The following is a 46,256-nucleotide window of genomic DNA, read 5'->3' on the forward strand; positions in this document are numbered from 1 at the left end:
CCTCGATGTAGTCGTTGAGTTCGTCGTACTCGTGCGGGTCGTCGGCGGTGAGCGCGGCCTGGCGGTCGGCCTCGGCCAGGGCGATCAGCGGCATGCGGTCGGCGACGCCGAAGGCCGTCGGCTCCAGCCAACTGTCGGGATAGCAGAAAGTCGACCTGTGGACCGCCTCGGCCGTGAGGCGGAAATGCGCCGAGCCGAATCGCGGGGCGGCACCGACGGACCTCCGCCGGAAGTTCAGCGCGCCGTACACGGGACGCTCCCGCGGCGGCGAGTCGTCGTACACGCCGCCGAAAATCCGGCTCTCCCACCGCCATCGATCGCCGCCCGGATGCGCGGTCAGACCGCCGTTGCTGGTGGCGGTGGCGAACTGGGACAGGTAGACGCCGTCGGCAACCAGCTTCGCCAGCATGAGCCTGCCATCGTGGAGTCGATCGGGATGGAAGTTCAGCGTGATCCGAAGCTCTGGGTGCACCGGCGATCCGGATTTCACCTGGCCCGCCACATGCTCGATGGCCCGCTCGCTCGCTGTCACATTCGACATTCTGACCCGTTGTGGCAGCATGTGCCGGTGTATTTCGTCGGGGTCGATCTCGCCTGGGGGTTGAAGGGCATCACCGGGCTCGCCGTGGCGGACGAGTCGGGACGGTTGCTCGCGGCGACGGAACGACGTACCGACGACGAGATCCTCGAGTGGTTGCGCCCGTGGACCGACGGGCCCTGCCTGGTCGCGATGGACGCGCCCCTCGTCGTACGGAACGCTACCGGCAACCGGCCGTGCGAGAGCCTGGTGACGAAGTACTTCGGCAAGTACAACGCCGGCTGCCACTCGTCCAGCCTGGCCTTACCGCATTTCGCCGACGGCGGCCGGGCCTACCGCCTCGCCCTGGAGCTCGGCCTGCGCGTGGATTCCCTCGAACGCGTCGAACGCCAGGCCGTCGAGGTCTACCCGCATCCGGCGATCGTGGCGTTGTTCGGGCTGCCGAAAATCCTGCAGTACAAGGACAAACCCGGCCGGGACGCGTCGTACTGCCGTAGCGAGCTTCTCCGCCTGCTCGACTTTCTAGAGGGTCTACCGCTGTTAGACGTATCGCGCTGCGCGGACTGGGACCGCATCCGCACGGCGGTATCACTGGCAACGCGCAAGGTCGAACTCGCACGCGTCGAAGACTCGATCGACGCCATCGTCTGCGCGTACATCGCCCACTACGCCCACCACCAGCCCGACGCCGTACGCCCCATGGGCGACGCGGAAACCGGCTACATCCTCACCCCGGTCACCCCCGACATCGCCACCCGCTACGACGCCGCCCTCCCCCACCCCAGCCCCGCCTAGCCGCCGCCCCGCCTAGCCCTTGAGTCGTCGAGTCGTCGGACGGTCCTGGCTTCGAGCCGAAGTCGTCCGGCTGGCTCCGCGATCGGCCTACTTCGCGGGGACGGCCTACTTCGCAGGGATGTAGGTGTAGCTGCAGCTCGCCATCTCGGCCGGCCCCTTGGCCGTCTTCGTCGACACAACCTTCTTGTTGACGATGATCGAACACGTGATCGTGCCCTTCTCACTACCACCGTTGAGCGCATTCATATTCACGTGCCCATTCGGCGGCACCTTGATCGACGTCTCGTACGGCGGCGGCACCGACACCCCACTCGAAAACCCAGGCGGCCCGTTATTGATCGTCAACGTGACCTTCTTACTCGTCCCCGTGATCTTGAACGTCACCAACACAGACGGCTTCATCGGCTCGTCCTTGTTGTTGCCGGCCTTGGTGCTCAAGTAGACGACACCCGCCGTACACCCACCGATCATCAGCAAAAACACACCAAGCAGGATCAGCACCACCTTGCCGAACCCACCACTCTTGCGCCCTTGCCCAGCCACCGGCGGCTGATACGCGTTATAAGGCTGCTGCCCGCTCAATCCCATCTCCCAACCGAGACAAACCCCAACCCCTAACCATACGCACGCCCCGACGCCCATCGATCTGCAACTTCCTGCAACCTGCCCACGCCGCCCACCACCGCGCGCTCAACAGGCTGCATCTGGGCCAATGACTCACCCCGCCGTCGCCCTACCGCCCCCTTGGCAGAAGCCAGGCCACGTCGCTTCCGTCGAGGCGAACGTGCTGGGTGCAGCCGTCAATGGTGAGACTGAATTTCTCACGCGACGGGCGACCGAGCTCGTCCCATTGCCTGTGCGCCTTCTCCACCGAATCCCACAGCCGTCGAGATCCGCCTTGGGCGACTGTGTTGTCATCGAGTCGGACCCACGAACCGTCGGGATGGGTGAAGATGGCTATCCCGCTGTCCAGTTTCGTTAAGAACCGCAGATCCGGCACGACCGCAGACAGCACGAAGCGAAAGTCACTGTCGAACCAGACCATCTCATCGAGATCAGTGGCCCGAGTCGACGCGATGGCCGATTTGATGTCAGCGATCTGGACCGCGAGATCGCTCTGTCCTGGCGTAGGGCGTAGCGACATAAAGAACGCGCCTCCCGGCAAGAACCGGCCTTCACCTTTCCGGCCCGGGGCGACGTCGATCACCGCAACACCGGTAGCAATCGGTGCCACGATGCGCCCGCCGGGCCGGACTTGATCAAGCCAAGTCTCCGGGACTGAGTCGGGGGCGCAAGTGGCGATGATCCCGTCGTACGGCGCATCGCTGGGCCAGCCGCCAGCGCCGTCACCGACCACAAGTGTCGGGTGATACCCAATCGACGCCAACCGAGCCTTCGCGTCATTAACCAGGTCCGCGGCGATGTCGATGCTGACCACATTGCTGTCGCCAAGGCGGTGACTCAGCAGACCGGCGTTATAGCCGGTGCCGGTGCCGATCTCCAGGACCCGATCACCGTCGGCCGGATCGAGCGCCTCCAGCATCCGAGCCATCAACGACGGCACCGTGCTGGACGACTTCACATCCGGCGAAACCACCAGCAACTGATCGGCGTACACCCCGTGCAGCCATTCGTCCGGAGTGCTTAAATCGACAGCCGGTTGCTCGGTCCGTGACTGGCGATAGAACACCGGCACGAACACATGCCGTGGCACGTCAGCAAAAGCCGCCCGCCACGCAGACGAGGTCACAGCCCCCTCCGTGATCAGCCGCTCGGCCAACTCCGCACGCAGCCTCGCGGCCTCGCGCTCAATTGTTGCGCCGCTCACCCAATGGCACCTTTCTCCAGCAAGTCCGCCAATGCCGCACTGATCGGATGACCGACTTCTTCCTCGATCCAGGCCCACTGCCCATTCGGGTTCAGCTCGATGAAGACCCACTGGCCGTCAGGTCGCACGATGAAGTCAAACGCCCCGAACACCAGCCCCAGCCGGTCCATCATCGCCCCGACCGCAGCCGTGATCTTGGAGGGCGCCTCGATCGCGGCGTACCTGACGCGACGACTATGCGCTCGGATGTCGAGCTCACCGTACGGGTCATCGGGCTCGATCGCCGCCGAGAAACACTGCCCTCCGACATACGTCAATCGGACCTCGTAATCGCGCTCCACAACTTCCTGGAAGAGATGTGCTGTCGCCGTAATGCCGCCATCTCCCCAATCTGCCTCGGGAACCTCCGTCGTATAGAGCAGACCCGGGCCCTTTACGTCGTCGACGTAGCGAACTATCGACAACGACTTGGTGATGATCCGCCCCATCTCGGTACCAAACGCGACGACGTCTTCCGGACGGTTGGTCACCAGCGTTCTCGGCGTCACCAAGCCGACGGCGGACGCGATCGCCAATTGGTAAGGCTTCATCCTTGCATCGGCCATCCGGCCTGGCTGATTGACCCAAGTCACGCCTGGCAGCGCCGCGAGGAGGCCGAACACCGCGTGCCGGGCCTGAGACCGTACAAACGCGTTCTCCGACTCCGACAGCCCGTCTGGAGTCTTGAAGTCAGACGGGCGGCGGTAATACACCGCCTTAACCTCGGCTAGGTCAGCAGCCCGCAGCGGTCCGAGCACTTCACCACGCCAGGAACCGTCGAACCTGGCCGACAGATCAAGCGTGTTGGGAAAGTCGCCGGGATCGAGTCGCCAAAGAGCGACACCTCGCTCGTTCAGGTGCGCTAGAACGAAGTCCGCGGTCGCATCGCACACCTCGGTCAGCACCAGAACACGAGGGCTCGGACCACTGCGGGGCCTCATCAGTCGTCTTCTCCGTAGTCAAGGCTGATAGGGGTTTGACCATCGCTTTCAAACTGGCTACGCGTGCCCGCCGATATCAGTTCGCGTAGCGGCCGGTCACCCACGTATCCGATCTGCGAATCCGGATCCAGATTCACCAACTCCCGCTCGTGCTTCGAGCCCGGCTCCCAGCGAGCCACCGATAACCCGAAAGGACGAACAGCAGCTTGGCCAACGAATTCACTCGGTCTGCCGAGAGGGGCGCGCTCGGTATCCAAATCTACGATCATGCTCATGGCTCATCACTCCAAACCCAGCTGTAGCGAACTGTTCACAGTCTGTAGTGGAGTGATCTGTCTCACTAGTGGCACCCTTAGTGGCAGGCCTGCTGCGTACCGCCACCGCCGAGGCATCATGGTGGAGTGACAACCATCGGCGAGCTCATCAAGGACTTGCGCACAGCCCGGGGCTGGTCGCAATCTCGCCTTGCCGATGAGCTCAGCAAGTCCGCTGGAACCACCATCGCCCGCGAGTACATCTCCCGCCGCTGGGAAAGCGGCCGCCATGAACCAAGCCCATTCTGGCTCCGGCACCTATCTGCCGTCCTGGATGTCCCCTTGACCGTCCTGGAGCACGATTCCGTGAAGCGCCGAACGTTCCTTACCGATGTTGCCGCCACAGCAATTGCCCCCGTTGTCGCATCCGACCTGATTGCAGAGGGCTTCTCGGCTCGACTGAAGAACGCCGGACCCAGCGTCGACGACTGGGAAGCCAAGCTCGCCACCTACGGCACCGACTACATGAGCTTTGGAGCCGCTGACATTCAACGCCGGCTCGCCAACGAACTCGTCGTTCTACAGCAACAACTCGATCAGCCGCGGCTATGGTCAGTGGCAGCTAGGCTGATGACGCTCTTCGCCAAAACCTTCCCGGGTTCGGACGGAGCAAAAGCTGTTACCTGGTACCGGCTCGCAGCAGAAGCAGCCGATCGCTCCCAAGACGAAGAGGCCATGGTCTGGGTTCGCGGCCGAGCATCACTCGCCCTCGGGTACGAGGGTGCCTCCCTTGGCGTGGCGCGCGTCCTGGAGACCCAGGCGTCCGCGATCAGCGATAAGCCGTCGAACGGCCTCCTCAACGCGGTCTGGGCGGATGCTCATATCAAAGCGCTATCTGATGACCAGGACGGTGCGCGGCAAGCCCTCTTGCAAGCACAGCGCCTATTCGAGAAGGCCGGCTCGGAAGAGCCGACGGACTACGCGATCCCGTGGTGGCGTCACAACGTTCACATCAGCCTGCTCGCAGCCCGACTAGGCGACGAGAAGGTTGCTTTGAAAGCGCAGGAGGACGGCGCGGCGGCGATCCCCGAATCGATGCCCAGATTCCATACTCACCTGCAGATGCACCGCGGCCTCATGATGGTCCGCGCCGGCGACCGGCCCGGCGGAATTGCCACCGCCCAACACGCCCTCGACCTGCTCCCTCCGGAGAAGCACAGCCTCACTCTGCGCATGCTAATGAACGAAATCAGCGCTCCCGTACCAGCCGCCTAAGGTTGCAGCCCGCGCTACTCGCTGTCTCCACCTTTGCGCAACTCGACATTAACCGAGTTGCGTTTCATCGGCGTTGCGACCTACTCCAGACGTCGCACCTGTGGCCGCTGCCACCCAATGCGACCGCGCCAATGCGCCGGACTCACTAGTCCGTCGGTGGAATGAATACATTCTGATAATGCCATTCAAAGAACTCGGCTGACTGCGCAGTGTGGGCGCTGCAGTTGGCGCCTGCGAGTTGAGTTAGTCGCTCGGAAAGTTCACCCTGGACGAACTTGGCCTCTGTTCGAGCGATGACTCGATCCGCCCTGACAGCTAAGTAGCCGAGCTCGAACAGAGCATCGCAGCCGAGTATGCACGCGAGCATCGCAACCCGACCTAAACTGCGGCGTTCTTCTGCAGTACACGCAGACCTGCGTTTAATGTGCGCTGCGACCAGGAAGCGCGCTGGGAGAGTCTTGCCGCATATGGCACAGTCAGCGACCTCGGCCGTCCCGAGCAGATGCCGCCGCAACGCGCCCTGCTCACCACGTGATTCACCAGCGCGAATTCTGGCAAGGTCCCCCTCAAAGCGAAGGTCCTCTAGCTTACCTCCGGCCAGCGGTGCAGCCGAGATCTCAACTACCGGCGGTTCACCCGCTGAGAAAGCGCCTGGCAGCGCGAGCAATACGGCGGCGACGAGCACTCGCCCTTCGCCAAATTCGGTCTCGCCTACCGTGACCTGACCGAATCTCTCCAGGCTATTCAAGGCGCGCTGGACCTCTGCGATTTCTACATCAATGTCAAAAACAGCTTCACCCACAGTAGCTATAACTGCTGACTCGTTGATGCTCTTGATGAGACAAGAAACTCCGCCGGGAGCGCTAAGTTCCACACCGACTAGTCGACGGAGAAGTAGGTCTGCAGATTCATGTCCCGCCGGTTGTGCGAGCACTTCCGCGGCAGTAACCCCTGAGCTTCCACCCTCGAGCCCGCTCTGAGCCACTAAGGACGCGAGGCTCTGCCCGTACTCAGAATCTAGCGGGAATAGGTAACCTTGATTTACGCCGCCCTTCACATTGAAAGGCCCGCCTATCGTTGCCCGCTTGTCCGGATCCGGCAAGTCGCTGAATGGAATCGGATCCACCAGAGCGCGGTATGCAGTGTGGATTCGCCATCCGTCTTGCGCCCAATCTGGCGGTAGGCTCACAGGGCGCCCACTCTCGATAGCCTCGGTCGCAACCTTGCTTATCGCTTTGATTTTTTGTTCATGGTAATGGAAAACAACGTCGTTGGGACGAACATCCAGCATCGACTGCCAGTGGCTCTGGCGCCCACCAGTTTGCGTCCGAAGCGGCGCCCAGAGAATGCCCGCCTCTCGCTCTTCGGTATAGGTCCTTCTTTGATTGACCCACCAGTACCGCATCTTCCCCCTCAGAATTCAGCGTGTCTGCCGCTACATCTTCGCAGCTAAGGGGACCTGCGGCAGGCGTGTCAGCAAGTTGGGGTGTTGCTTAGTTGAGCGTCAAGCATGCCCAGTAGGGCGTCGGCGGCGAGGGTGGCGGTGGGTTCGGCTGAGGTGGCTACGGAGACTTGCCAGCGGTCGGTGGCGTGGGGTTCGAGGGGGATGGTGGCGTGGGTGAAGCCTTTTTTGGCGGCTATGCGCTCGGGGACGAGGGCTACGCCTAGGCCGTGACTGACCAGGGCCAGGAGGGTGTGGACGTCGTTCACTTCGAGGGAGACGGGGTGTTCGATGGCGGCGGCTTCGAAGGCACGGTCGGTGATGGCGCGGGCTCCCCAGGTGCGGTCGAAGTCGATGAAGGACTCCCCCGCCAACTTCTCCAACGCGATCGGGCCGCCGCCGACCAAACGGTGATCCGGCGGGCAGACCAGGACCATCGACTCGGACGCGAGTGGCCGGAGGGTCACGTCCGGAACCGGCTCGCCACCCGTAGCGACAAAGGCCACGTCCAGCCGTCCCGAGGCGAGTTCCTCCAGCATCGGGGTGGAGCCGCCCTGACGGACGGAGATCTCTACGCCGGGATGAGCCGCTCGGAACTGGGCGAGGATCGCCGGGACGTTCACGACGCCCAAGCACTGTTCTAGGCCTACGGAGAGGGAGCCGCGGAGTAGGCCTTGGACGGCGGCTACGGCTTCTCGGGCGGCTGCGGCGCTGGCGAGCGTACGGCGGCCTTCTACCAGGAGGGCGCGGCCGGCTTCGGTTAGTTCGACGCTGCGGGTGTTGCGGACGAAGAGCGAGGCGTGGAGTTCGCGTTCGAGTGCGCGGATCGAGGCGGAGAGGCCGGACTGCGAGATCGACATCGCCTCGGCGGCGCGGGTGAAGTGCCGTTGCTCGGCGACGGCGACGAAGTGTTCGAGATGCCTCAGCTCCATAACGGCACAGTACCGGTCATTAAGAAGCTCTTGCGATCGAACCTAGTTGATTCTCCTGTTGGACATCTCATCCGCCGTGACGGAGGTTGGACCTATGGACTACACGCATCTCGGCCGGACCGGCCTTTCCGTCAGCCGTCTTTGCCTTGGCACGATGAACTTCGGGCCGGTTACGCCCGAGCAGGACTCGTTCAAGATCATGGACGTCGCGCACGAGAACGGGATCAACTTCTTCGACACCGCGAACGTATACGGCCGCGACAAGGGCAAGGGCGCGACCGAGGAGATCATCGGCCGCTGGTTCGCCCAGGGCGGTGATCGGCGTGAGAAGACTGTGCTCGCCACCAAGGTGTATGGCGACATGTCGGACCGTCCGAACGACGCCAAGCTCTCGGCGCTCAACATCCGCCGTGCGCTGGATGCGAGCCTCAAACGACTTCAGACCGACTACATCGACCTCTACCAGTTCCACCACGTTGACCGGGCTACTCCCTGGGACGAGATCTGGCAGGCGATGGAGGTCGCCGTACAGCAGGGCAAGATCCTGTACGCCGGAAGCAGCAATTTCGCCGGCTGGCACATCGCCCAGGCTCAGGAGGCTGCGGCCCGTCGCAACTACACCGGCCTCGTGAGCGAGCAGTCGATCTACAACCTGCTCAAGCGCGAGATCGAGCTTGAAGTGATTCCGGCGGCTCAGTCGTACGGTCTCGGCATCATCCCGTGGTCGCCGCTCAACGGCGGTCTACTCGGCGGGGTCATCCGCAAGGACCACCAGGGCGTACGGCGTCTTGAAGGCCGTTCGAAGGAAGCGGTCGAGGCCCTTCGTCCGCAGATCGAGGCCTACGAGGACTTCGCGGCGGAACTCGGCCAAGAGCCCGGCGATATCGCCCTCGCCTGGCTGCTGGCTCAGCCCGCCGTCACGGCCCCGATCGTCGGCCCGCGCACGCTGGAACAACTCGAAGCCGGCATCCGCGCCCTCGACCTCCACCTCGACGACAAGGCCCTCGCCCGCCTCGACGAGATCTTCCCGGGCCACAAGCCCGCCCCGGAGGACTACGCCTGGTAACCCGGCCCCCGCAACCGCCCGTACGACGCGAATCTTCACGTCGTACGGGCGTTGTGCGTTAGACGGAGCGGGATTGGAGGGTGGCTTTGCGGGCGGCTTTTACTACCGCCGGGTCGGGGTGGTGGGTGGCTAGGGCTTGCAGGACTTCGGCGGCGGCTGGGTGGGTGGTGTCGGCCAGGCCGGCGATGTGGTCGAGGCTGCGGGGGTCCTCGAAGCCGAGTTCGGCGGCGGCTTCGCGCTGGGTTTCGTCGTCGGGGCCGAGTACGGCGACGAGCATGTCGGCGAAGAGCCAGCTGGACTCGGCCGGCGTCAGCTCGGGCGCGGAGAGACCTGCCTCCGTGAGCCAGTTGATGGCGTGGGGGCGGACCGAGGGGTCGTCGAGCTTGGACCGTACGGCGTCCTCGGCGGCGGCGCCTACGCGTTGCAGCAGGGCGAAGGCGCCGGAGCGGTCGTCGGGCGTACCCGTGGAGGCGAGCGTGACGAGCTCGTCGGCCGCGGCAGACGGGCCTACGGCATCGATCCACTCGTGCACGAACGCCTCGCGCTCGCCGTCGTCCTCGAAGACCTGCGCCATCTCCATCACCTGGACCGGGCTCGCCTCGGCCAGGTCGGTAATGACGGGCGCGTCCACGCCCACGCTGCCGAACCAGCAGCTGAGGCCGAACTGCCCCAGCGGCGTCGACTGGAACAACTCGCCGTCGGTGAGAACCACGCCGAGGTCGAGCAGCCGGCTCATCAGGTACGAGACGGCGTCGGCCGCGTCTTCGCCCGTGCCGTCCATCTCCACCGCCGTACCGACGAGGTCCTCGAAGGAGACGACCGGTTCGAGGTGCAGCATCATCAACAGCACCGGCAGGGCCTCGGAAGGCTCGTCCGCCGGGTAAGCCGTCTCGATGTCCCAGTCGACGATGTCGGCCCAGACGTCGAGTTTGTCCTGGTCAGTGCCCTGCTCGAGCACGGCCAGGGCCGGACCGGCAACGGCCTGATCGCTTTTCAGCGTGAGGAGTTCGGCGTCGACGGCGGCAGCCCAGCCGACAAGCAGTTCGTCCAGGCCGAGGCCCAGTTCCTTGGTGCCGGCCTCCACGTCGTGTGGGTCCAGCTCGCCGTCGTTATTGACGGAGCGGCCCTGCCCCCACTCGGCGAGCCGCTTGAGCTCGGTGAGGCGAAGGCTGGCCAGCGCGAGCGGAGCCAGGTCGGATTCAGCGGGTAGCCGGACAGCGGGGAGCCGGAGAACTTCGGGCTCGGTCATCAGAAGTCGCCTCGATCGGTTGCGAATAGCCTTACCGAAGCGAGCATAGCCAGCTTGCCTCACAAGCACGGCTCGGGCGATTGATAACGAAGTGCAAGCAATGGCGGCGGTGTTGCGTCCGGGTGGCCTATGACTCTGCGAGGCTGTACGCCTACGGAGAGGGGTCTCGGTGTTCCGACGACGCGGTCACGATGCGGTTGTGCTCTTGTTCGCCAGCGGCCTGGTACTGGCCGGATGCGCCGACGTCGACGCGTCCCCGCCCGCGGGCTCCACCCCGAGCACAAGCAGTACGACGCCCCAGCCGCCCACTGGCAGCGTGACGCCGACGGTCGAGCCCACCACGGCGCCGACCGCCACCCCCACCAGGGCGACCTCAACCGCCACGCCCAGCACAAAGCCGAGCGCGCAACCGAGCCCGAAGCCGAGCCCGAAGCCGACCGCCAAGCCCACCAAGTCGGCCGAGGCGGCAGCGAAGGCCAAGGCCCTGCAGGTCGAGCGAAAGCTGGAGGCCTTCGGTTACCCCGTCGGTACGGTTGACGGCAAGATCACCCGTCGCGCCCGGCAGGCCCTGTGCGCGTGGCGCGAGACGGTCGGCCTGCCGATCAACCGCGGCCCGCTCACGCAGCGCGACATCAACTCGGTCCTGGGCGCAAGCGCGAAGCCGGTAGCCACCCGCGCCTCCGGGCTCTACGTGAACAAGACGTGCCAGGTGCTGTTCCAGATCAGCGGTAAGTCGTACAAGCGGATCGTGTGGGTCTCGTCCGGTTCAGCCGGCTACGACACCCCGAACGGTACCGGCAAGGTCTGGCGCAAGTGGGCCGGCAAGCACGAGAGCAGCCTCTACGAGGAGGCGTTCATGTACGACTCGATCTACATCTTCAAGAACCGCCCGGGCATCGCCCTGCACGGATCCCGCACCAACAGCCTCGTGCACTCCTACCCCGCCAGCCACGGCTGTGTCCGGGTATGGCGCCCGGACATCCACCGCATCTTCGACGAGACCCCGATCGGCACCCGCGTCACCGTCTACGGCAAGGCCTAACCGCTACAGCCACCCGGCCAGGTTCGACGCTCTACGAGAGCTTCGATGGTTGCGGCTAGGGATAGGAGGCGCATATCGGTGAAGCGGGGCGAGGCTAGTTGAAGGCCGATGGGGAGGCCTTCGCGGGAGTAGCCGCAGTTGACCGATACGGCCGGGTGGCCAGACATGTTGTACGGCACGGTGAAGGCGATGTGCTCGAACGGCTTGAGCGGGTCGTCGGTCGGGTAGGCCAGTTCGGCCGCGAAGGCGGTGATAGGCGCCACCGGCGAGATCAGGAAGTCGTACGACGCGAAGGCCTGGTCGACCGCAACGGCCATCTCCCCCATCTGGCTGAACCCGTGGAACACCTCAAGCCCAGTAAGACCTGCAGCCGAGTCAGCCCAGTCGCGGATCTCGGGCAGGACCTTCGCGCGGCGTTCGGGTGGAAGAGCCTGGAGGTCGTACGCGCTGCGGATGCGCCAGAACCGGTCGAGGCCGTCGAGCATCTCCCGGGTGATAATCGGCCCGATCTCGGTGACAGTGGCTCCAGCCTTCTCCACCAGGTTTGCCGCCGTACGGACGGCCGAGGCCACTTCCGGTGCCACCGGCAGACCTAACCCGGCATCGAGCAGTAGGCCGATCCGAACGCCTGCGAGGTCGAGCGGGCCTGAGAACGAATCACCCGGCGAGGGGTACGACGTGTGGTCGCGGCGGTCGTAACCGGAGATGGCGGCTAGCAACAACCCGGCGTCGGCCGCCGTACGGGTGATGGGGCCGATGGCGCGGCCGGGATACGGCACGCCAACCGGGACACGGCCGTGCGTGGGTTTGAGGCCGATCACGCCGCACCACCCGGCGGGGAGCCGGATCGAGCCGCCGATGTCCGTACCGAGGTGCAAAGGCCCGTACCCCGCGGCGGCGGCAGCGCCCGCACCGGCGCTGGAACCACCGGGCGTACGGCTGAGGTCCCACGGGTTGCGGGTGAGCGGGTGGAACGTCGAGACGCCGGACGAGAGCATCCCGTACTCCGGCATGGTGGTTTTGCTGAAAATCACGGCACCACTCGAGCGCAGCAACGCGGCGGCCGGAGCGTCGGTAGTTGCCGGGAGCAACTCAGTGGCGGCAGTACCTTGCGGGACAGGTACGCCCGCGGTGGCGATGTTCTCCTTGACTGTGACGGGTACGCCGTCGAGCGGTCCGGCTGGTTCGCCCGAGCGCCAGCGTTGTTCCGACTGGTTCGCGGCCGCACGGGCGCCGTCGGGATCCAGCGCGTACGTCGCGTGCAGGGCCGGTTCGAGCGCCTCGACGCGGGCGAGGACGGCGTCGAGCACTTCCACCGGGGACATCGACCTGTCGCGGTACCCGGCCACCAGTTCGACGGCGGTCAGATCGGCGAGTTCGGTCATACGGTCCTCCCTAGTCCGGTCCTCCGACGTTAACCCAGGGCCTAACCCGGCGGGTTGAAGCGGCCGTCGACCGCGGTCCAGCCGCCGTCGACCGTGAGCACGCTGCCGGTGACGAAGCTGGACGCGTCCGAGGCGAGGTATACGACGGCGCCGGCGAGTTCGTCGGGCCGGGCCCACCGGCCGAGGGCGCTCTTGCGCGCGTAGGCGTCGTACCAGTCGGGGTTGGCCTTGATCTGAGCGGTCAGCGGGGTTTCGACGACGCCGGGGGCGATCGCGTTCGCGCGGACGCCGGCCGGGCCGAACTCGGCGGCGGCGGTGCGCAGCAGTTGGACCAGGCCCGCCTTGGTTGCCGCGTACACCGATTGGCCCGGCTCGACCGTCGTCGCCCGGATCGAGCTGAAACCGATGATGCTGCCGCTGCCGCGCTTGGCCATCGAGCCGCCGAAGGTCCGGATCAGCTCGAACGACGCCCGCAGGTTCAGCGAGACGATCCGGTCGAACTCGTCCGCGGTGTAGTCGATCATCCGCTTGCGCACATTCGTCGCGGCGGTGAACACCAGCACGTCCACCTGCGGGAACTCCCGCACCGCCGCCTCGATCGCCGCGTCATCCAGCACGTCCAGCCCGTACGCCGTGAGGCCTTCGCCGGCGGAGGCCGTCTCGGTAGCGGCGGCGAGGTCGCGGTCGGCGCAGATGACGGTGGCGCCGTGAGCCGCGAGGGCCAGCGCGGACTCGCGGCCGATCCCGCTACCGGCGCCCACCACGAGCGCGGTCTTGCCGTCGAGGCGGAACAAGTTCGAGTAGTTCATCGGGGCCTCCCTGGAGCCGGGCGGATGATGGCCATCCGGGTGACGGTCAGTTCCTCGATCGCGAAGCGCGGGCCTTCGCGCCCGATGCCGGAGTCCTTCACACCGCCGTACGGCATGACGTCGGAGCGGAACCCGGGCACCTCGTTCACCACAACTCCCCCGACCTCCAGCTCGTCGATCGCGGCGAAGGCGGTCTCCAAGGAGGAGGTGAAAACGCTCGCCTGGAGGCCGTACCGGGAGTCGTTCACCAGGTCGAACGCCGTCGCGAGGTCGGGCACCGACCGGACCTGCACCACCGGCGCGAAGATCTCCTCGTCCCACGCGGGTTGGCCCACCGGAGTGTCGAGCAGCACGATGGGCCGGACGATTCCCTCGGTCACAGAAGCGTTGAACGAGCCTGCCGCAACGGTCGCGCCAGCCGCGACTGCCTCGGCCAAGACAGCAGAGACCCGGGAAGTCGCGCGAGCGTCGATCAGCGCGGACACCCGCGTCCGCTCGTCGCGCGGATCGCCGATGACCACCTCGTCCATTCGCGGCAGGAGCTTCGCGAGGAAGGCCTCGCGCACGGACTCCACCACGATCAGGCGCTGAATGCTGATGCAGGCCTGCCCGGAGGCGTAATACCCGCCGCGGATCACGGCGTCCGCCGCCGCGTCGAGATCGGCGTCGGCCGCGACCACCAGCGCCGAGTTGGAGCCGAGCTCGAGCAGCACCTTCGTCGGCGCGGCGTCGCGAGCGATCTGGTGACCGACCGCGGCCGAACCTGTGAACGAGACGGCGCCGATCCGCTTGTCCTGGGTCAAAGTCGCGCCGACCTCCACCCCGCCGGTCACGAGCTGGACCACCGCCCTGGGCGCGCCCGCCTCCGCCAGCGCCTCGCGGAACAGGTGAACCAGCCACAACGTCGCGAGCGGAGTCTGCGGCGCGGGTTTCACGATCACCGGGCAACCCGCGGCCAGCGCCGGAGCCACCTTGTGCGTTGCCAGCAGCAACGGATAGTTGAACCCGGCGATGCCGATCACCACGCCGATCGGCTTCCGCACCCAGAACCCCATCAACCCGTCGCCGCTCGGCAGCAGATCCAGCGGCACGGTCTCACCGTGCAGGCGCGCGACCTCCTCCGCCGAGGTCTGCAGCGTGAGCAGGGTCCGATCGACCTCCACCCGGCAGTCGACCAGCGGCTTCCCGGTTTCCAGCACGAGCAAGTCCTCGAACGCCGACCGGGCCTCCCGAACCGCCTCGAAGACGCTCAACAGCGCGGCCCGGCGCACGTGCGACGGCAGCCGTCCCACCTCCTTGCGCACGGCAACGGCTTCCGCGAGAGCCTGATCAGCCAGCGCCTCCGTACCAACCGGTGCCTCGGCGACCACCTGGCCGTCGTACGGGAAAGTGACGGGTTGTGAGGACGGCGTACGGACCCAGGCCTCGCCGATCGGCAGGCCGTCAGGAAACGTCATCGCTTCTCCCGCTGGATCAGGTCGGCCGTGGTGGCACCGGCGAGGGCGCGTTGCAAGGTGGGGATCGCTGACACCAGACGACGGGTGTACGGATGGCGCGGAGCGGTGTAGACCTCGCCGGTGGTGCCGGTCTCGACCACCTCGCCCGCGTGCATCACCGCCACCCGGTCGCACACGTGCCGGACCACGGACAGGTCGTGCGAGACGAAGATCAGCGTCAGGTTGAGCGAATCGACCAGCTCGGTGATGAGGTTCAGCACCTGAGCGCGGACCGAGACGTCCAGGGCACTGACCGGCTCATCCGCGACGAGGATGCGCGGCCGCGGCGCGAGGGCCCGGGCGATCGAGATGCGCTGGCGTTGTCCGCCGGAGAACTGATGTGGATAACGCGCACCGGCATCGGGTGGCAGGCCGACGGCTTCGAGCAGTTCGCGGACGCGTTCGCCGGAGGCGGGATGGCCTTGTACGACGAGGGGTTCGGCGATGATGTCGCGCACGCGCATGCGCGGATCGAGCGAGCTCATCGGGTCCTGGAAGACCATCTGCAGGTCCTCGCGCAGGAAGCCGAGGCGCCGTTCCGGTAGGCGCGAGATCTCCGTACCGCTGACGAAGATCTCGCCCGAGTCCGGCCGGTCCAGCCCGGCAAGCAGGCGCAGCAGAGTGGACTTGCCGCAGCCGGATTCGCCGACGATGCCGAACCGCTCGCCGGGCTTGATCTCCAGGCTGACCCCGCGCACGGCGTGCACCACCTTCGCGGGCCGCCACAACGACGTCCGCGGCCGCTTGTAGTCGCGCACGACTTTCGAAATCCGGATCAACGGCTCGTCCGGCGGCACGCTGCTCAATGGCTCAGACATCGGCGACCTCCCCGGCCGGGTGGAAACAGGCGAACCCGCGCTCGGCCGTCCCGGTCCACTCCGGCGTCGCCTCGCACGCCGAGGTCGCGAAGGCGCAGCGGTTACGGAAGACGCAGCCGCTAGGGAACTTTCCTGCCGCCGGGACATTGCCCGGGATCGTGGTCAGCAGGTGGTCCGCCGAGTCGAGGTCCGAGGCCGCGAGCAGACCCTGGGTATAGCGGTGCCGGGGCTTGGTGAAAACCTCCTCGACCGGGCCCGACTCGACCACCCGGCCGCCGTACATCACCAGCACACGCTGGCAGACCGTCGCCACCACGGCCAGGTCGTGCGTGATGAACAGCAGGGCGGAATCGCGAGCCGTAACGCCTCGCACGATGAGGTCGAGCACCATCGCCTGCACGGTCACGTCCAGCGCGGTGGTCGGCTCGTCGCAAACCAGCAGCGCCGGATCGTTGGCGAGAGCAAGGGCCACGACCACACGTTGACGCTGACCGCCGGACAACTGATGCGGGTACGACTTCATCGTGCCGTCGAGCTCGACCCGCGCCAGCAGTTCCGCTGCGGCCGCCCGAGCCGCGCGGCGCCCGCGTTTGGTCCGGTGGATCAGCATGGCCTCGGCCACCTGATCGCCCACGCGCATGGTCGGGTTCAGCGCGGTCATCGGCTCCTGGAAGACCATCGCGATGTGCCGGCCGCGCACCTTCGAAAGCTTTCGCTCGCCGGCGCCGATCAGGTCGTGCTCGATGCCGGCGAGGCGCACCGAACCGGTCGCGACGACGTCCTCTGGCAACAGGCCGATCAGGCTCAGCGCGGTCAGCGACTTGCCGGAGCCGGATTCCCCGATCAGGCCGACGCGCTCGCCCCGGCCGACCGACAGGCCGACATCTTGCACGAGGGACTTGTCGCGGACCGAGACCGTCAACCCGCTCACGGTCAGTACGTCGTTCATCGCCGGTCCTCCAACTTCGGGTCGAACCGGTCGCGCAGCCCGTCGCCGAGCAGGTTGAACCCGAGCACCGCAAGGGCGATCGCGACCCCTGGGAACGCCGCGAGCCTCGGTGCTCCGAACAGCAACTCCTGGCTTTCCTGCAACATGCGGCCCCACGAAGGCGTCGGGGGCGGCGTACCGAACCCGAGGAACGACAGTGCGGCCTCGGCCAGAACGGCGATGGCGAACGCGACGGAGGCCTGCACGGTGATCAGGCTGGTCACGTTCGGCAGGACGTGCCGGATGGCGATGGCGAAGGGTTTTCGGCCGGCGGCGCGGGCGGCGAGCACATACTCCGTGCGCATCACCTGCAGGGCGCCGCTGCGGATCACCCGGGCGAAGCTTGGCACGGTGGCGATACCGATCGCCACCATCGCCGTCCACGTGCTCGCGCCGAAGACCGCACCGAACATGATCGCGAGCAGCAACGCCGGAAACGCCAGCAGCAGATCGTTGGCCCGCATGATCAACTCGCTGCTCCAGCGCCGGGTCATCGCCGCGAGAATCCCGAGCGGTACGCCGATCAGCGCGGCCACTCCGACGGACACGAGTCCGACGTACAAGGTGGTGCGGGCGCCGACCATCAGCTGGCTGAGCACGTCCCGCCCGAACTTGTCCGTACCGAACCAGTGGTCCGCGGACGGCTTCGCCAGCCGCACGGCCGGATCCACCAGCGTCGGGTCGTACGGCGTCCAGATGAACGAGAGCAAGGCCAGTACGACGATGAGGCCGACCGTGAGCGCGCCGACCACCAGGCCTGCGTTGAGCCGTCTCATCGCGCGCCTCCCCGCAGGCGTGGATCGATCGCCAGGTACAGCAGATCGACCAGGAAGTTCACCAGCAGCACCGCCATCACGAGCAACATCACCACGCCTTGCACGAGCAGCAGGTCCCGGTTGGAAACCCCGTCGAGCAGCAGCGAGCCAAGGCCCGGGATGACGAACACCCGCTCCACCACCACCGCCCCGATCAGCAGGGTCGCGAGTTGCAGGCCGAGCACCGTGACGACCGGCACGGCGGCGTTGCGCAGGCCATGCCGCCAGAGCGCCTTGAACGGGCGAAGGCCCTTGGCCCGGGCGGTTCGCAAGTAGTCCTCGCGGAGCACGTCGAGCACGGCACTTCTGACGTACCGGGTGAGCACGGCACCTTGCACAAGGCCGAGCGACAACGCCGGCAGGGCCAGCTGTTTGGCGAACATCACCGGGTCGACCACGGGTGGCGTCCAGCCGTTGGCGGGCAGCCAGCCGAGGCGGACCGCGAACACCACGATGAGCAGGATGCCCGCGAGAAACGCCGGCACCGCGACGCCCAGCTGCGACAACGCCGACAGCACCAACCCGGACAACTTGCGATGGCGCGCGGCCATCACCGTGCCGGCCGGAACCGCCAGCACGAGCGCGATCACCATCGCCGCGCCGACCAGCCACAACGTCACCTGCAGGCGGTCCATCACCTGCGGCCCGATCGCCGCCTTGCTCACGTACGACGTGCCGAAGTCGCCGCGCGGCAGGCCGCTTGCCCAGTCGACGTACTGCGTGGTGAGCGGGCGGTCGAGCCCGAACTGCTGCCGCAGCTGGGCGACCGCCTCAGGTGACGCGTTCACACCGAGGGCCACGCGGGCCGGATCGCCCGGCAACACCGCCATGAACGCGAAGACCAGTACCGAACTGATGACCAGGCTCACCACGAGCACGACAAAACGGCCGATCAACCTCAGCAACATGACCAGTCCGTCTCGGCCGACCGCTTCGCCCGGGCGGGGGCCTCGGTCATGAGCGGGCCAGGCGGGACAGGTCGAACTGCTCGGTGATCGCGTTTTTCGGGATACCGGTGATGTTCTTGTCGGCCACTACCAGGCTCGGCAGCAGGAACAACCAGTCCGCGGCCGCCTCGTCCGACAGCAGGCGCGCGGCCTCCTTCATCTTCGCCACCTGGGTCTTTTCGTCACCGGCGTCGGCCGCCGCGAGCAGCGCCTTCAGCTGGGGTGTGCCGTAGCGCGTGTAGTACGCCGGGTTGCCGAAAACGGCCCCGAGGTCGCGCGGCTCCACGTGCGAGATGATCGACAGGTCATAGTCCGCGTTCTTGAAGACGGTGGTCAGCCAGGCCGCCGGGAACTCCAGCTGGTCGATCCGCACCTTCAGGCCGACCTGCTCCAGCTGGCTCTTCACCACCTGACCGCAAGACGTCGCATACGGCAGGGTGGGCAGCCGCAGCCGCAAGGAGGCACCGGCCGAACCGCTTGCCTGAAGCAACGACTTCGCCTTGGCCGGGTCGAACGGCGTGGCGGCGGTGAGGTCCTCGAACCAGGGATCGGTCGGCGGCGCCATACTGCCGATCAGCTTGCCGCGGCCGGCGAAACACGTGTCCAGCAGGGCTTTGTGATCGATCGCGTGCCGGATCGCCTGGCGGAAGCGCTTGTCCCGGAAGACCGGTTTGGAGTTGTTGAACGACAGCACCACCTCGCCGTTCGTCGTACCCTCGATCACCTGGTACTTGTCGTTGCTGGTGAATTGGCCGAGCGATTCGGGCGCCTGCACCGTGCTGATGATGTTGATCGTGCCGGTGAGCAGGGCGTTGTTCAGCGCGGTCGGGTCCTTGAAGTACTTCAGCGTGACCTGGTCGAAGTACGGCTTGGTGCCCCAGTAGTTGTCGTTACGGCGCAAGGTGATCGAGTCACCGCGCTGCCACGAGCCCAGCCGGTACGGCCCGGTGCCGACCGGTTCCGTCGCGAGCTTGTCCACGCCGGTCTGGCTGAACATCGCGCCGATCCGGGTGGTCATCCGGAACAGCCAGTCGTTGCTCGGGGCCCCGAGCACCACCTTCAGCTGGGTCGGCGAGACGGCCGTCGCCTGCTGCACGACATCCATCGCGGCCTTCAGCGAGGTGGTCCACGCCGACTTCACCCGGTTGATGCTGAACACCGCGTCGGCGGCGGTGAACGGCGCGCCGTTGGTGAACTTCGCGTTGTCCACCAAGGTGAACGTGTAGGTCTTGCGATCCGGCGACACCGTCCACGACTTCGCCAGGTCGGGCACGATCTTGCCGCTGTCGTCCTGTTTCACCAGGCCGTTGTAGACGTTGCCGAGCAACGCCTGCGGAATGGCCGCGCCGTCGGCGGTGGTGAAGTCCAGGCTGGCCGGCTCCGCGACCAGGCCGACCGCCAGCGTCTTGCCGTCCGCGCCATTGCCGGGCGAGGCGTTCGGCGTCGAACCGGACCCCGCCGAACAGGCAGTGGCCACGAGGGCGCTCGCCATCATGACGGCGGCCGCGGCCGCCTTGGTGAGATACCTGGTCACTGATCCTCCAGCCCTTGGCCCAGCACTAGCTCGTCAGACTCTATGCCCATCCGGGGACACTTTTCCGCCGACCTCACGACGATGCTGGTTCGAGATCGTTGCCTTGGGTCCCAACCGCGCTCGTGGCGTCGATTCGAGGCGGCTCAGTCCGCGCTCGGCCCTGACGAACGGTTGAGGCTTCGCACCGTAGGCCATGGACATGCGTGCGCCGAAGTCTCAACCGGGCCTTCAAAGATACGATTTAGGTTCATGAGTCAGGCGAAGGGAAGAATCGAGATTCCGCTGAGCAAGCAGGATCTTCGCGAGGTCACCGCGTACGCCGCACAGTGTGCCGAGGTGGTCCTGGAGATCTTCGAGCAGGTCCGGCCGGACGATTCGCGGCCGCGCGACGCGGTCGACGCCGCGTGGGCGTTCGCGCGCGGTGGCGAGCGGGGGAAGTTGCTGCGCGATACCGCGTGGGCCGCGCATCGGGCTGCTCGGGAAGAGGGCGTTACCCCGGCCGCGGACAACGTGGCGCGAGCCGCGATGGCCGCAGCGTCGGCGGCGTACCTGCATCCGTTAGCCGATGCCCATCAGGTGAAGCACATTCTCGGCGCGGCGGTGCATGCGGCGAGGGCGGTCGAACTCCTCGCTGGCGACAATCCGGACGTCGGTGCCGAACACCTCGACCAGGCCCGGCGCCACGCCACCCCGGCCATGGTGGAAGTGCTCAAGCGCTACCCCGACGCCCCTCCCGGCGGCGGCCGCGTCGGCGAACTCCTCCGCCACCTCGACCACACCCTCCGCACCACCCCATAAGGCGCACCTGACTCCTCGTTCGGCGGAAGCGCGGTGGGGACGTGATCGGCAGAAGCGCGGTGGGGACGTGATCGGCGGAATCGTGGTGGGGACGAGTCGGCAGGACCGGTACGACGGCCGCGCGTCCTCATTCGCCAGTCGTCGCGAACGCACGCGCGGAGGTGGATCGCAACAGCGCGCACTCTGGTTACCCGGGAGCAGCCCGACAACACCGTCGCGAGTGGTCGCGTTCGCACGCGTCCACTCGCGGGAGGGGCAGCGCATCACTGTGGCACGTCGCGAGTGGTCGCGTGCATACGCATCCACTCGCGGGGAAGGGAACGCACGGCCGCCCGGTAGGTCGGGATCGGGCCTTATGGCGTCCCCGCTTGCTCGCCGCGACGACGCACTGGGGACACGTTGTCGGGTCCGAGCACCCCGAACAGTGTCTGCGCAGGGGTTATAACCCCTGCCAGGACCCGGCTTCCCCCGCCAGGACCCCGTTTCCCCTGCCAGGGCCCCGCTTCCATTGCCAGGGCCCCGTCTACCCCGTCAGGCCCCGACTTCCCCTGCGGGACGCCGTCTCCCCGGCAGACCCCGTTTCCGTGCCAGACCCCGAGCCCGGTCACGGCGAGCGAGCACGGCGGTCACGCACCCCTCGTCCGGCTGCCAGAGGCTCGTCTTGGTGAGTCCACTGGACATAATTTCGCCGAAAAAACGTCCAGCAGACTCACCAAGATGGGCTAAGCGCAAGGCGACGGCGGACAGGTGGGCGGGGCGGTGCGGTGGGCTGTCGGCGTGGGCGGGCGAGACGGGCGGATAGTGCGTCACTGCTCTCAGCTCGTCGCTGTTAGGAGGTGATGCGGGCTCGGGCGTCGGGGGTTAGTTGGGCCAGTAGGCCGGCTGGGTCTATGAGGGTGACTTCGGTGGCGTCGAGGGACCTTGGGTAGAGGGCGTAAACGTCCGCGCCCGGAGGTGGTTCGACGTCGCCGACGATGACAGCGACAAGGCCTGCGGTTTTGGCCGCATCGGTACCAGGAGTCAGGTGGCGGTCGGGCTCGCGGCGGGTGGTGAGGCGCTGCGCGAAGGTGGTGAGGTCCTCCCCGACCGCGCGGGTGTAGCGGACCACCGAACCATCCGTACAGCGCACGACGACATCGTTGGCTCGGGCGGCGGCGTGCCAGCAGCACAGTTCCCACAGGCTGACCCGATGGCCGCTGGCGTAGACGTCCTCCATCGCATCGCCGAGGCGTGCCAGTTGACCGGCATATCCGGCCACCTGGTGGGTGAAGCCGGCGGCGCTGAGGTTCAGGTCGTACCACCGGAGGCGGCGGGACCACAGGTCGACGGCGAACGGCAGCAGGATCTTCGCCGGGCCGCTGAGGTCGAACCGTTGCTCGACCGCGCCCGGATCGAACAACCCGTTCGGCCGTCGCATCACCCCGGCAAAACCCTTGACCAGCTGGCCGAACGGCACGTTGTTGTAGCTGAAGACGACGGGCATGACGTAGCGCCCGCCGACCGAGCGGATCAGCTCCAGATCGAGGTCGACGAATTCCGAGGCACCGAGTGGCGACGGCGCGGAGGTGAGATCGCCCGAGTGGATGGCGGCCTCGTCCTCGAAGCGCAGATTGGTGTAGTCGCACAGCCCGAGGAAGTCCCACTGCTCGTCGAAGATCGCCACCGAGAGGTCGAGATCCACGGTCGTGCCCTCCGGCTCGACCCAGTGCAGGAACAACCGCAGCAGGTCGTCCCTCGGCACGGTTTGCGCACTGCCACGGGTGATCCGCACCAGGCTGGCCGAGGCACCGCGCTCGGAACCAGGCGCGGCCAGGTCGGCCAAACCCTCGTCCAGGAAGGCGCGATCGAGACGTGGCAACGCCGAGGCGCGACGCAACAACTCGGTCGTGAGCACATCCGCGAGAGCCACGGCCAGATCGCCCGGTAGCGGCTCACGGTAGTCCGGCTCGGCCCAGGCCGGAGCCGCTCCTCCCTTCGGGAAGAACAACCGGATGCCCTCCGGAGCCGTGCGGAGTTGACCTAGTACGGCGATGAGCACCGCGGGTGATACGTCCGAAGCGGCGACGGTCAACGCTTCGACGAGTGCGCCTCGGCTGTCCGGCGGTAGGGCGCGGGCGAGGTGGATCACCCGGCGGGCCAACTCCCCCGGGCGCTCGCGCAGTACGGCCAGGGCCTGAACGGGATGTCCCGCGGCGAAGGCGGCTTCCACCCGGGTGGCGAACGTGCTGAGCCGGACGCGCCCGTGCTCCACCCGGAACTCCCCGAACCGGACCGCCTCGCTCAGCACGGCGCGGCCCAGCGCCGTACTCGCGTCAAGCCTGGTCTGCCGTAGCACCGCGAAGGCCAACGCGGCGACCGGGAACCGCTCGGCGAATTCGAACGGGTGCAACGCCTCGGCCATCCGTTTCCAGACCTCGCGATGACGCAGTACGTCCTCCGCGAGCAGCAAGGGTGGCATCCGGTCGAGCGCGGCCAGCAGCAAGCGGCGAGTCGCGCGTGGCAGGGACTGCCGGCGCACCGGTGGGACCTGCAGACCTGGATCCGCGCCCATCAGGACGTACAGCAGGCGGAGCACATCCGTCGCGGTCTCCAGGTGATCGTCGAGCAATCGCGGATGCTCGGCCAGCAACCACGCGAGCACCAGCACCCGGGTCTCCCGCACCGGGATCGTGGCGGGCAGCCAGTCCGGCTCGGGTAACGCGGCCATCAGCACGATCAGGTCGCGGCGATCCTGCGCCGACAACGGGGTCTGCCGTTGCACCAAGGCCGTCGCCAGCTCGGCCGCCGCCCGGTGCGACTCGGTGCTGAGCGTGAGCAGGCGCAATCGCTCGACCGGTCGTGCCGAACGACTCGGGCGGGCCTGTTCGATTGCAGGAACCTGCAAAAACGGGTCGTCCGGATCGATGCGGCGATGGCAGATCGGGCACGCGCCGTAGTCGGCGCCGTCCCAGCAGTTCGCGCAGACCAGATGCGCGCAGGGCGAGACCGGGAAGACCGTGCGCTGCTCGCCGCACAGCACGCAGGGTTGCTCCGGCTCCTGCATCAGTCGCGCGAACACGCGGTCGACGTACAACTGCTCGGTGTCGGCGGGGATCGTGTCCGGGAAACCACGGAACAGCGGCACGTGCTCCGCGACCGCGCCGAGCTCGGCGTCGACCAGTTCGAGTAGCTGTTTCCCCAACTGGGCAAGGGTTTCCGGCGGCAGGCCGGCGCCGTGATGGTGGAACCGGGCCGACGGCAGCAGACCCCGCTGGATCAGGTCGCCCTCGAGCGCGAGCATGCCGGCCTGGGCGTCGCGGAACCGCTTCCGCCGCCATTGCAGCCGGGGTCGGCCTGGCTTTGGCGTGAGCAGATCCACCGCCACGAGCCCGCCGCGGCGCAACAACAGCACCGCCAGATCGACCTGCATCTTCACCCCCTGAGCACCGAGCCGACATCTGGAACGAAGCGCCAGGGGCGGAGAGCGGCACGCTACTTTGCCTGGAAGGAGAAGGAAGCGCACCCATGAGCCGCCCCTGGCACTACGAACGTTATCGGGTGGCACCGACAGTTTCCGGAAGCTGTCCCCACGGGCCGTTAGCATGCAGGCACTTGTTCATTTCCGACTGGTGGGGATCTCCGGATGCAGCTTGGCGACACCTCCTGGGCGCCGCGTCGCTGGGCGATCTGGTCGTTACCGAGGCGCGCGCTGATCTATGTGCTCGCCGTGGACGTGCTGGCGCTCGCGGTCACGGTGCTGACGGCCTGGGTGACCTGGCAGCGGGCCGGCGACGAGTGGACGATCGACTGGCCTGCGTTCGCCATGCTCGCGATCGCCTCCGTGCTGCACCTGGAGTTCGCCAGCGGGATCGAGCGGGTCCGGCATCGCAAAGAGAGCACCGCCTACACCGATCTGAAGAGCCTGTGGGTCTTCGCCGGGCTGCTGTTGTTGCCGCTGTCTCTGACGATCCTGCTCGCGCTACTGGCCTACAGCTACGTCTCGGTGCGCGGCCTGAGCCATTCGGTGATCTTCCGCAAGGTCTTCTCCGCGGCGACGTTTGTGCTCGCCAGCGCGGGCGCGTTCGCGGTGCTGCGCCTCGGCGGCCTCACCGACGTGCCCCGCCTGCCGACGGGCTGGAGCTCGCTGCTGTTCGTGCTCGCCGCCGTGCTGCTGTGGTGGGCGATCAACTTCGGGCTGATCGTGTACGCGATCGTGCTCTCCAGCGGTACGACGTACCGGGCCGCCGCCGGTGACATGTCGAACCAGGTGGTCGTCGTGGCCGGCCTGGGCCTCGGCGTCGCGGTCGCGGCGGTTCAGTCGTCGTACCCGTGGGTCGTGCCGGTTCTGATGGTGACGGTGCTCGCGCTGCACCGGGACCTGCTGCTGCCGCAGTTCAAGCAGGCCGCCGGGATCGACGTCAAGACGGGCCTCGCGACGCCAGCGCACTGGGCCGAGGCCTTGCCGGCCGAGCTGGCCCGGGCCGAGCTGTTGCGAAAACCCGTCGGGTTGCTGCTGCTCGACCTGGACCACTTCAAACGCATCAACGACGAGTTCGGCCATCCTGTCGGGGACCGGACGCTGCGGGCCGTCGCGGACTGCCTGCGCTCGGAGGTCCGCGAAGGTGACCTGGTGGCTCGGATCGGCGGTGACGAGCTGGCCGTGCTGCTGCCGAACACGGACAGCGCCGAGCTGCTCGAGGTGGCTGAGCGGGTTCGGCAGGCCCTGGCCGCGCTGGTGGTACCGGTCTCCGACGGTGACGAGGTGATCAACGGTGTGCCCGCGTCGATCGGCCTCGCGGTTTATCCCGAGGTGGCGACGACAACCGATCAACTGGTCATCGCCGCCGACAACGCGCTGCTCACGGCCAAACGCTCCGGCCGCAACATGATCATCGCCGCCTCTGGTCCTGCCGGATAACCACCTGGTCAGGGCACGATCAGCGCCTTGCCCAGCAGCGTCCGGGCCTCGATCGCCTCGTGCGCCGCGCCGACCTCGTCCAGCCGGAAGGTGCGGTCGATCACCGGCTTGAGCCGTCCGGTCGCGAGGGCGGTCAGCACCTGCTCGTTCAGCTCGTCGGCCTGGCCGGGCGTGGGCTGGAGCTCCGCGATGCCGCCGACCGTGATGCCCTTGCGATCGGCCTCGGCCGGGTCGATCGAGGCGAACTCACCACTCGCCGCGCCGTGGGCCGAGATCCATCCACCGGGCGCGACCGTCTGGAACGCCTGTCCCCCGGTTTCCCCACCCGCGCCCTCGAACGCGATCCGAACGCCCTTGCCGTCGGTGGCGTCGAGCACCTTCTTCTGCCAGCCCGGCTCGGAGTAGTCGATCGCGAGATCCGCGCCCTGCGCCTTGATCAAGTCGAGCTTGGCCTGGCCCCGGGCCGCACCGATCACGGTCGCCCCGGCCGCCTTGGCCAGCTGGATCAGCAGTACGCCCATGCCACCGGCCGCCGCGGTGATCAGTACCGAGTCACCCGGCTTGGTCCCCGAGCGGTCGAACGCGACCAGCGCGGTCCACGCGTCACCCGCACCCGCGACCGCCTCGGTCAGCCAAAGGCCTTCGGGCACCTCGCTCAGCGCCGCGGCCGGAACAGCGACCTGCTCGGCGTGCGACCCGAACCCCTCCGGCCGGGCCACCACCTTCTTGCCGATCCACGCGGGATCGACGCCCTCGCCGACCGAACGAACGGTGCCGCCGACGGAACTGCCCGGCACGTACGGCGGTTCCACGGTGAAGAAGTCGCCATGCAGACCGGCGCGGATCTGCGTCTCCACGAAGATCACGTCCGCCGCGACGACGTCGAGTACCACCTGGCCAGCCCTGGCCACGGGCTCCGGCCATTCCTGGGTCTCGATCACCTCGGGTCCACCAAACCTGGTCACCACGGCCGCGCGCATATCCATCACTCCCTGTTGTCCGGATGTTGTCTGCGCCAAGCTTTCAACCTCAACATTGCTTGAGGTCAAATCTCAGGTCACGGCGGCCTGGCGCGGCACGCAGCAGGCGCCCACCACGGCGACCGCGGCCAGCACGAGCCAGGGCCCTGGGCCACCGAGGTCGAAGACGGCGCCAAGCGGCGCGGCACCGATCAGTACGAGTACGCCGGACAACGACGACATAGCGCCGGTGTACAGCCCTAACCGTTGAGCGCCCGCGAGATCGGGAACCCACGCCCGAGCGGCTGGTACGACCAGCATCTGGCCGGCCGTCAGCAAGACGACATACGCGAGCGAAGGCAGCAAACCGCCAACCGCGCCTACGGGCAACAGCAGTGCGGCCGCCAACGCACCAGCCGCCATGAGGCCTAAGCCCACGTGGAGGGCCCCGCGCAGGGATAGCCGACGTGCGGCCCATCGGGACAGCGGAAGCTGGCCGACCACCACCAGCAGAGACGAGAGCGCGAATAGCCAGCCGACAGCCGTCTGAGCGCCTGTCGCGCGTTCTACCTCGCTAGGCAGCGCGAGGTAGAGCTGGTTGTAGAGCAACAGGTAACACCCGTACGCGAGACACAACGCCAGGAACCGTCGATCGCGGCCCCACGTCCCCTCGGGGACCTTATGCACGACGGAGCGCGTCAGCCGGGTGCGCGGCATCAGCCGGGCTTGGGCGATGAGGATGACCACGAAGATCCCGGCGCCGGTTAGGCAGACGAAGCGGAAGCCGACACCTAACAGGGCCGCACCGAGCACTGGGCCTATGAGTGCTCCGGCCTGCCCGGCCGCGTTGAACAGGCCAAGCATTCTGGTGCGCCCTGCACCAGTCGCTTCCTCGTGCAGGACCGCTTGGCGCGCAATCTCGGATTCGACCGCGGGCGAGAACAAGGCCGCGGCGAACCCGACCACCAGCACTGCCGCGACAACTGCCCACGTGCTCTGCGCGAACCCGAGCCAGCCGAATCCGAGCACCCGCAGTCCGCAGCCCACCAATACGATCGGCCGCGGTCCGAACCGGTCGGTGAGCGCTCCACCGACCACGAACAGCCCTTGCTGGCTGAAGGTCCGCAACCCCAGCACCAGTCCCACGAGCCACCCGGACAGCGCCAGCGTGCCAGTCAGATGCGCCGACAGATAAGGCAGTACCGCGAAGAACCCGACGTTGAACGCGAACTGCGTCCCGATCAGCAATCGCGGCAGCCCGCCCATCGAGCCGCCGACAACTACGGGAGGAGGCGCGGCCCTGGTCATTGACGCAGGTTCGGCACCGACGCCAGGAGTTCCTGGGTGTACGAGTGGGCAGGCGCGTCACAAACCTCGCGAACCGGCCCGGCCTCGACGATCCGCCCCTGGTGCAACACCACGACCCGGTGCGCGACGTGCCGAACCAAGGCGAGGTCGTGGCAGATCAGCAACTGGCCCAACCCGAGCTCTTCCTGCAGATCCGTCAGCAGGTTGATCACGCCCGCACGCACCGACGGATCAAGTGCGGACACCGGCTCGTCGAGTACCAGCAGGCGCGGGTCACTCGCCAGCGCGCGGGCGATACCGACCCGCTGGCACTGCCCGCCGGAAAGCTCGTGCGGCATCCGCCGGGCGACGCCCCGATCAAGGTGAACGAGATCGAGCAGCTCGGCCACCCGCGCCGGACCGGCCACCGGGTCCCACCGGCCTTGAACCCTGAGCGGCTCTGCCACCGAGTCGTACGCCGACTTGCGCGGGCTGAGCGATCCGTACGGGTCCTGGAACACCGGCTGCAACCCCGGCCGTACGGCGCGCAGCTCCCGCTCGTTCAGCCCGGTGAGTTCGCGGCCCTCGAACCGCACCGAACCGCCTTCGGGCCGCCGCAACATCAGGATGGCCGAGGCGGTACTGGACTTGCCAGAGCCGGATTCGCCTACCAGGGCGACGGTCTGTCCCGCGTTCACGGTGAAGGACACTCCGTCCACCGCGAGCACTGGTGGCGTCCGGCGTCCCCGGGCCGGATAGCGCACGCGAAGGTCTTGCACCTCGAGCAAGGACACGGTCATCCGGCGATCTCCTCGAACAACTCCGTCGTACGCCCCGGCAGTTCACCGAGCCGATGACAAGAGACGAGATGACCCGGGCCGATCTCGAAAGGCGCGGGTTCTTCGACCCGGCAGATGTCTCTGGCCGCCGGGCAACGCGCTGCGAAGGCGCAGCCGGGCGGCAGCGAACCCGGCATCGCGGGCGTTCCCACGATGGCCGGGAGGCGCCGGCCGGTGGATTCGCGAGGCGGCAGCGCGGCGATCAGACCCGCGGTGTACGGCGCGCGCGGGTCCGCCAGCACCTGCTCGATCGGCCCGGACTGGACGTGGCGTCCGGCGTACATCACCAGGATCCGATCGGCGTGGGCCGCCGCGATCGCGAGGTCGTGTGTCACGAGCATGACGGCCGTTCCGGAGTCCCGGCGCAGTTCGTCCAGCAGATCGAGGATGTGGGCCTGCACGGTCGGATCGAGCGCGGTGGTCGGTTCGTCGGCGATCACCAGCGCCGGGTCGTTCACCGTGGCCATGGCGATCACCGCACGCTGGCGCATACCGCCGGAGAACTCGTGCGGATAGGCCCGGGCCCGCCGTACGGCGTCCGGAATCCCGACCCGATCGAGTGCCGCCACGGCGTTGTCGCGGGCGGTCTTGCGGCTTACGCGACGTACGGACCGAATGGCCAAGGCGAGTTGGTCCCCGATGGTGTGGACGGGGCTCAGCACGGAGAGCGCGTCCTGCGGTACGAAGGCGATCCGGCGGCCGCGGAGCTGGCGATACGTACTTTGCGGGGCGCCGACGAGTTCCCGGCCGTCGAGGCGCACGCTGCCGGAGACGGTCATACCGGTTGGCAGGAGTCCGAGGATGGCCCGGGCGGTCACCGACTTCCCGGCGCCGGATTCGCCTACGACGGCAAGCAACTCCCCCGCCGCGACGTCCAGCGACAGGCCGCGGACCACCTTGAGGTCACGTACGCCGATGTAGAGGTCTCGTACCTGCAGTAGAGCGTCAGACATCGCTCGCCACCTTCGGGACAGCCGGTAGCGAGGATCTCGGCTTGACCGGCAGCGTGGACAAGGAGACGGCAAGAGCCGCGAGCAGCAGCAGGAGCACCGTCGGGGCCAGCGCCGCCCACGGAGCACGCTCGACGTACGGCAGGGACTCGGCCAGCATCAGCCCCCATTCCGGCTTGGGCGGTTGGGCACCAAGACCGAGGAAGCCGAGGGCCGCGATCGCCAGGGCGAAACCGGGCAGACGCAGTACGGCATGCCGGGCGACCGGACCCGCGACGGCCGGAAGAACGTGCCGGGTCAGGATCCAGAACGGCGACGAGCCGATCGCACGTTGGGCGCTGAGGTGCATCGCGGCACGGGTCTCCTGCACCAACGCGGCGGCGTGCGCGGCCAGCGCCGGCCAGCCCACCGCGGCGACGGCGATGGACGCGCCCGCCGTGCCCGGCCCGACGGCCGCGGCGACCAGAATGCCGGCGATCACCGGCGGTACGGCGTTGATCGTTTCCGCAGCGCCGGTGGTGATGCCCGGCAGGAAGCCGAGGACCATCGCGATGACAAACGAGCACACGCAGACGAGTACCGCCGCGCCCAACGTCGGCACCGCGCCATGACCGACCCGGGCCAGTACGTCGCGGCCGAGCGAGTCGGTGCCCAGCGGGTGGTTCCAACTCGGCGCCGCGAGGCGTGCGGTGGTGTCGAGATGCAGTGGTTCGAGCAGCAGGCCCCAGCCGATGACAACGGCCAGGAGTACCGCGCTGATCGCCGGCACCAAGCGATTCAGGCGTCCGGCGTCACCCGTCATCCGGGCCGGTAGCGACAGCGCCGCGTCCCGAAGGCCCGGGCCGAGCATGCGGCGGCGGGCCACCTCGATGATCACCCCGGCGACGACGCCTAGCAGCACGAGCGCGAGTACAGATCCCTGGAGCAACGGGAGGTCCTGCGCCTCGGCAGAGCCCAGTGCAGTTCGTCCAATGCCTGGTACGGCGAATACCGTCTCAACCGCGACAGCGCCACCGGTAAGCGCGACAGCGACTAGTCCGAACTGCGGCAGCAACGGCGGCATCGCCCGGCGCAAGGCGGCTCGCGCGATTACGCCCGGCGTACAACCTGAGGACCGCCATAGGCCTACCCAACGCTCCTCGAATACGGCCGGTAGCGCGTCATCCACCAGCCGGCCGAGTATGCCGCCTGCGGGAATTCCCAGGGCTAGTGCGGGTAGCACGAGGTGCTGCGGCCCTCGCCAGCCGTACGGCGGGAACCAGCCGAGCCACACCGACAGGATCAGCAGAAGCAGCGTGGCCAGCAAGAACTCGGGTAGAGCCGCCAGAGCCGCTGCCGGACCTCCCGTGCTTGTAGAACCTCGGAGGGTTCCCAGCGCCCCGCGGACCAGCGTCGGCGTACAGAGCGCAACGGTGAGTACGAGTGTTACTACGAGCGCCGCGCCCATCAAGGTCAGCGAGACGGCTAGACCGGACAGTACCGACGGCAGCACCTCGGCGCCGTCTACCCAGGACCGGCCGAGGTCGCCTCGGACCACGCCGCCCAACCAGTCACCAAGCGCCCTCAACGGTCCAGAGCCCAAACCCAGCTCACGACGGATGGTGTCCAGCGCCTCCTTCGTCGGCTCCTGCTCGGCCGATCGCGCGCGCAGGATGGACAAGGCCGGATCGCGGCCGGACAGCCAGGGCAGCAATCCGACCACGCCGAGGATCACCACCAGCGCGCCCAGCCGGGAAACCAGCGCGCCGGCCCTCATCGGAGCTTGGTATCGACCGTGATCAACGTCCGCTCGCGCGGGTCCTTGGCCGAGTCGGCCACGGACGTCGCGTCGCCTTGAATGACCCGCTCGTGCAACATCGGGATCGCCGCGTCAGTGCGCAGTACGGCGGCCTCGGCGGCCATGATCGCGGTACGGCGCTTGTCCCCCGGCTCGGTGGCACTGGCGGTCCGGACGGCCTGATCGACGTTCGGGTCGCACAACTGGGCGATGTTGAAACCGCCCTCACAAGTGAAGTCGGACTGCAGGTAGGCCACCGGATCGCCCGAGTCGAGCACAGTCGCCCGGGACAGGATGAACGCGTCGAACTTGCCTGCGAGCGCGTCCTCCTCGATATGCGCGTATTCCCGGACAACCTGGTTCACCTTGAATCCGGCCTTCTGGAGCTGCTGCTGCAACACCGAAGCCACCTCAGGCAGTTCAGCCCGGTCGGAGAAGGTGGCGAGCGTGATGGTGGTCCCCTTCGGGTCCACGGCGGCGGTAGTTCCCGTACGCGGCTTGCGGATCTCGGCGGCCCACGGGAGCGCGGGGCCGAGTAGACCCGCTGCTACATCGGCGCGGCCTTCGTAGACGCTCTTGACGATCTCCTCGGCGTCGATTGCGTCCCGGACCGCTGCACGAAGACCGGGGTTCTTGAACGGGCCCGACTTCGCATTGAGGTGCAAGGTGTTAGTACGCGGCATGGGGACTTGGGTGATCGTCTCCGGATCGAGAAGGGCCGCCTGCGATACGGGCACCGCCTCGGCGATATGCGCTTCCCCGCTTCGGATCGCGGCCGCGCGGGCAGTGCCGTCCGGGACGAACGTGACGTCGATACCCGAGGCAGCGGCCTTCTTGCCCCAGTAACCGTCGTAGCGGTCGAGAGCCGCCGTGGCCGTCCCATTCACCTTCACGAGCTTGAACGGCCCGCTGCCGGTTCCGACGGGACTAACCTTCCCGTTCGCGCCGTACGCGCTCGCGGCGAAGATAGCGAGCTGCGGCGACGACAGGCGCTGCGGCACCAGCGGATCCGGGTCAGCCGTGGTGACGATGACCTTGTCGCCTTGAACCTTCGCGGTCAGCTCGACGCCGTCCAGGATGCGCGGCTTCGGCGAGGCCTTCATCGCCCGGCTGAGCGTGTTGACGACCGACTGCGCGGTGAGCGTGGTGCCGTCGTGAAACGTCACGCCGGGCCGGATCGTGAACTCCCAGGTCTGGCCGGTGCGCTTCCACTCGGTCGCGAGACCGGGCAGAGCGTCACCGTTCGCGTCGAGGTTCACCAGCGTCTCGGCGGTGGACCACCGCGACAGCTTGAACGCGTCATCGCTGAACGGCGTGAGCCCGGATCGGGGCGGCAGCAGCATCGCGACCTTGATCCGGCCGTCCCCAGTCGCATCGGCCGCCTTGCCGTTCTCGGCAAAACATCCGGCGGACAGCAGGGATAGCGCTAACAACGGGACAAGCATCAAGGGCAGGCGGCGGCGCACGGATCATCCAGATGGTTCAGGGGAATCGGAGCTCCGAAGGTAGCAGATGATTGTCATTTTCATGTAGCCCGCCTCCTTGAACGCCTTGCCGCCGGCCTCGCGCACCGATTTGCGGTGTTTGTCGGTGCCGGGCCGTAATGTCGGGGGCACGATGTCCGAAGCCGTCTTCCTGCCCGCAGATCCACCGCACCAGGGCCAGTTGGCCTTGTACGACGCCACTCCCGCGAGCCGCGGTGGCGAGAGCGCGGTGGAGCTGGTGCTGCCGCGAGGCGCCCAGATCCGGCGTACGACGGTCCCGGCGCGGCTACTTCCGATGAGCGAGGCGCTTGCGCTGCTGACCGGTCCACCTGCCGCGGACGCCTCCCCCAGCCTGCGGGCCTGGTCGGCGGCCGCGCTTGCCGGGCTCGGCCTGATCGCCCGCGGCCGCGTCGTACCGGATCAGAGCGCGGAAGGCTTCGCGACCTGGCGAGTGGCACCGCTCGATCCAGCCGATCAAGCGTGGCTGCGCAACCTCGCCCAGGCGATGCCCCCGACCGCGTATGCCTTGCCGATTCCGGAGAGCCGGCCGTTGCGCCTGCGGGATCCGGAGCTGCTCGTGCGGGCCTTCTGGGACGCGATCGCCGACACCTTGATCCGCACGCCCGCCGCGGCCGAGTCGGTCACCGGCGAGACGGCCGCGTTCGCCGGCGTCGCGCCCACCGCCTTGGCCGGATCCGCCGACTGGCTGGCCGACAGCGCGCGGTCCGAGCAGGCCGGCGCGCGTTTGGTGCTTCGCATCGAACCACCCGCGGAGCCGTTGGAGACCGAGGACTTCCGGGCGGTGTTACAGCTTCGCAGTGGCGTCGATCCGAGTTTGCTGGTGGATGTCGCGGATGTCTGGTCCGCTCCGGCTGCGGTGCTGGCCGCGCTTGGCGAGCAGGCCGAGACCGATCTACTGCTGGCCTTGCGACGAGGTGCGCGGGTCTGGCCGCCGCTGGATCACGCCCTGCGCGACGCGGCGCCCGAGGCCGTACCGATCGCGGATGAGGCGCTCGACGCGTTGTTCGAGGACACCGCCGCGTTGGACGGCGTGGGGATCGAGGTGCGCTGGCCGGCCGAACTCTTCAGCGGCAAACTCGCGGTCAAGGCCGGCGCCACGCCAACGCCGGGAGCCGTGACCGGGCCCGACTTCAGCATGACCGAGCTGCTCAGCTTCCGTTGGCGCCCGACGCTCGACGGCGAGGAACTGACCGAGGACGAGATCCGCGTTCTGGCCGAGGCCAAACGGCCGATGATCCGGATGCGCGGGCGCTGGGTGCGCATCGACCCGGACCTGGTCGCGAAGCTCCGCCGGGGTATGACGCGCAGGCTCACCGGCGCTGAGGCGCTCGGCGCGGCATTGACCGGCGAGATCGAGATCGACGGCGAGCGAGTGCCGTTCGAGGTCGATGGCGCCCTGGCCACGCTGGCCGACCGGCTCACGAGCGAACGGCCCGCTTTCGTGCAGCCACCCGCGTTGCAGGCCACCCTGCGCGACTACCAGCGCCGCGGTGTCGAGTGGATGGCGCAGCTCGCCGAGCTCGGTTTCGGCGGCTGCCTCGCGGACGACATGGGCCTGGGCAAAACGATCCAGGTGATCGCGTTGCACCTCCATCTCGGCAACGGCCCGACGCTGGTCGTCTGCCCGTCGACCCTGCTCGGCAACTGGGAGCGCGAGTTCGCCCGGTTCGCCCCGGACACGCCGAGCCGGCGCTACCACGGCGCGGGCCGGACGCTGGCGGATCTCGCCCCGAACGAGGTGGTCCTCACGACGTACGGCGTGGTGCGCCAGGACCACGCGACCCTCGGCACCATCGAGTGGAACCTGGCCGTCGCCGATGAGGCCCAGCATGCCAAAAACCCGCTGTCGCGAACAGCGCGTTCGTTGCGCGCGCTGCCCGCCCGGACCCGCCTGGCCCTCACCGGAACGCCGGTGGAGAACCGGTTGTCCGAGCTGTGGTCGATCCTCGACTGGACCGCGCCCGGCCTGCTCGGCACGCTGGATCGCTTCCGCCACGACGTCGCCGTACCGGTCGAGCGCTATCGCGACGAGGACGCGACGGCCTGGCTCAGCCGCGTCACCCGGCCGTTCCTGTTGCGCCGCAAGAAATCGGACCCAGGTATCGCGCCGGAGCTGCCGCCGAAGACCGAGCGCGACGTGATCGTGCCGCTCACCACCGAACAAGCCACGCTCTACCAGGCGGTGGCCGCCGAGACCCTGGCCAAGATCGAGCAGAGCGAAGGCATCGAACGACGCGGGCTGGTGCTGAGTCTGCTCACTCAGCTCAAACAGGTCTGCAACCACCCGGCGCAGTTCCTGCACGAGCCCGGACCGCTGCCGCGCCGTTCGGGCAAACTCGCCGCCCTGGACGAACTGCTCGACGTGATCCTGGCCGAGGGCGAGTCGGTGCTGATCTTCAGCCAGTACGTCGAGATGTGCCGGCTGATCGAGCAGCACCTGGCCTCGCGGGGTGTGCCGACGTTGTTCCTGCACGGTGGTGTGGGGGTGCGACGGCGTGAGCAGATGGTCGAGGAGTTCCAGGCTGGCCAGGCGCCGGTGTTCCTGCTGTCGTTGAAGGCGGGTGGTGTCGGGCTGACACTGACCCAGGCCTCGCACGTCGTGCACTACGACCGATGGTGGAATCCGGCCGTCGAGGATCAGGCCACGGACCGGGCGTACCGCATCGGCCAGGACAAGCCCGTCCAGGTGCATCGCCTCGTCACCGAGAACACGCTTGAGGATCGAATCTCGGCCGTCATCGCGGCCAAGCGCGAACTGGCCGACGCTGTGGTCGGCTCCGGCGAAGGCTGGCTGAGTGAACTGTCCGACGCCGATCTCGCCGAGCTGGTCGCCCTCAGCAACGAACCGGTGAAGCTGGGGTCGGCGGGCGTGCACAATCCGTCGAAGGTCGGCAGGACATGAGCAACGACTCGGGTTCGCTCGGCTTCCGGCGCCCGGAGCCTGGTCCGAATGATGGGCGGGAGTCGCGGGCGCCCTGGCAGCAGTGGGCGAAGTCGGGTGAGCGCGGCGCGGGCAAACCTGCCGCGAGCGGCCCGGGTAGCCGGCGGCCGTTCGGCCTGACCTGGTGGGGCAAGGCCTGGGTGGAGGCGCTGCAACACCAGGCGCAACTTGATCCGAACCGCCTCGGCCGCGGCCGTTCGTATGCTCGTCGCAGCAGTGTGCTCGAGCACCACGTCCAGCCCGGCGCCGTCACCGCGATCGTGCAAGGAAGCCGCCCCAAGCCGTACGACGTGTCCGTGCGAATCCGGGCCTTCACCGACGACGAGTGGACCGCCGTACTCGACGTGGTCGCCGCGCAGGTCGGCCGGGTCGCCGCGTTGCTCGATGGCGAACTACCTCCCGACCTGGTCGACGACGTGCAGGCTGCCGGGCTGGACCTGCTGCCGAAATCCGGTGAGGTGGTGACATCGTGCAACTGCCCGGACTTCGCTATCCCCTGCAAGCACTCGGCGGCGGTCTGTTACCTCATCGCGGACGCGCTCGACGAGGATCCGTTCGCACTGCTGTTGTTGCGAGGGCGCGAGCGGTCGTCGTTCCTGGCCGCGCTGCGCTCCCGCCGCCAACGTCCCGCCACGAAGACCGTGCTGAAGCCGCGCGGCGTCGTCGCCAAACAGGCGTACGCGCGCGATCCGGCGGAGATCCCCGCACCACCGCGACCACCGTCTCACCCGGGCGTCCCGTCAAGCCTGCAGATCCTCGAACCACCCAAGTCATCCGGTATTACCTCAGCGGAGCTGACCGCGCTCGCGACCGACGCCGTACGACGAGCCTGGGAGCTGGCCTCGGGCGACGGCGACGGCGGGATCTCCCTCACCCGCGACGAGGATCTCGCCCGCCGCGCGGCCGAGCTGCTCGGTAAGCCCGGGCTGGCCGAACTGGCCCATCGCGCCGGTATCAGCGCGCGCACCCTCACCGTCTGGGCCACCGCCTGGCACTACGCGGGCGCCGCGGGTCTCGCCGCCACCACCACGTCGTACGACGCCCCGCCCGAGGATCTGGCCGAGGCCTTCGGCGTACTACCGGAGCCGGTGACGGTCGAGGCCAACCGGGTGACGTCCGGGCGGCACCAGCTGCGCCTCGGGCGAGACGGCCTTTGGTACGTGTTCACCGAGTCGTTCAACGAGTGGACTCTCGCGGCTCCACCGACCGACGACCCGGCCGCGCTGATCTGACCTCGGCGCGGTGGCGGAGGGTCAACGTGCTCCGGGCGCACCTGCTCGGTACAGTCACACGGTTGCCGCTGCGCCTGCCGCGGCAATGCGGTCGCTGGGCCCACGGGAGGAGATGGATGGACGCGACGCTGCTCGACGCCGAGGCCGAGGCCGCCGTCCTGCGCGTCTACCGCCAGGTTTTTGCCGTGCTTGCCCGCGAGGCCGGCGCGATGATCGTCGATCCGGATCTGCTCGACGTCGACCAGGCGATTCTGGACGCGTTCGCCGAGGCCGGTAGCGACGGCCTCACCGTGGAACAGGCGACCGCGGCCTGCGGCTCGTACGACCACGATGTGGTGGTCCGGCGGTTCGACGTACTCCGGCAGTACGGCGCGATCACCAAGCTGGTCGACCGGCCGAACGAGCTGCGCCACCGAGCGGCCTTCGCGCCGTACGTGATGCTGATGTTCCTGCGCCGGATGTCGGTGCAGGGCGGCCAGGCGGAATTGCACCAGTTGCTCACGCTCGAACACCACAGCGTCAGCGATCCGAAGGCCACCGCCGAACAAGGCCAGGCCTCGATCGAACGCCTGACCAAGGTCTTCCGCCTGCTCGGCAACGAGCTCGCGATCCTGGTCGCCACCAGCACGGCCGCGCAGCTGCGGGAGAACGCACAGCTCGCCTGGGGCAACGAGACCCTGATCGAACAGGCCGAGAAGGTCCACCGGATCGTGCTCGAACGGTGGCCCGAACTGCACCGCGTCTGCACCGCGCTGCGGATGTCGCTCGCGGCGTACGCCGATGCCGTGCAGACGGCCGCGGGACGGCTCGTCGAGCGCGCCGGTACGACGCGTGCGCTCGGGTTGCTGCCGATCGAGACCTGGCTGACTTTCACCCGCGGCAGCGATACCGAGGTGCTCGCGGGCGTGCTCGACGGGCTGCTCTTCGACGCGGCCGCGCCGGATTTCGCGCCCGAGACGTTGCTGGAGGCGGTGGAGTCGGGCCGCCGGACCGGTACCGCCCGGCTGGCTCCGCCGCGTTCGTCCGGTGACGACACCGAGGCGCCGGAGTCGTCCGCCGCGATCGACCGGGAGAACCTGCGCGCCGAGGCCGAACGGGTCCTGGCCGGGCGGGACGAGGTCAGCGTGACCGAGGTGGTCGACGCCGCGGGCGACTGGATCACCGCGCGCCGGGTGCTGGCGGAACTGACGGCCGCCCATCTGCACGACGAACTCGAGTACGAACTGGTCTGGACCGACGGGATGCGGATCGACCCGGCCGCGGGAACTCCCTGGATCACCGAGGGCTCGTTCCGGCGGAGGGCCTCATGAGTACGTCATACGACGCGTTGTGGTGGGCGAAGGTCCAGTCGGCCGGCGTGCAGCAGGTCGATCCCGCGACGCCGCCCGTCGCCGGGATGATCCGCGCGCCTGAGCCGGATGGGTCGAGTGTCTGGCTCGTTCCGGCTATGCCCGCGGGTGCCGGGCATGGAGTGCTTGAGGAACTTGGTACTCCCCCGGTGGCCGTGGAGCAGCCAAACGAGACTGCCCGGGTACTAGCGATCTGTGTTGCCTGTTGCTGGCGTGAGCGCAGTGAGCCCGCTTGGCCGGGTACGACCGCGACGCTGGCCCAGATCAAGGCGGTGTACGCCGGATTGCGTGGGCGGGCCGAACAGTCGAGTGATCTGACTTTGATCGTGGGAGGCCTGCGACGGCTCAATGGAACCGGCTGGCTGCTGTGGAACGAGAAGGCTGGCGAAGTGCGGCTAGGCCCTCGGGTGATCGGGTGGGGTCCTGCTCAGCTGGTTGGGCTGCGCGAGGTCTGCCGGGTTCTGCCCGAGCCGCCGGCCGCGGTCCTGGTTCCGCGGGCTCCCGAGCCGCCGCCTGCTGATCCCCTGCCGGATGCTTCGGTTGCTTCGGTTGCTTCGGGGGGTGAGTTGGATGAGTGAGTTGCAGCAGCATGGGTTGTTCGATCCGTTGCTAGCGGACCTGAGCGATCGCAGCCGGGATGAAGTGCTTGCAGCCTTCAGCGCGGTCCAGTACGCCGCCCACCCGGTCGCAGAGGTGCAGCTCGCCGGACTGCGCGATGTCACCTTGCGCCGCCAGGTCCAGAAGATGCTGAAGCTGATCGGCCGGACGCTTGTGCACGTCGACGGCACCCACTGGACCTCGGGCTACCTAGACGAGGTTGCGGAGACCCTGACCGCGCAAGGCTGGCAGCCGCTGTCGGCCGTGGATCGAGCCGTTCTAGTCCTCGTTCTCGTCCACTCTGTCGCCATCCCACGTAGCGAAGGCATACTCACCGGCGACAGCTGGAAGTCCGCACGCCCGACGACGGTGGACGAGCTTCGTACAGCCAAGATCAGCAGCGAGGACCGACGCCTGGCCCTGCAACGGCTTCGGGCGGCTGGACTGGTTCAACTAGCTGGAGACCGTTCAGGTGGTCCGAGCTACGTGCCCGGCCCACAGCTGCAACGGCTGACTCCTGCGGCGCGTAGACGCCTCCAAGACCAGCTGATCCTCGCAGCAGCTCCGGCCAGCCCAATCGCTGCCGCTATCCGGGCCCGAACCGGATCCGCTCCTGATACCGAACAAGATTCCACGGGGGTTTCATGAGCTCGACCACCAGTAGCCCGGGTGAGGACGGCCCGTTCGACATCCTGGGCTCGAAGGTGCTGATCGGCGTCCAGGTCGTCGACCTGTCCCGGCTGTCCACGCACCCGATCCCGATGGTCGGCCAGGGTCTGGTCACCGTCGCCGGGCAAGGGCCGGTCGACTCGAACGGCGCCGGCAAGTCGTCCTGGATCGCCGCGCTGAGCCTGCTGCACGCCGACGACCAGTGGCGGCTCACCAGCGGTGCCCCCGGCGCGGCCGAACTCCTGTTCACTGCCGAGGCCGCGGGCCAGGAAGGCAGCTGGTCCAACGTCGACCGCGGCTACATCGTTGGCGTCTTCTCCGACCCGGACTTGACCGTCCTGGAGGAGATCGAAGCCGCTGCGATCACCGTGTGGATCCGTATCAACCGCAAGGCCTCGTACATCGACTTGCGCTGGAAGAATGGCCTGCACGTCCCGTACGGCGCCACCGAGGCTGAGCGGGCTGCAGGCGCTGACGCGCTGTGGGCCGCCTTGCCGCACTCGAACGGCCGTACCGACTTCCACGCGAACAAGCTGTCCACCGTGCTCTATGGCGGTCAGGTTCGTTGTGTTTCGTTCCTGTCGACGTCCGTCCGCTCGAGCCCCACGGCGAACCTGCTGGCCGAACCGCTCAACGAACTCGGCCCGGCCCGCATCTTCAACGCGATCGCCACCCTCACCGGACTCGACCACGAGCTCGAACAGGAGCAGACCCACCGCTCCGCCGAGCACACCCAGCGCGAGGCGACCAGGCAGGCCGCCGCGGACCTCCAGCGCTGGGAGCAGGAGATGGCCGCCGTCGAGGCAGGCATCCAGCAACGAGCCACCGCCCGTACGGCGCTCGCGGACGCGCGCGAGGCCTGGTCCGCTCGCTGCGCCCGGCACCTGGTCGACGGCGACGCGCGCAACGCCGAGATCCTGCACGAGCTGAGCGAGCTAGAGCTGCGCGTGGCCGAACAAGAGGCCAAGCGCGAGGCGGTCGACACCGAGCTCGAGGCCTTCGGCAGCGAAGAGAATCTGCTGCGGGACGTCCAGCTCACCCGGCAGGAGCGAGACCAGCTTGACGCTCGCGACCGCGAGCTGGATCTCGCACAGCGTTCGGTCCGGGAATCGCTCGAACGCCTTGGCCAGGAACAACGCAAGCTCAACGACACCGGGCGCGCTGCCGACGGCCGGGACCTGGATGCGGCCGCCGCCGAGCAGGAAGAGGCCCGAGCCGCTCTAGAGGAGCAGATCGGTCGCGAGCATGCTGCCCGGGCCGCGGTCCAGGCAGCCACGGCGGAGCTCAAGGAAGCCGAGAGCGGTCAGACCGTCGCTGCTCCGCAGCAGCAGGTCCTCCAGGCCGCAGGCATCGGATGCGCCGGTCTAACCGACATCACCGAGTTGAAGTCCGGAGACCGGGCCGAGTGGGAACCACGGCTTGCGCCCTACCGGGAGGCATTGGTCGTTGCCGCCGAGGACAGCGTGCTTGCTGCCGAGGCCCTCGCCGATGCGGGTTATGCCGGTTGGTTGCTCGTACTGGCGAATCGCCCGGGTAAAGCTGCCAAGGGCCGCCCGGCGAGTGCGGACAAGCGGTTCAACCTCGACGCGTTCTTCGCCGCGTTGGAGGCTCGCGCCGCCAAGGAGTTCATCGACGAGCCGGCCGGGGTTGTAGCCGTCGGACAGTTCGATGAACCTTTCACCGGTAGGACCGCCCGGATCGAGGCCGCCCGGCGTCGGCTGGCTGCGGCCACCGAGGCCCGTTCCGGCGCGTTCGAGGCGCTGGAGAAGGCCCGGGCCCGCGTAGAGCAGGCGTCGCGCCGTACGGCCGCTGCGCAGGCATTGGCCTCCGCGGCCGACGTACAGGAGCAGATCCTCGCTTTGCGCGAGTCGAATGACCGGTACGAGCAGGACCGGGCCGAGCTGGCACCGAAGCTCCAGGCCGCCAAGGAATCCGCAGAGGCCGCCGCGGGCCAGCAGCTGGTACGGGACGAACGACTCAAGAACCTCGAGGCGACTCGCAAGGAGCACGACCGGATCCTCGACGAGCTTCGCCGCCGTCGGCTCGACTTGGTGGCGGAACAGACGGATCTAGATCTCGAAGGCCGTTCAACCGCCTGGGGCGACTCCGCCGAGGCGGCGCAGGCGTTCCTGTTGGAACTGCCTGACGAAGCTCAACGCCGTACGACCGCGGACTGGAACCACTACACGAGCGCGCAACTGGACGACGTCGTACGACGCTGCTTCCCGAATATGCGCTCGCAGTCGCAGGAGATCCCGTCCGAGCTCTCGGAGATCCTCAACGGGCCCGAAGGCTGGACCAGCGGGACACTAGGCGTACGAGTCGGTCTAGTACCTGCACTGCTTCGGGCGCTCAACAGCCACCTTGCGCAGCACGAGACCTTCGACAGCATTCAGCAGGGCCAGATCAGTAGCCAGCGGGCCGAGCGCAATGCCGCCCTCGCCCGGGCCCGGGAGGGATTGGACGAGTCCGAGAACACCGCCCGCGCCCACCGGGCCTCCCTCGCCGACGGCATCAAGGCCCGCCTGCGACTCGTGTCGGCCGAGTTCGACCGGTTGGACCAGGCGTACGGCGGTTACGGCGCGAAGCTGGAATTCCCCGAGCCGGATCCGCCCTCCGAGCCGGACAAGCCGTGGCGGTGGACGGTCACACCGAAGTGGCGTCGTTCCGAAGGCGGCCCGTTCTCGGCGTTCAACGTCAAGGGCAACACCGCGCAGATGGACGAGAAGGCCGTGAAACTGGTCTGCGCCGCCGCCCTGGCGGGTGGCAGTGATCGGCCCTTGCTGCTCATTCTCGACGAACTCGGGCGCAACCTCGGCAGCCAGCACCGGCGCGAGGCCGTCGCCCTGTTCGAGCAGATCGGCCGGGACCGGAACATCACCGTCATCGGCGCGCTGCAGGACGACATGGAGCGGTACGCCCTGTCCTCATCCCGCCTCTACGTCAAACTGCGGCGGAGCTCGGACACGATGGCGTACAACCAGGCGCCGGTGGTGAAGGGCAACGACGACAACCGCGACCGGGTCGAACTGCTGCGCGAGTGGCTCGAGTCCTACCGCGGGTCTACCCCGATCCTGGAGATCGAGGAGCCGGTCCTGTCCTGACTCTCTGTCGCAGATCGGCTTCGCTGAGGTCTAGTCAGCCGACGTCGGACAGCGTTATCCTCTCGTTTCCCCGTGGGCCGGCCTCCGGTCTTGATGCCCGGGCCGCGATGTGGTCCAGTCGAGCGGTAGAGATTGCCGGACGACGGTCTCACCACTTGGCCAAGATAATGTTGACAGTTGACCAATTGTGCGTTTGACCCGGAATGCGTTCACACTGTTTCGGTGAGGCCCACCATTAGTGCACCGTGGCCGTCGTTGTCTCGGCCCACCGCGGTACGGCGAATGTGTGGTGAACGGCCCTCGCCGATCAGGGTCCAGCCGGAACGGAGGGCGTGAAATGGCTTCCTGGCTCCTACGTGCCCAATGGACCGGCCGGAACGACGCGAGTATCGCCGCCCGGGTCTCCGCCACGCTGACCGCGGTGGCGGTCGCCTTTCCCGAGGCTTCCTCCTGGACGCAGGACGACCGCTTCGGCGTCGACGCCCTGACCGTCGAGACCACCGGCCCGATCGAGAAGCTGGTCGCGGGTGCCACCCGAGTCAACGGAGTCACCCGCCTCCACCTGCAGAGCAGCGGGGACCTGCCGTGGCTGTTCGATCTGTCCGCAGGTGCGGACGGGCCGGCGACCGATCAGCTGACGCTGCACTGGAGTGACGAGAGCGCCCTGGCCGACTCCGAGCGATTCGCGCAGGTCCTGCGGGCCGTCGTGAGCATCTGGGAACCGGAGTGGGCCAGCATCGCCGACACGGACCTGGCCGCCGAGGCCGGGATCTTCCGCCGCGGTATTCCGATGATCGGCTGGCTCACCTACGTGCGCGGCATGGTCACCGGCGCCGATGGCGTGGACATCGACATTCTGCCGTTCGAGCGTGGCACCTTGCTGCAGGCTCCGGTCAGCCCGGCTGAGCTCTCGCCGGTCCACATCTGCGCCGCCGCCGCACTCGTCGGCATCATGCCCGAAATCTCCTGACCTTCGCTGCTGGCCCCACTATCGCCTAGGTGGCGCGCGCTACCTCGGCGACAGTGAGGTGGCGCACGCGCTACCTCGAGGTGGGCGCGGAGGTCAGTGTGGCAACGCGGCGCGATCGCGAGGCTGCTGTCATGCGTAAATCGTTGGCAACCCTGATCATTCTCGCCACCGCGGCGCTGGTCACCGCGCCGCTGCTCAGCGCGCCACTGCCTGCCGCCGCGCGGGACTCCCCCATCGCCGATCCGGTGCCGGCCTTGAACCGGCACGCTCACAAGCTGACCTCCGTCGAGGCCAACAGCCCGAGCCATGACCTGCGCGCCTTCACTCAGATGATCGGCAATGCAGGTGTTGTCGGCGTAGGCGAGGCCACCCACAGCTCACACGAGTTCTTCGCCTTCAAGCACAAGCTCTTCCGCACTCTGGTCGAGGAGCGCGGGTTCACCGTCTTCTCCCTCGAGATCGCCTGGAGCAGTGGCCTCCGGCTTAACGAGTACGTGCTGAACGGCAAGGGCGACCCCAGCCGCATCCTCCGCGAGGAGTTCGTGCTCTGGAACACCGAGGAGCACCTGGCCCTCGTGAAGTGGATGCGCGCCCACAACGCCACCCACGCCCGCAAGGTGATCTTCAGCGGCAACGACGCCACGTACGCCGGCGCCGAGGTCTTCCGCCCGCTACTCCGCACCAGCCACCCGGTGTCTTCGCAATACTCCCAGCTGTACGCCGACCTCCGCCCAGCAACAACCAACGTCGAGACCTGGATGAACGCGTACTTGGCGCGGCCAGACAGCCAACGCGAAGCCACGGCGACCAAGGCGGCACGGGCCTACTCGGCGCTCGCGCGATCCAGCAAGGACCGCTGGCTACTCCAACAAGCCCGGGTGATCATGCAGACGACGAGACTCCTGGCCTTCCGCTTCAGCGACCCCGCGGAGGAGCCGAGGGCGATGCGCTATCGCGACCAGGCCATGGCTGCGAACACCGCATGGTGGTACCAGCAGACGGGCCGCAAGGTCCTGCTGTCCGCTCACAACGGCCACGTCGGGTACGTCCCCGACAACAGCGCGGCCTATCCCAAGATTCAGGGTCAGTTCCTTCGGGACGCCTTGGGCCGGCGGTACGTCAATGCGGGCTTCACCTTCGACCACGGCACCTTCAACGCCCGCCACCGGGACACCGGTCAGTGGGGCGTCTTCTCCGCCGGGCCGTCCGAGCCCGGCAGCAATGAGCACACCCTCGACAGGGTCAGGTACGACGCCTACTACCTCGACCTCCGCACCCTTCCCGCCCCGGCCACCCGGTGGTTCCACCAACAACGCCCCACCAAGAACATCGGCCTAACCTGGCCGGAACCCCTGTACCAAGTCGCCTTGGCTCCCAACTACAACCTCCTAATCCACCTCCACAACACCAACCCCGCCACCCTCCGCCCCCCGCTTCCCGCGACGGCACTCAGCGGCCGAGCGGTCCGCTAATACGGGGCGGGCTGTCTGCCGCACCGGCAGGCGGCAGGCGGCAGGCGGCAGGCGGCAGGCGGCAGGCGGCAGGCGGCAGGCGGCAGGCGGCAGGCGGCAGGCGGCAGGCGGATGGTCTGATAGCCACTCAGGCACACAACTGCGCATAGCGGTGGTCCGCGCGAAATCGGACCACCGCCGCGGGCACGGCCGCATTCACCCCTGCTCCGAGCGGCTCCACACAGTCCCGGCCATGGAGCAATCGCACGCGCAGGTCCCTTGGCAGTCGCAGGCGCTTGGCACGCGCGGTCTTTGGCCGGGCGCGGGTCCTTCGCCGGCGCGGGTCCTCCGCACGCGCAGCCCTCGGCACGCGGCGGTCATCCTGCAGCCTTCACATGCCACGGCCGGCACGCGCCCCTGCGACGATTCGTCAGCGGCAGCGCAGAACGCCGACGCAGAAGCCGGGTGCCGAGCGCGCAGTGGACGCGTCGGCCAGGCACCTAGCGGGGCCGCAGGCGGACGCGAAGAGCTCCTGGAGCCAAAGGCATGCCGGCCAGGTGGCTGGTACAGCCTCCACAAGCGATCGCCCTCAAGCCGTCGCAATACGCCTCATACCCGCGGCGCACCGAGGGTGCACCATCGCCGGCTGGCCTCCGCCGGCCAACCGGGAGAATGCGGAAAAAAGGGGGGGCACAAATGTTAAGGGCCACCCGTTGCCGGGTGGCCCTTAACAGTGTGA

37 protein-coding genes (1 of these 37 running past the window's edge) are annotated in these 46,256 nt (G+C 67.8%); 14 read left to right on the forward strand and 23 right to left on the reverse strand.

The window, feature by feature from the left end; translation table 11 throughout:
• Positions 1-532, reverse strand: partial view of a DUF3626 domain-containing protein gene (locus ACFFGN_RS20090; RefSeq protein WP_380049809.1) — the 5' portion only. The gene continues 311 nt to the left of window position 1, outside the view; only the first 532 of its 843 coding nucleotides appear in the window; its start codon is at positions 530-532; the stop codon falls past the left edge of the window.
• A gap of 36 nt (positions 533-568) precedes the next feature.
• Between ACFFGN_RS20090 and ACFFGN_RS20095 the strand changes: the two genes are divergently transcribed.
• Positions 569-1,333, forward strand: a complete 765-nt coding sequence (locus ACFFGN_RS20095) for a DUF429 domain-containing protein (protein ID WP_380049811.1) — start codon at positions 569-571, stop codon at positions 1,331-1,333.
• 105 nt (positions 1,334-1,438) lie between these two features.
• Here ACFFGN_RS20095 and ACFFGN_RS20100 read toward each other — a convergent pair whose 3' ends face one another.
• The 4 genes from ACFFGN_RS20100 to ACFFGN_RS20115 form a co-directional block, all read right to left on the reverse strand.
• Positions 1,439-1,915: a hypothetical protein gene (locus ACFFGN_RS20100; RefSeq protein WP_380049814.1), complete on the reverse strand. Its 477-nt coding sequence runs from the start codon at positions 1,913-1,915 to the stop codon at positions 1,439-1,441.
• A gap of 151 nt (positions 1,916-2,066) precedes the next feature.
• Positions 2,067-3,161 (reverse strand): methyltransferase domain-containing protein, encoded by a 1,095-nt coding sequence (locus tag ACFFGN_RS20105; RefSeq protein WP_380049817.1) that lies wholly within the window; start codon positions 3,159-3,161, stop codon positions 2,067-2,069.
• On the reverse strand, positions 3,158-4,105 hold the full coding sequence (locus ACFFGN_RS20110; protein WP_380049820.1) for an MvdC/MvdD family ATP grasp protein: 948 nt from the start codon (positions 4,103-4,105) through the stop codon (positions 3,158-3,160). Before ACFFGN_RS20110 ends, ACFFGN_RS20105 begins: the two co-directional genes overlap by 4 nt.
• A gap of 35 nt (positions 4,106-4,140) precedes the next feature.
• Positions 4,141-4,416, reverse strand: a complete 276-nt coding sequence (locus ACFFGN_RS20115) for a hypothetical protein (protein WP_380049823.1) — start codon at positions 4,414-4,416, stop codon at positions 4,141-4,143.
• Between the two features lie 126 nt (positions 4,417-4,542).
• Here ACFFGN_RS20115 and ACFFGN_RS20120 point away from each other — a divergent pair, with 126 nt between their 5' ends.
• Positions 4,543-5,670, forward strand: coding sequence for a helix-turn-helix domain-containing protein (locus ACFFGN_RS20120; protein ID WP_380049825.1), 1,128 nt, complete (start codon positions 4,543-4,545; stop codon positions 5,668-5,670).
• Positions 5,671-5,815: 145 nt separating this feature from the next.
• On the opposite strand, the gene ACFFGN_RS20125 is transcribed toward ACFFGN_RS20120, so the two are convergent.
• Together ACFFGN_RS20125 and ACFFGN_RS20130 are read right to left on the reverse strand one after the other, a co-directional pair.
• On the reverse strand, positions 5,816-6,472 hold the full coding sequence (locus tag ACFFGN_RS20125; protein ID WP_380049828.1) for a hypothetical protein: 657 nt from the start codon (positions 6,470-6,472) through the stop codon (positions 5,816-5,818).
• A gap of 671 nt (positions 6,473-7,143) precedes the next feature.
• Positions 7,144-8,043 (reverse strand): LysR family transcriptional regulator, encoded by a 900-nt coding sequence (locus ACFFGN_RS20130; protein ID WP_380049831.1) that lies wholly within the window; start codon positions 8,041-8,043, stop codon positions 7,144-7,146.
• A 94-nt stretch (positions 8,044-8,137) separates the two neighbouring features.
• Between ACFFGN_RS20130 and ACFFGN_RS20135 the strand changes: the two genes are divergently transcribed.
• Positions 8,138-9,109: an aldo/keto reductase gene (locus tag ACFFGN_RS20135; RefSeq protein WP_380049834.1), complete on the forward strand. Its 972-nt coding sequence runs from the start codon at positions 8,138-8,140 to the stop codon at positions 9,107-9,109.
• Between the two features lie 58 nt (positions 9,110-9,167).
• Here the strand turns inward: ACFFGN_RS20135 and ACFFGN_RS20140 are convergent, their stop codons facing one another.
• Positions 9,168-10,358, reverse strand: a complete 1,191-nt coding sequence (locus ACFFGN_RS20140; protein ID WP_380049836.1) for a hypothetical protein — start codon at positions 10,356-10,358, stop codon at positions 9,168-9,170.
• A 199-nt stretch (positions 10,359-10,557) separates the two neighbouring features.
• Between ACFFGN_RS20140 and ACFFGN_RS20145 the strand changes: the two genes are divergently transcribed.
• A complete protein-coding gene (locus tag ACFFGN_RS20145) occupies positions 10,558-11,400 on the forward strand; it encodes a L,D-transpeptidase (protein ID WP_380049838.1) in 843 nt (280 codons plus the stop codon).
• Here ACFFGN_RS20145 and ACFFGN_RS20150 read toward each other — a convergent pair.
• Genes ACFFGN_RS20150 through ACFFGN_RS20185 form a run of 8 tightly spaced genes read right to left on the reverse strand, consistent with a single transcriptional unit; the run spans position 11,397 to position 20,192 of the window.
• Positions 11,397-12,785, reverse strand: a complete 1,389-nt coding sequence (locus ACFFGN_RS20150) for an amidase (RefSeq protein ID WP_380049841.1) — start codon at positions 12,783-12,785, stop codon at positions 11,397-11,399. The genes ACFFGN_RS20145 and ACFFGN_RS20150 overlap by 4 nt on opposite strands.
• Before the next feature lie 41 nt (positions 12,786-12,826).
• The gene (locus ACFFGN_RS20155) at positions 12,827-13,594 is read right to left on the reverse strand and encodes an SDR family NAD(P)-dependent oxidoreductase (RefSeq protein WP_380049844.1); all 768 of its coding nucleotides are present in this window, start codon (positions 13,592-13,594) and stop codon (positions 12,827-12,829) included.
• On the reverse strand, positions 13,591-15,051 hold the full coding sequence (locus tag ACFFGN_RS20160) for an aldehyde dehydrogenase family protein (RefSeq protein WP_380049847.1): 1,461 nt from the start codon (positions 15,049-15,051) through the stop codon (positions 13,591-13,593). The genes ACFFGN_RS20155 and ACFFGN_RS20160 overlap by 4 nt, the downstream gene beginning before the upstream one ends.
• Positions 15,048-15,908 carry an ATP-binding cassette domain-containing protein gene (locus ACFFGN_RS20165; protein WP_380049849.1) on the reverse strand — a complete coding sequence of 287 codons (861 nt, stop codon included), beginning with the start codon at positions 15,906-15,908 and terminating at the stop codon, positions 15,048-15,050. The genes ACFFGN_RS20160 and ACFFGN_RS20165 overlap by 4 nt, the downstream gene beginning before the upstream one ends.
• Entirely contained in the window at positions 15,901-16,857 is a 957-nt protein-coding gene (locus ACFFGN_RS20170) for an ABC transporter ATP-binding protein (protein ID WP_380049852.1), read from the reverse strand. The genes ACFFGN_RS20165 and ACFFGN_RS20170 overlap by 8 nt, the downstream gene beginning before the upstream one ends.
• Complete coding sequence (locus ACFFGN_RS20175; RefSeq protein WP_380049855.1) at positions 16,854-17,672, reverse strand: ABC transporter permease; 819 nt, start codon at positions 17,670-17,672, stop codon at positions 16,854-16,856. Before ACFFGN_RS20175 ends, ACFFGN_RS20170 begins: the two co-directional genes overlap by 4 nt.
• Complete coding sequence (locus ACFFGN_RS20180; protein WP_380049909.1) at positions 17,669-18,625, reverse strand: ABC transporter permease; 957 nt, start codon at positions 18,623-18,625, stop codon at positions 17,669-17,671. Before ACFFGN_RS20180 ends, ACFFGN_RS20175 begins: the two co-directional genes overlap by 4 nt.
• A gap of 40 nt (positions 18,626-18,665) precedes the next feature.
• Positions 18,666-20,192 (reverse strand): ABC transporter substrate-binding protein, encoded by a 1,527-nt coding sequence (locus tag ACFFGN_RS20185; protein WP_380049858.1) that lies wholly within the window; start codon positions 20,190-20,192, stop codon positions 18,666-18,668.
• A gap of 249 nt (positions 20,193-20,441) precedes the next feature.
• On the opposite strand from ACFFGN_RS20185, the gene ACFFGN_RS20190 reads away from it, so the two are divergent.
• On the forward strand, positions 20,442-20,990 hold the full coding sequence (locus ACFFGN_RS20190; RefSeq protein ID WP_380049861.1) for a putative immunity protein: 549 nt from the start codon (positions 20,442-20,444) through the stop codon (positions 20,988-20,990).
• 829 nt (positions 20,991-21,819) lie between these two features.
• On the opposite strand, the gene ACFFGN_RS20195 is transcribed toward ACFFGN_RS20190, so the two are convergent.
• On the reverse strand, positions 21,820-24,399 hold the full coding sequence (locus ACFFGN_RS20195; RefSeq protein ID WP_380049864.1) for an MXAN_6230/SCO0854 family RING domain-containing protein: 2,580 nt from the start codon (positions 24,397-24,399) through the stop codon (positions 21,820-21,822).
• A gap of 213 nt (positions 24,400-24,612) precedes the next feature.
• Here ACFFGN_RS20195 and ACFFGN_RS20200 point away from each other — a divergent pair, with 213 nt between their 5' ends.
• Complete coding sequence (locus ACFFGN_RS20200) at positions 24,613-25,887, forward strand: GGDEF domain-containing protein (protein ID WP_380049867.1); 1,275 nt, start codon at positions 24,613-24,615, stop codon at positions 25,885-25,887.
• Between the two features lie 8 nt (positions 25,888-25,895).
• Here ACFFGN_RS20200 and ACFFGN_RS20205 read toward each other — a convergent pair whose 3' ends face one another.
• The 6 genes from ACFFGN_RS20205 to ACFFGN_RS20230 all read right to left on the reverse strand — a co-directional run bounded on the left by ACFFGN_RS20205 (position 25,896) and on the right by ACFFGN_RS20230 (position 33,165).
• Positions 25,896-26,867, reverse strand: a complete 972-nt coding sequence (locus ACFFGN_RS20205) for a zinc-binding dehydrogenase (protein WP_380049870.1) — start codon at positions 26,865-26,867, stop codon at positions 25,896-25,898.
• A 72-nt stretch (positions 26,868-26,939) separates the two neighbouring features.
• Positions 26,940-28,154, reverse strand: coding sequence for an MFS transporter (locus ACFFGN_RS20210; RefSeq protein ID WP_380049873.1), 1,215 nt, complete (start codon positions 28,152-28,154; stop codon positions 26,940-26,942).
• The gene (locus tag ACFFGN_RS20215) at positions 28,151-28,933 is read right to left on the reverse strand and encodes an ATP-binding cassette domain-containing protein (RefSeq protein WP_380049876.1); all 783 of its coding nucleotides are present in this window, start codon (positions 28,931-28,933) and stop codon (positions 28,151-28,153) included. The genes ACFFGN_RS20210 and ACFFGN_RS20215 overlap by 4 nt, the downstream gene beginning before the upstream one ends.
• Positions 28,930-29,925: an ABC transporter ATP-binding protein gene (locus tag ACFFGN_RS20220; RefSeq protein ID WP_380049878.1), complete on the reverse strand. Its 996-nt coding sequence runs from the start codon at positions 29,923-29,925 to the stop codon at positions 28,930-28,932. The genes ACFFGN_RS20215 and ACFFGN_RS20220 overlap by 4 nt, the downstream gene beginning before the upstream one ends.
• Positions 29,918-31,678, reverse strand: coding sequence for an ABC transporter permease subunit (locus ACFFGN_RS20225; RefSeq protein ID WP_380049881.1), 1,761 nt, complete (start codon positions 31,676-31,678; stop codon positions 29,918-29,920). Before ACFFGN_RS20225 ends, ACFFGN_RS20220 begins: the two co-directional genes overlap by 8 nt.
• Entirely contained in the window at positions 31,675-33,165 is a 1,491-nt protein-coding gene (locus tag ACFFGN_RS20230) for an ABC transporter substrate-binding protein (protein ID WP_380049884.1), read from the reverse strand. The genes ACFFGN_RS20225 and ACFFGN_RS20230 overlap by 4 nt, the downstream gene beginning before the upstream one ends.
• A 151-nt stretch (positions 33,166-33,316) precedes the next feature.
• On the opposite strand from ACFFGN_RS20230, the gene ACFFGN_RS20235 reads away from it, so the two are divergent.
• From ACFFGN_RS20235 to ACFFGN_RS20270, 8 genes are all read left to right on the forward strand, one after another.
• On the forward strand, positions 33,317-36,106 hold the full coding sequence (locus ACFFGN_RS20235; protein ID WP_380049886.1) for an SCO1167/SCO6262 family helicase: 2,790 nt from the start codon (positions 33,317-33,319) through the stop codon (positions 36,104-36,106).
• Positions 36,103-37,377 (forward strand): SWIM zinc finger family protein, encoded by a 1,275-nt coding sequence (locus ACFFGN_RS20240; RefSeq protein ID WP_380049889.1) that lies wholly within the window; start codon positions 36,103-36,105, stop codon positions 37,375-37,377. Before ACFFGN_RS20235 ends, ACFFGN_RS20240 begins: the two co-directional genes overlap by 4 nt.
• Before the next feature lie 116 nt (positions 37,378-37,493).
• Entirely contained in the window at positions 37,494-38,687 is a 1,194-nt protein-coding gene (locus ACFFGN_RS20245; RefSeq protein ID WP_380049893.1) for a hypothetical protein, read from the forward strand.
• Entirely contained in the window at positions 38,684-39,304 is a 621-nt protein-coding gene (locus tag ACFFGN_RS20250) for a hypothetical protein (protein WP_380049895.1), read from the forward strand. The genes ACFFGN_RS20245 and ACFFGN_RS20250 overlap by 4 nt, the downstream gene beginning before the upstream one ends.
• On the forward strand, positions 39,297-39,971 hold the full coding sequence (locus ACFFGN_RS20255; RefSeq protein ID WP_380049898.1) for a hypothetical protein: 675 nt from the start codon (positions 39,297-39,299) through the stop codon (positions 39,969-39,971). Before ACFFGN_RS20250 ends, ACFFGN_RS20255 begins: the two co-directional genes overlap by 8 nt.
• A complete protein-coding gene (locus tag ACFFGN_RS20260; protein WP_380049901.1) occupies positions 39,968-43,096 on the forward strand; it encodes a coiled-coil domain-containing protein in 3,129 nt (1,042 codons plus the stop codon). Before ACFFGN_RS20255 ends, ACFFGN_RS20260 begins: the two co-directional genes overlap by 4 nt.
• Positions 43,097-43,433: 337 nt before the next feature.
• Positions 43,434-44,066 carry a hypothetical protein gene (locus ACFFGN_RS20265; protein WP_380049903.1) on the forward strand — a complete coding sequence of 211 codons (633 nt, stop codon included), beginning with the start codon at positions 43,434-43,436 and terminating at the stop codon, positions 44,064-44,066.
• A gap of 131 nt (positions 44,067-44,197) precedes the next feature.
• Complete coding sequence (locus ACFFGN_RS20270; RefSeq protein WP_380049906.1) at positions 44,198-45,538, forward strand: erythromycin esterase family protein; 1,341 nt, start codon at positions 44,198-44,200, stop codon at positions 45,536-45,538.
• The last annotated feature ends 718 nt before the right edge of the window (positions 45,539-46,256 follow it).

It is taken from the genome of Kribbella deserti, assembly GCF_042434725.1.
Classification (GTDB): Bacteria; Actinomycetota; Actinomycetes; order Propionibacteriales; family Kribbellaceae; genus Kribbella; species Kribbella deserti.

Coding starts and splice junctions, on each gene's coding strand:
- ACFFGN_RS20115 (WP_380049823.1), bottom strand. CDS start 4,416: ATGAGCATGATCGTAGATTTGGATACCGAGCGCGCCCCTCTCGGCAGA.
- ACFFGN_RS20130 (WP_380049831.1), bottom strand. CDS start 8,043: ATGGAGCTGAGGCATCTCGAACACTTCGTCGCCGTCGCCGAGCAACGG.
- ACFFGN_RS20135 (WP_380049834.1), top strand. CDS start 8,138: ATGGACTACACGCATCTCGGCCGGACCGGCCTTTCCGTCAGCCGTCTT.
- ACFFGN_RS20140 (WP_380049836.1), bottom strand. CDS start 10,358: ATGACCGAGCCCGAAGTTCTCCGGCTCCCCGCTGTCCGGCTACCCGCT.
- ACFFGN_RS20150 (WP_380049841.1), bottom strand. CDS start 12,785: ATGACCGAACTCGCCGATCTGACCGCCGTCGAACTGGTGGCCGGGTAC.
- ACFFGN_RS20155 (WP_380049844.1), bottom strand. CDS start 13,594: ATGAACTACTCGAACTTGTTCCGCCTCGACGGCAAGACCGCGCTCGTG.
- ACFFGN_RS20160 (WP_380049847.1), bottom strand. CDS start 15,051: ATGACGTTTCCTGACGGCCTGCCGATCGGCGAGGCCTGGGTCCGTACG.
- ACFFGN_RS20165 (WP_380049849.1), bottom strand. CDS start 15,908: ATGTCTGAGCCATTGAGCAGCGTGCCGCCGGACGAGCCGTTGATCCGG.
- ACFFGN_RS20170 (WP_380049852.1), bottom strand. CDS start 16,857: ATGAACGACGTACTGACCGTGAGCGGGTTGACGGTCTCGGTCCGCGAC.
- ACFFGN_RS20175 (WP_380049855.1), bottom strand. CDS start 17,672: ATGAGACGGCTCAACGCAGGCCTGGTGGTCGGCGCGCTCACGGTCGGC.
- ACFFGN_RS20190 (WP_380049861.1), top strand. CDS start 20,442: ATGAGTCAGGCGAAGGGAAGAATCGAGATTCCGCTGAGCAAGCAGGAT.
- ACFFGN_RS20195 (WP_380049864.1), bottom strand. CDS start 24,399: ATGCAGGTCGATCTGGCGGTGCTGTTGTTGCGCCGCGGCGGGCTCGTG.
- ACFFGN_RS20200 (WP_380049867.1), top strand. CDS start 24,613: ATGCAGCTTGGCGACACCTCCTGGGCGCCGCGTCGCTGGGCGATCTGG.
- ACFFGN_RS20205 (WP_380049870.1), bottom strand. CDS start 26,867: ATGCGCGCGGCCGTGGTGACCAGGTTTGGTGGACCCGAGGTGATCGAG.
- ACFFGN_RS20210 (WP_380049873.1), bottom strand. CDS start 28,154: ATGACCAGGGCCGCGCCTCCTCCCGTAGTTGTCGGCGGCTCGATGGGC.
- ACFFGN_RS20215 (WP_380049876.1), bottom strand. CDS start 28,933: ATGACCGTGTCCTTGCTCGAGGTGCAAGACCTTCGCGTGCGCTATCCG.
- ACFFGN_RS20220 (WP_380049878.1), bottom strand. CDS start 29,925: ATGTCTGACGCTCTACTGCAGGTACGAGACCTCTACATCGGCGTACGT.
- ACFFGN_RS20225 (WP_380049881.1), bottom strand. CDS start 31,678: ATGAGGGCCGGCGCGCTGGTTTCCCGGCTGGGCGCGCTGGTGGTGATC.
- ACFFGN_RS20235 (WP_380049886.1), top strand. CDS start 33,317: ATGTCCGAAGCCGTCTTCCTGCCCGCAGATCCACCGCACCAGGGCCAG.
- ACFFGN_RS20240 (WP_380049889.1), top strand. CDS start 36,103: ATGAGCAACGACTCGGGTTCGCTCGGCTTCCGGCGCCCGGAGCCTGGT.
- ACFFGN_RS20245 (WP_380049893.1), top strand. CDS start 37,494: ATGGACGCGACGCTGCTCGACGCCGAGGCCGAGGCCGCCGTCCTGCGC.
- ACFFGN_RS20250 (WP_380049895.1), top strand. CDS start 38,684: ATGAGTACGTCATACGACGCGTTGTGGTGGGCGAAGGTCCAGTCGGCC.
- ACFFGN_RS20255 (WP_380049898.1), top strand. CDS start 39,297: ATGAGTGAGTTGCAGCAGCATGGGTTGTTCGATCCGTTGCTAGCGGAC.
- ACFFGN_RS20260 (WP_380049901.1), top strand. CDS start 39,968: ATGAGCTCGACCACCAGTAGCCCGGGTGAGGACGGCCCGTTCGACATC.
- ACFFGN_RS20265 (WP_380049903.1), top strand. CDS start 43,434: ATGGCTTCCTGGCTCCTACGTGCCCAATGGACCGGCCGGAACGACGCG.
- ACFFGN_RS20270 (WP_380049906.1), top strand. CDS start 44,198: ATGCGTAAATCGTTGGCAACCCTGATCATTCTCGCCACCGCGGCGCTG.